The sequence below is a fragment of the Nostoc sp. DedQUE08 genome, from assembly GCF_034530895.1.
GTDB lineage: Bacteria > Cyanobacteriota > Cyanobacteriia > Cyanobacteriales > Nostocaceae > Nostoc.
The window spans coordinates 76,248-128,751 of record NZ_JAVRCD010000020.1; the positions used below are offsets into that span (position 1 = coordinate 76,248).

39 protein-coding genes and 3 pseudogenes are annotated in these 52,504 nt (G+C 42.2%); 21 read left to right on the forward strand and 21 right to left on the reverse strand.

Features of this window, described 5'->3' with window-relative positions; all coding sequences use genetic code 11:
• Positions 1–2,187 (reverse strand): NACHT domain-containing protein (locus RMY64_RS15665; RefSeq protein ID WP_322700549.1); only part of this gene is annotated, 2,187 nt, incomplete at its 3' end.
• Between the two features lie 108 nt (positions 2,188–2,295).
• A pseudogene (locus RMY64_RS36840) lies at positions 2,296–2,729 on the reverse strand (signal transduction protein); the annotation flags it as partial.
• A gap of 382 nt (positions 2,730–3,111) precedes the next feature.
• Here RMY64_RS36840 and RMY64_RS15675 point away from each other — a divergent pair.
• Positions 3,112–3,252 (forward strand): hypothetical protein, encoded by a 141-nt coding sequence (locus tag RMY64_RS15675; protein WP_322700551.1) that lies wholly within the window; start codon positions 3,112–3,114, stop codon positions 3,250–3,252.
• 3 nt (positions 3,253–3,255) lie between these two features.
• Here RMY64_RS15675 and RMY64_RS15680 read toward each other — a convergent pair whose 3' ends face one another.
• Positions 3,256–3,831, reverse strand: coding sequence for a TIGR04376 family protein (locus tag RMY64_RS15680; RefSeq protein ID WP_322689025.1), 576 nt, complete (start codon positions 3,829–3,831; stop codon positions 3,256–3,258).
• A 149-nt stretch (positions 3,832–3,980) separates the two neighbouring features.
• On the opposite strand from RMY64_RS15680, the gene RMY64_RS15685 reads away from it, so the two are divergent.
• On the forward strand, positions 3,981–5,486 hold the full coding sequence (locus RMY64_RS15685) for a DUF3131 domain-containing protein (protein WP_322700552.1): 1,506 nt from the start codon (positions 3,981–3,983) through the stop codon (positions 5,484–5,486).
• Between the two features lie 334 nt (positions 5,487–5,820).
• Here the strand turns inward: RMY64_RS15685 and RMY64_RS15690 are convergent, their stop codons facing one another.
• Complete coding sequence (locus tag RMY64_RS15690) at positions 5,821–8,274, reverse strand: ATP-dependent Clp protease ATP-binding subunit (RefSeq protein WP_322700553.1); 2,454 nt, start codon at positions 8,272–8,274, stop codon at positions 5,821–5,823.
• A 307-nt stretch (positions 8,275–8,581) separates the two neighbouring features.
• Here RMY64_RS15690 and RMY64_RS15695 point away from each other — a divergent pair, with 307 nt between their 5' ends.
• A complete protein-coding gene (locus RMY64_RS15695; RefSeq protein WP_094353136.1) occupies positions 8,582–8,878 on the forward strand; it encodes a DUF3288 family protein in 297 nt (98 codons plus the stop codon).
• On the opposite strand, the gene RMY64_RS15700 is transcribed toward RMY64_RS15695, so the two are convergent.
• Both RMY64_RS15700 and RMY64_RS15705 read right to left on the reverse strand, forming a co-directional pair.
• The gene (locus RMY64_RS15700) at positions 8,879–9,073 is read right to left on the reverse strand and encodes a hypothetical protein (RefSeq protein WP_322700554.1); all 195 of its coding nucleotides are present in this window, start codon (positions 9,071–9,073) and stop codon (positions 8,879–8,881) included.
• 97 nt (positions 9,074–9,170) lie between these two features.
• Positions 9,171–10,025, reverse strand: coding sequence for a neutral zinc metallopeptidase (locus tag RMY64_RS15705; protein WP_322685535.1), 855 nt, complete (start codon positions 10,023–10,025; stop codon positions 9,171–9,173).
• Positions 10,026–10,614: 589 nt separating this feature from the next.
• Between RMY64_RS15705 and RMY64_RS15710 the strand changes: the two genes are divergently transcribed.
• Positions 10,615–11,577, forward strand: a complete 963-nt coding sequence (locus RMY64_RS15710) for a hypothetical protein (RefSeq protein ID WP_322671924.1) — start codon at positions 10,615–10,617, stop codon at positions 11,575–11,577.
• Positions 11,578–11,946: 369 nt separating this feature from the next.
• Here RMY64_RS15710 and RMY64_RS15715 read toward each other — a convergent pair whose 3' ends face one another.
• Positions 11,947–13,461, reverse strand: coding sequence for an MlaD family protein (locus RMY64_RS15715; protein WP_322700555.1), 1,515 nt, complete (start codon positions 13,459–13,461; stop codon positions 11,947–11,949).
• Between the two features lie 94 nt (positions 13,462–13,555).
• Entirely contained in the window at positions 13,556–14,338 is a 783-nt protein-coding gene (locus RMY64_RS15720) for an ABC transporter ATP-binding protein (RefSeq protein WP_322671926.1), read from the reverse strand.
• A 680-nt stretch (positions 14,339–15,018) separates the two neighbouring features.
• Here RMY64_RS15720 and RMY64_RS15725 point away from each other — a divergent pair.
• Positions 15,019–16,062, forward strand: a complete 1,044-nt coding sequence (locus tag RMY64_RS15725) for a low specificity L-threonine aldolase (protein ID WP_322671927.1) — start codon at positions 15,019–15,021, stop codon at positions 16,060–16,062.
• Positions 16,063–16,437: 375 nt separating this feature from the next.
• Here RMY64_RS15725 and RMY64_RS15730 read toward each other — a convergent pair whose 3' ends face one another.
• Positions 16,438–16,878: a thermonuclease family protein gene (locus RMY64_RS15730; RefSeq protein ID WP_322700556.1), complete on the reverse strand. Its 441-nt coding sequence runs from the start codon at positions 16,876–16,878 to the stop codon at positions 16,438–16,440.
• Positions 16,879–17,205: 327 nt separating this feature from the next.
• Between RMY64_RS15730 and RMY64_RS15735 the strand changes: the two genes are divergently transcribed.
• The gene (locus RMY64_RS15735; protein ID WP_322700557.1) at positions 17,206–19,653 is read left to right on the forward strand and encodes a single-stranded-DNA-specific exonuclease RecJ; all 2,448 of its coding nucleotides are present in this window, start codon (positions 17,206–17,208) and stop codon (positions 19,651–19,653) included.
• A gap of 214 nt (positions 19,654–19,867) precedes the next feature.
• Here the strand turns inward: RMY64_RS15735 and RMY64_RS15740 are convergent, their stop codons facing one another.
• The 3 genes and pseudogenes from RMY64_RS15740 to RMY64_RS15750 all read right to left on the reverse strand — a co-directional run.
• On the reverse strand, positions 19,868–21,220 hold the full coding sequence (locus RMY64_RS15740; RefSeq protein WP_322700558.1) for an NAD(P)/FAD-dependent oxidoreductase: 1,353 nt from the start codon (positions 21,218–21,220) through the stop codon (positions 19,868–19,870).
• Between the two features lie 250 nt (positions 21,221–21,470).
• Positions 21,471–22,007 (reverse strand): annotated as a pseudogene (locus tag RMY64_RS15745) (SDR family oxidoreductase).
• Positions 21,959–22,105, reverse strand: a pseudogene (locus tag RMY64_RS15750) (ISAzo13-like element transposase-related protein); the annotation flags it as partial. The pseudogenes RMY64_RS15745 and RMY64_RS15750, both read right to left, overlap by 49 nt.
• 433 nt (positions 22,106–22,538) lie before the next feature.
• Between RMY64_RS15750 and RMY64_RS15755 the strand changes: the two are divergent.
• The 5 genes from RMY64_RS15755 (at position 22,539) to RMY64_RS15775 (ending at position 27,104) form a co-directional block, all read left to right on the forward strand.
• Complete coding sequence (locus RMY64_RS15755; RefSeq protein ID WP_322671932.1) at positions 22,539–23,051, forward strand: SRPBCC family protein; 513 nt, start codon at positions 22,539–22,541, stop codon at positions 23,049–23,051.
• Between the two features lie 93 nt (positions 23,052–23,144).
• A complete protein-coding gene (locus RMY64_RS15760; protein WP_322671933.1) occupies positions 23,145–24,314 on the forward strand; it encodes a zinc-dependent alcohol dehydrogenase in 1,170 nt (389 codons plus the stop codon).
• Between the two features lie 123 nt (positions 24,315–24,437).
• Positions 24,438–25,616, forward strand: coding sequence for a zinc-dependent alcohol dehydrogenase (locus RMY64_RS15765; RefSeq protein WP_322700559.1), 1,179 nt, complete (start codon positions 24,438–24,440; stop codon positions 25,614–25,616).
• 54 nt (positions 25,617–25,670) lie between these two features.
• Positions 25,671–26,234: a type 1 glutamine amidotransferase domain-containing protein gene (locus RMY64_RS15770; RefSeq protein WP_322700560.1), complete on the forward strand. Its 564-nt coding sequence runs from the start codon at positions 25,671–25,673 to the stop codon at positions 26,232–26,234.
• Between the two features lie 30 nt (positions 26,235–26,264).
• The gene (locus RMY64_RS15775) at positions 26,265–27,104 is read left to right on the forward strand and encodes an aldo/keto reductase (protein ID WP_322700561.1); all 840 of its coding nucleotides are present in this window, start codon (positions 26,265–26,267) and stop codon (positions 27,102–27,104) included.
• 416 nt (positions 27,105–27,520) lie between these two features.
• On the opposite strand, the gene RMY64_RS15780 is transcribed toward RMY64_RS15775, so the two are convergent.
• Complete coding sequence (locus RMY64_RS15780) at positions 27,521–27,661, reverse strand: hypothetical protein (protein WP_322671937.1); 141 nt, start codon at positions 27,659–27,661, stop codon at positions 27,521–27,523.
• Positions 27,662–27,712: 51 nt separating this feature from the next.
• Between RMY64_RS15780 and RMY64_RS15785 the strand changes: the two genes are divergently transcribed.
• Together RMY64_RS15785 and RMY64_RS15790 are read left to right on the forward strand one after the other, a co-directional pair.
• Positions 27,713–27,901 (forward strand): hypothetical protein, encoded by a 189-nt coding sequence (locus tag RMY64_RS15785; protein ID WP_322700562.1) that lies wholly within the window; start codon positions 27,713–27,715, stop codon positions 27,899–27,901.
• Between the two features lie 80 nt (positions 27,902–27,981).
• Positions 27,982–29,010, forward strand: a complete 1,029-nt coding sequence (locus tag RMY64_RS15790) for a glycosyltransferase family 4 protein (protein WP_322671939.1) — start codon at positions 27,982–27,984, stop codon at positions 29,008–29,010.
• A 603-nt stretch (positions 29,011–29,613) separates the two neighbouring features.
• Here the strand turns inward: RMY64_RS15790 and RMY64_RS15795 are convergent.
• The 6 genes from RMY64_RS15795 to RMY64_RS15820 form a co-directional block, all read right to left on the reverse strand.
• Entirely contained in the window at positions 29,614–29,892 is a 279-nt protein-coding gene (locus tag RMY64_RS15795) for an SDR family NAD(P)-dependent oxidoreductase (protein WP_322671941.1), read from the reverse strand.
• A gap of 18 nt (positions 29,893–29,910) precedes the next feature.
• A complete protein-coding gene (locus tag RMY64_RS15800; RefSeq protein WP_322700563.1) occupies positions 29,911–30,732 on the reverse strand; it encodes an NADPH-dependent oxidoreductase in 822 nt (273 codons plus the stop codon).
• 101 nt (positions 30,733–30,833) lie between these two features.
• Complete coding sequence (locus tag RMY64_RS15805; protein WP_322700564.1) at positions 30,834–31,952, reverse strand: sulfonate ABC transporter substrate-binding protein; 1,119 nt, start codon at positions 31,950–31,952, stop codon at positions 30,834–30,836.
• 270 nt (positions 31,953–32,222) lie between these two features.
• Positions 32,223–32,984, reverse strand: coding sequence for a class II aldolase/adducin family protein (locus RMY64_RS15810; protein WP_322695135.1), 762 nt, complete (start codon positions 32,982–32,984; stop codon positions 32,223–32,225).
• A gap of 1 nt (position 32,985) precedes the next feature.
• The gene (locus RMY64_RS15815) at positions 32,986–33,642 is read right to left on the reverse strand and encodes a cysteine dioxygenase family protein (RefSeq protein ID WP_322700565.1); all 657 of its coding nucleotides are present in this window, start codon (positions 33,640–33,642) and stop codon (positions 32,986–32,988) included.
• Positions 33,643–33,710: 68 nt separating this feature from the next.
• Positions 33,711–33,917, reverse strand: coding sequence for an RRXRR domain-containing protein (locus RMY64_RS15820; RefSeq protein WP_322666382.1), 207 nt, complete (start codon positions 33,915–33,917; stop codon positions 33,711–33,713).
• Between the two features lie 520 nt (positions 33,918–34,437).
• Here RMY64_RS15820 and RMY64_RS15825 point away from each other — a divergent pair.
• Together RMY64_RS15825 and RMY64_RS15830 are read left to right on the forward strand one after the other, a co-directional pair.
• The gene (locus tag RMY64_RS15825; protein WP_322685553.1) at positions 34,438–35,505 is read left to right on the forward strand and encodes a trypsin-like peptidase domain-containing protein; all 1,068 of its coding nucleotides are present in this window, start codon (positions 34,438–34,440) and stop codon (positions 35,503–35,505) included.
• Positions 35,506–35,539: 34 nt separating this feature from the next.
• Positions 35,540–36,802, forward strand: a complete 1,263-nt coding sequence (locus tag RMY64_RS15830; RefSeq protein ID WP_322700566.1) for a formylglycine-generating enzyme family protein — start codon at positions 35,540–35,542, stop codon at positions 36,800–36,802.
• Between the two features lie 39 nt (positions 36,803–36,841).
• Here the strand turns inward: RMY64_RS15830 and RMY64_RS15835 are convergent, their stop codons facing one another.
• On the reverse strand, positions 36,842–38,176 hold the full coding sequence (locus tag RMY64_RS15835) for a DUF4041 domain-containing protein (RefSeq protein ID WP_322685555.1): 1,335 nt from the start codon (positions 38,174–38,176) through the stop codon (positions 36,842–36,844).
• 98 nt (positions 38,177–38,274) lie between these two features.
• Positions 38,275–40,224: an RluA family pseudouridine synthase gene (locus tag RMY64_RS15840; RefSeq protein WP_322700567.1), complete on the reverse strand. Its 1,950-nt coding sequence runs from the start codon at positions 40,222–40,224 to the stop codon at positions 38,275–38,277.
• Positions 40,225–40,940: 716 nt separating this feature from the next.
• Between RMY64_RS15840 and RMY64_RS15845 the strand changes: the two genes are divergently transcribed.
• The 6 genes from RMY64_RS15845 to RMY64_RS15870 all read left to right on the forward strand — a co-directional run bounded on the left by RMY64_RS15845 (position 40,941) and on the right by RMY64_RS15870 (position 52,263).
• Positions 40,941–42,794, forward strand: a complete 1,854-nt coding sequence (locus tag RMY64_RS15845) for a response regulator (protein ID WP_322700568.1) — start codon at positions 40,941–40,943, stop codon at positions 42,792–42,794.
• Positions 42,791–45,346, forward strand: coding sequence for an ATP-binding protein (locus RMY64_RS15850; RefSeq protein WP_322700569.1), 2,556 nt, complete (start codon positions 42,791–42,793; stop codon positions 45,344–45,346). The genes RMY64_RS15845 and RMY64_RS15850 overlap by 4 nt, the downstream gene beginning before the upstream one ends.
• Positions 45,347–45,428: 82 nt before the next feature.
• Positions 45,429–45,806: a response regulator gene (locus tag RMY64_RS15855; RefSeq protein ID WP_322685559.1), complete on the forward strand. Its 378-nt coding sequence runs from the start codon at positions 45,429–45,431 to the stop codon at positions 45,804–45,806.
• A gap of 204 nt (positions 45,807–46,010) precedes the next feature.
• On the forward strand, positions 46,011–46,418 hold the full coding sequence (locus RMY64_RS15860; protein WP_322671950.1) for a response regulator: 408 nt from the start codon (positions 46,011–46,013) through the stop codon (positions 46,416–46,418).
• 405 nt (positions 46,419–46,823) lie between these two features.
• Positions 46,824–50,540 (forward strand): diguanylate cyclase domain-containing protein, encoded by a 3,717-nt coding sequence (locus tag RMY64_RS15865; protein WP_322700570.1) that lies wholly within the window; start codon positions 46,824–46,826, stop codon positions 50,538–50,540.
• A 1,000-nt stretch (positions 50,541–51,540) separates the two neighbouring features.
• Complete coding sequence (locus tag RMY64_RS15870) at positions 51,541–52,263, forward strand: carbonic anhydrase (protein ID WP_322700571.1); 723 nt, start codon at positions 51,541–51,543, stop codon at positions 52,261–52,263.
• Positions 52,264–52,504: the final 241 nt, after the last annotated feature.

Below are 52,504 nucleotides of genomic sequence, written 5' to 3' on the forward strand. Positions count from 1 at the left end.
TTTGAGTAAACCCAGCAGTGCTTCAACTACCTGTGGCGAGGCGTTGCCCAAGTTGCCCAATGCTTCAGCAGCAGAGTTACGCACTCTCTCACTCTCATCTTTGAGTAAACCCAGCAGTGCTTCAACTACCTGTGACGAGGCGTTGCCCAAGTTGCCCAATGCTAAAGCAGCAAAGTCACGCACATTCTCACTCTCATCTTTGAGTAAACCCAACAGTACTTCAACTAACTGTGGCGAGGCGTTGCCCAACTTGCCCAATGCAAAAGCAGTAGAGTAACGCACACCCTCACTCTCATCTTTGAGTAAATCCAGCAGTGCTTCAACTACCTGTGGCGAGGCGTTGCCCAACTTGCCCAATGCAAAAACAGCAGAGTTACGTACAATCTCACTCTCATCTTTGAGTAAACCCAGCAGTGCTTCAACTACTTGTGGCGAGGCGTTGCCCAACTTGCCCAATGCAAAAGCAGCAGAGTCACGCACATTCTCACTCTCATCTTTGAGTAAACCCAGCAGTTCTGCCAATACTTCCTGTTGTTCACCTAAAGCGGCCCGATATTCTCGCAGTAGCTTTATATCTATCAAATCTGCTGATGCTTTTAACCATTCTAATGCTTGAGCTTGAAACCGGGTTTCGTTTAAATTGCAAAGAATTTGAAAAACCTGTGATTTAACTTTCCTACCTACTCGCTGAGAATTGCTAACTTCAAGCTCAACTAATTCCTCTAAAATATCTGTAATCAATTTACCATCAGATAATTTTAAATCTTCAGCTAAACAAGTACCTGCAAAGAAAAGATTGCGGTGCAGCCATTCTTCATAAGGAGTCTCTTGTTGGAGAATTGCTTCAATAATTTTTTTCGAGTTATTTTGATTTTGTTGAGCTATTAACAGCAACAACACTTCTCGCCAGTGGGAATTGTGTAGATAATCTCCAATGTGATTTAGTACTTCGTTAAAGTCTCCTGATTGGCGATCGCGTATTTCTTCACCTGCCAAATATTCCTGAAATGTCTTATGCACAAAGGCATATCTATCTTGACCTTGTTCGTTTAATAAACCACAGCGTTCTGTAATATGGTCAACTAAGCGTTTTGCTTCCTCTTGAGCTTGATGTTTTTGAACTTGATAATTACATTCACGAATATATTTGCTTAATTGCGTAATTAACTCATCTCTATCAATCAGCGTACCACCTTCTTTATCGCCAGTTTCCCCTTGAGAATGAATCCAGTAAGCAAGACGTTGCATCAATATTTTGATATCGTCCAATTTAATATACTTCAACTTCCAAGACTCAATGCCCTTATTGACATCCCAGTTAATCAATAGCGTATCAACTGCCTGTTCATAGAGTTTATGTCGCTGTCTAGGCAAATGTGCATCATAGCGATGAATCAAGGCAATGATTGTCAGTAGTAAAGGATTGCGTGCTAATAATTTGATGCGTTCTTGTGCTGCTAATGCTTTTTTTAAGCTTTCTTGACGCTCTTGTGCTTTTTCTAGGTTGTTTGGCAGTCTGCTGTTATACCATTGCTGAATAAATAAATCAATTTGACTATCATCAAACTTTTCCAGATGATAATGAGGGAATTCATCTGTACGAAAAAACTCTCGACTATAACCTGCTGGACGCGAAGTTATAATTGCCCGATTTTGAGAATATTGTCCGAGAAAGCTGTGAATTATCTTTACAAATTCATGGCGATCGCTTGGTTTAGCGATTTCATCTAAGCCATCAAGTAAAATTAACGCTCTCCCATCTTCTAACCAATGTTCAAAGAAACCTTTAGGCAATTCTTTAACATGAATACTATTGGCAAAATTGCGTATATATTCTAAAATATTCTTTGTTGAAGCTTTGCCTAAGTCTCTAATTCTAATCAAAATTGGCAGTAACTCTAAGTCTGCTGATAAACCGAATTTTTCAGTCTGCTGTTCAGCCAGCATCACAGCAAAATAACTCATCAAAGTTGTTTTACCAATTCCTGGTTCTCCCAACACAACAAATTTATTGCGCGTACTTTCTTTCAGCAGTTCTTGGGCTGAGAATTTATTGCCACTACTTTGTTTTTCCCAAGGAAATTTTCCTGGCATTGCTAGGCCGGGTGTATCTACAATAACAAAATATAGATTTAATTTTAAAGCTTTGATTTCTCTAACTTCCACCTGCTCAACTACATTAGGCATCACAAAAATTTGTGGTAGTTTAGCAAATTTTTCTTCTTCTTTTGTTTTTACCTTTATGCCAACAAATTCAACTCCCTCAAAATAGCCTAATAGTTGTTTGAAATAATCTGATTTAGCAATTTGAAATTTTAAATATGTATTGGTGTGTTCAAAATAAGCATCTGCAAACTTTTTCAGCCAATGTTCAATACTTTCATCGCGAAACTCTAAGTTTGGCTTTTCTGATTTAATTTTGTGGAATATTTTAATTAAAACTTGTAGATTTGGGGTTGTTTTCTCAGTAAAAGGCTTCTGTAATTCTTCTTGAACTCCCGTATCTTTGAAAAAACCCTCTACAAGTTCTCTCGCATCCTTTGGCGTACAACGAAAAAATAATGTTTATCAGAATCTTGATTATAATCCCACTCTTCGGCGGATTGTACACCTGCTTTCAAAGCTTTTTCTAAGTCTGTAGGATTTAATGCACTATTGATTTTCTTAACAATTTCTGGAAATACTGCTTTTCCTACTGAGCCAGCAATAGTTAATAACTCTGCACTCATATTGCTTGGTATATATAGTTTATATACATACTACACGCTTATTAGCTTTGTCAGTCGCTGCGCGAATTTTACAACCGATTCAAGGACGGGATAATCCTGATTACCTGCAACCGTTGCTTTTTCCCATGAACAACAGCAATGAACTTATCCTACTCTTCTAAAAATCCCTAATTCTTCTTGTAAAATGTGCCTGAAAGCTTTGATTTTTCGTTTTTAGTGTTCACTCAGCTTAAGAGGTTGTTGAAAAAGTAGTTGGCTGTGATTTTAATCACATTATTACCCCCCTTAATCCCCCCTTGTAAAGGGGGGAAATAAGAAATCTTGTTCCCTCCCCTTTCCAAGGGGAGGGTTAGGGTGGGGTAAAACTGACGCGGAAAACCAAGTGAGTAAGCTATTTCTGGCGATGCCTACGGCTGGCTACGCCTACGCATTTGTTACTTTGGTGATCGCATTTGTTGCTTTTGCGAACTCATTTGTTACTTTTGCGATCGCATTTGTTATTTCGGCGTATTTTAGCCAATAGGCGCTACTTCTGCATATTCCGCTTCATTTGTTCTAATTCATCCTGAGTTTCCCAGCTACGGAACTTCTCTTCTAAGTCATCAAACCCACTAGAAAAAGTGCTAGTTTGATTTGACCAGCCAATGCTTTCTGAACGCTGCTGGGTTTGCGCTTTCGCACGGGCTGTTTGTGCTTCGGCAGCTTTAGCTTGCACTTCTTGTCGCCGTTGCTGAATTTTTTTCAGTAATTCTTGAGATTGGTTAATGCGTTCTTTCAACCCTTGCATGTGTCCCCAGCGCTGATTTCCTTCGCGCAACAGGGCTGCTTCTCGCTCACCCGCCGCCGCTGCCAAATCCTCTCTATTAGCGTTTTTGGCTTTTTGAATGCGGATATGCCAACGCTGAATTTCTTGCGCGGTGGAAAGAATTTCTTCTTGCGATCGCTTCTCTTGTAATTTTAAATCTGCGATTAACTTTAATGTGTCTTCTTCTTGCTCACGCAGCTGTTCTAGCAGCGCCTCTAACTCCAAATGTGGATTGTTACGCAAGAATTCTTCTAAACGGTTTTCTAGAAACCGACTCAAATCATCAAATAATCCCACTGCTAGAACTCCAGAGATCGGGTGCGTGACTATTTTATTGTAGTAGTCAGGTGCACTTCTGGGTGTTAGTTAGATTTCAAAGTTGGGAAGAATGTATTTGGTGAAACTACGCAAATAACCCTGACTTACAAAATAAGGCTTTAATCAGTATGAGTTCTGATTTTCAACCACCACCTAAGAGCTTGTCCATACTAGCTACTGTAGGAGGAGTCGTTACCGCTGCGATCGCGATCGCACTTTTAAATGGTTGGTCTAAGCAACTTTCCAATACTTCTATAAAAAAACCTGAAATATCAACATCCCCAACTGCTTTACAACCAGAGAAACCCCAACCCTCTGTCTTTGGTGTCAAAGATGCTGAAATAGTTGCCAGCCTTGATGCTAAATCCGTAGTTTTGCCAGGTCAACCGATTCCTAAGAATCAATTAACAGTAGCCATAATTCCCTACGTTGCTCCTGGAGTTGGAAAATTAACCCCAGAAGAAATGACAACGGCGCGTCAAGCTTGGTCATACTTCCAGCGCAACTGGAACGATGAAACCGGCTTGATCAATTCCGTTGATGGCTTTGCCTCGATAAGTATGTGGGATCAAACAGCAGCGATCGCCGCTTTAGTCAGTGCTAAAGAACTCAATATCGTGCCTGCGGCTGAATTTGAAGCCAAAATGAGCAAAATGTTGAATACACTGGCCTCAATGCCTTTGTATAAAGGAGAATTACCCAACAAAGTTTACAATGCGAAAACTCTCGTCCCTGTTAATTATGGTCAACTAGATAAACGGGAAGAAATTGGCTGGTCAGCCATCGATTTAGGAAGAATGGCAATCTGGCTGAAGATTGTCGAGGCAAAGTATCCAGAAATGCGATCGCAAACAGCAGCAGTTTGGCAACACTGGCAAGTCAAGCGTCTGACCACAAACGGTCAAATGTATGGTACTGCTGTCATCAAAGGCAAAGAACAATACAATCAAGAAGGTCGCTTGGGCTATGAGAATTATGCTGCTTATGGTTTGAAGCTTTGGGGTTTGAATGTTAATAAAGCTTTAGATTATCAGTCCCATACTGCCTTTGTCGATCTTTACGGACAAGGAATTCCTTATGACAAACGAGACTATAAAAACTCTGGAGCCAATAACTACGTTCTTAGCGAACCCTATATCTTGGATGGCATCGAAACTGGGTTTCAAGCTTTGCCTAAAGCTTATGCCGATCGGATTTTAGCTGCCCAAGCCGCGCGTTATGAAGCGACAAAACAATTAACCGCCGTCACCGAAGATAACTTAGATCGCGCGCCATACTTTGTTTACAGCAGCCTATTTGTCAACGGAGAACCTTGGGCAACCATCGCGGATACTAGAGAACAGCACAACAATTTGCGATTCCTCAGTGCCAAAGCTGCGATCGGCTGGCATGTGCTTTATAACACTGCTTATACCCGTCAGTTATTTGATTTCGTTCAAGGCAATCTTAAGTCTCAAGAAGGCTGGTACAACGGCTTTTATGAGTCTCTGCGTCAGCCGAATAAAACTCTCACCGCTAACAATAATGGTGTAATTATGGAAAGCTTACTGTATAAGCAAGTTGGGCAGCCACTTACTGTTTGGGCAGGAGTCAGGAGTTATAAGTCAACCGAGAAGACTATAAAAAGACCGTAATATCAATTCAAAATTCACGCATTCAAAATTAGGAAAGGTAGACAGAACAAAGGTTTGGGAAAATGTATCTGTCGCATTCTTTTTTTAAATTGGTATAACTTATTTCATGTCCGCGAGCATACTCCTCCTCAATCCTCTATTTGCTACAGTGGGAGACGGGTATTGCCCACTCAAAATAAATCGCAGAAAAAAACCCCTAGCATTTCTACTAGGGGTGAGAAATAATACCATTTCACTTGATGTTTGTCTGAGATGACCCTGTTTGTGCCTCTGCTCTACGCAAGAGGCTGGAGTGTTTCTCAAATATTACAGTAAAAAGCGATCGGGTATAAAATTAGCCAACATTTGCCAAGAGCAATTCTCGTTTTTCTGATTTTTGTACTCTCACTTGAGAGTCATCATCAACATCAATCAGGGCTGTGTCTCCATCTGTAATTTCACCAGATAGCATTGCTTCGGCGAGAGAATCTTCTAAGAGGCGCATAATTGCCCGACGTAATGGCCTAGCGCCGTAGCTGGGGTTATAACCTTCTTGTACCACAAGCTCTTTGAAGCGATCGCTAACTTCTAAGATAATTCCCTTTTCTGTCAAGCGACTAGCAACATCGCGAAGCATAATTTCGGCGATTTGCTTAACTTCATCCTTGGAAAGCTGTGTGAAGACGATAATCTCATCAAGACGGTTAAGAAACTCAGGACGGAAGTAAGCTTTCAATTCCTCATTTACCAAGGTGCGAATACGGTTATAACTAGCATCGGCTTGAGTGTCGAAGTCAAAGCCTAAACCACTACCGCCTTTTTCAATCACCTTAGAACCGATGTTAGAAGTCAAAATGATCAGCGTGTTCTTGAAGTCCACTTTCCGACCTTTGGCATCGGTAAGATGACCGTCATCCAAGAGTTGCAGCAGCATATTGAATACATCGGGGTGTGCTTTTTCGATTTCGTCGAATAGCAGCACTGTGTAAGGTTTCCGCCGCACAGCTTCTGTAAGCTGTCCGCCTTCGTCATATCCTACATAACCAGGAGGCGAACCAATTAGCTTGGCGACGGTGTGACTTTCCATGTATTCGGACATATCTAGCCGAATCATCGAGTCTTCCGCACCGAAGAAGTAGGAAGCTAGTGCTTTCGCCAATTCTGTTTTACCAACGCCAGTTGGGCCAGAGAAGATAAAGCTAGCAATGGGACGATTGGGATTTTTCAAACCGACGCGGGCGCGACGGATACCGCGAGATACAGCCGTGACTGCTTGCTCTTGGCCGATGAGGCGCTGATGCAGAGTGTCTTCTAAATGCAAGAGCAACTCTGACTCAGATTCTGTGAGCTTATTAACTGGTACGCCAGTCCAAGAGGCAACGATTTGAGCAATGTCTTCTTCGTCAACTACAGTCGAGTTGACAGGTTGCTCGTTTGATGTAAACGTTGCTTGCAGTTGTTCTGCGAGTTTTAACTCTTGGTCGCGCAGTTGTGTAGCTTTGTCAAAATCTTGGACTCTGACTGCTGCTTCTTTCTCTTTGGTAACGCCAGCGAGTTCGCGCTTAAGTTCTTTATTGGGAGAACTTTGGGAGTTCCGCAAACGAACGCGAGAACCAGCTTCATCAATCAAGTCTATTGCCTTATCTGGCAAGAAGCGATCGCTAATATAGCGGTCTGATAATTCTGCGGCGGCCACAAGTGCTGAATCCAAAATTGTGACTTTGTGGTGTTGTTCATAAGCACCGCGCAAGCCGTAGAGAATTTGTACGGTTTCCTCTACCGATGGTTCCCCGACCTGAATCGGTTGGAAACGACGCTCTAGGGCGGCATCGCGCTCAATATGCTTCCGATACTCATCGAGGGTAGTTGCGCCGATGCACTGGAGTTCTCCTCGTGCTAAGGCAGGTTTAAGGATGTTGGCTGCATCCAAGCCACCTTCTGTACCACCAGCGCCAACCAAGGTGTGAATTTCGTCAATCACCAGGATGATATTGCCCACAGTGCGGACTTCTTCCACAACTTTTTTGATGCGTTCTTCAAAATCGCCACGGAAGCGAGTTCCAGCTACCAATGACCCCATATCGAGGCTGATAACTTGCTTGTCTTGTAAGCTTTCAGGAACATCCTGATTGATAATACGTTGAGCTAGACCTTCTGCGATCGCAGTTTTACCAACTCCTGGTTCCCCAATCAACACTGGGTTATTCTTGGTGCGGCGACCGAGAATTTGGATCGCCCGCTCAATTTCTTTCTGGCGACCAACTACGGGGTCAAGTCTGCCTTCTTGGGCTAATTTGGTCAAATTTCTGCCAAACTCTTCCATTGTTAGCGGTTGGGTGCGCTTCTGATTACCACTACCAGCAAAAGCTGGTGCATTTTCACCCAAACGGCGAACTATGGCAGTGCGGACACTCTTGAAGTCAACCCCTAGATTTTGTAATACTTTGGCGGCGACACCTTCACCAGCCTCGGTTAATCCTAAGAGTAAGTGTTCAGTATTGATGTAATTCTGTCCCAAACTATGAGCTTCTTTAAACGATTGCTCGAAGAGGCTTTTTACTTTAGGAGTAAAAGGAATTTCTGGTGGTACAAAGCCAGAACCCCTACCAATAATTTTTTCTACCTCGCGACGTGCATCTTTGAGGGTAACGCCTAATTCAGCTAGCACTTTAGCAGCAACCCCAGTTCCTTCTCCCATCAAACCCAGGAGAATTTGTTCTGTTCCTACAAAGTTGTGTCCCAGGCGACGGGCTTCCTCCTGAGCTAACATAATTACTCTAATGGCTTCGGAAGTGAAGTGTTCAAACATAATGGGTTCTTGCTCCCTCGCTGCTTGGACTTTGGGTGAGATAAAATTCACCCTCATCTAAAGTTTTTTGTATTTTCTTAAGAACAATGTAACTTTATTTAAAGTTAAGTGGCAGTGGTGAGAGCCGTAAGACATCAGGTGTACTTGCCGTCTAGTAGGAGTGCTGAGTGTAGTACGGGGAAAGTCAGAAGTTGCAAAGTTGACAGTTAAACTTTCGGTATTTGACAATTTTCTTTTGTCTGTTCTGTTTTCCACTGTCAGCTAAACTTAAAATTCAGGACTTAGCACTCTAAACTCAGGACTGACAATGACTGAAGCAACGGCTGGGAAAGACCAACAACATCCACTTTATAACCGCGATCGCCCCCTTATTGATATTTTACTCGCTCAAGAGGCAACAGACTATAACTTAGCAGAATTGGCTAGGCTGCGAATGCGTTATCAAGGGTTTCCAGGGGCGAGAGACATTCAAAAAGACCTAGATAAAGTCTTGCAGCAGTGGGGTTTAACCGAAGCCGAGCTTTTTGAGAAAACTCGTCAAATTCACGATTTGGGGGGAATTTACAAAAGCCGTGGCAAGAAAGACGAACAGGATTGGAATTAGTTATGGGGAATTGGGCATTGGGAATTGGGCATTGGGAATTTTGCGATCGCTATCTCGTTTCCAGAACCAGATGAGTTTAGGCAAAATCGATTCTGGCGATCGCTTCCTCAATATCTGCTCCCCGACCGGGAAAGTTTTGCCAATAAAGCTCGATATGCCAGAGAATCGTAAAACTTGAAATACAGCAGATTTCAAGTTTGTTTACCCAAATATAAAGCGTATTTTACTCCTGAATTCTGTTAGCGGTAGCGGGGCGTTTAGCCCATTCTGAATTCTGCTCTATGTTAAGAATTTAATTTGTCCTGGCAAAAGTATTACATTTCTGAGGATCGCCCGTTTGGATACCTTGTTTAAACCAACGAACCCTTTGGGCGGAACTACCATGTGTAAAAGATTCTGGCACAGCATAACCTTTAGCTTGTTTTTGCAAGCGGTCATCTCCAATACTGCTAGCTGCGTTCAATGCTTCTTCAATATCACCTGTTTCCAGAATTTGCCGTGAGCGTTGAGCATGATTTGCCCAAACGCCTGCAAAACAGTCTGCTTGTAATTCTAATCGCACAGAAAGCTGATTTGCTTGTGTCTGACTCGCTTGGTTCTGCAAACCTCTAACTTGCTGCGAAATCCCCAGTAAATTTTGGACATGATGCCCAATTTCATGAGCAATCACGTATGCTTGAGCAAAATCTCCAGGTGCCTGATATTGAGTCTTCAAATCGCGGTAAAAACTCAAGTCAATATACACTTTTTGATCGCGCGGACAATAAAACGGCCCAACTGCTGAACGTGCAAATCCACAAGCAGATTCTACCGCTCCTGAGTAAAGAACTAACTTTGGTTCTACATAACTTTTTCCATCTTGCCGAAACAACTCACTCCATGTATCTTCTGTATCAGCCAGTACAACAGATACAAAATCCGCCATTTGATCTTGAGTTTGAGATCCTGTTGTTTGAGGTGACTCAGCTACCGGGCTATCATTTGGTGGGGAATCTTCTTGCCAAAGGGCACTAGGATCGCCACCCAATAGTAAAACCAGTAGCGATATGAGTGCTGCTCCTACGCCCCCACCGACGACAGGAGCGGAAATCTTCATCCCACGCCGATCTTCAACATTTGTACTCCGACGACCTATTTGCCAACGCATAATTACTGCTTACCAAATTCATAAAAAAATACTGCTTGAACTAGGTAGGATGAAATCTACACAAGCCTTTTAGCTATACATAATGAATATTACTTATTCTATGTATCGATCTCTTCTGCCTACGGACAAACTATAAATAAAGGACACTCAGCCTTTAGGAAGGTTTTGTTAAATAGGTTGCCCATCAAATCACACAGAATTCCTGGACTCCTTATAGGGAACACCACAGTCAGGACGAAAGCGAAAGAAATTTCAAAGACGTAATTTGCATTCCACGACCAAGCTGTGAGAATTTAAAATATCAACACAGGGGAATCTAGTTATGTCTGCGTTGGACATACATATGTAGTTGAGGCTGTCCTGTGTCAATCACTAATAATAATTCCGCATCAGTTAAGGGTCTTTCCATCTTGGTGTATTCATTTTTTGACTTGCACCGTTGAGGGTGTTATTGCCTACCTCATAAGCAAGGAATGTATTTTATTACTAAGGATAGTTTTGAGTTGAACCAACTCGTATTTAATATAACAAGTACTGAAGAATCAACTTTGTCAGCGATTAATCTTTCCCCTGCGACCAAGGAGTAATTATGGTTTTAAGTCAATATCAACGTGCTGTAGGCGTATTTACTCATCGGATAGATGCAGAACAGGCAATACATGAGTTGAGAGCTTCTGGCTTGGCAATGGAGAAAGTATCTATACTTGTACAAAATTCAGATCGCAATCATGAGATTGCCGATAATAAAGTTAAAGAGGACACTGGTGATAAAGCTGACGAAGGTGCAACAGTAGGAGGGCTTTCAGGAGGCGCTGTTGGTGGGTTAACTGGTTTATTAGTGGGTCTTGGGACTTTAGCAATCCCTGGAATTGGCCCAATAATGCTGGCTGGGGCGGCAGCAACTGCTTTGGTTACAACCCTTGTTGGCGCAAGTATTGGTGCTGCCACTGGGACTTTTGCTGGTGCATTAGTTGGTTGGGGAATGTCGTCAGAGCAAGCTAGAGCATATAACGAGCGAGTAGAGGAGGGACACTATTTAATAATCGTGGATTGTACATCTTTTGAAATTGCTAAAGTACAAGAAATACTACAGCGTTGGGGTATTGAAGAGTTTGGCATTTACGAGCATCTCAACAGTGAATATGAAACTACAAATTCTCTGACCACAACGACTTCTGCTACTGCCATTCCTAGTAAAATTGGGATGATGTCTAAGTATAGTGTTAGTTGCTTTAATAGCATAGATAATGCTGAAGCGGCAATTAAGGATATGTGTATCGCAGGTTTTTCAGTAAACCAGATTTCCTTAATTTGTAAAGACTTTTCTCAATTGGTTGTGCCAATAGGCATTAATTTAAGTGAACGCTTTGACGCTATGAGGTTAGGAATAGCAGATGAGTGGGCACGCTTTTATAATGAGCAAATAGAGCAAGGCAATTACATACTTATCGTTAGTGGCACAGAGCGCGAGCAAGATATAGCTAGGTCTATTCTGTGCAATTATGGGGTTCAAGAGTCTCAAATTTATGACCCAATGTTAATTCGCTCTTAAAAGCGGCGGCTGTCATGAAAGGGAGCAAACTTATTTAAGTTTTGGAAGATACAGCAGAATTCAGAATGGGCTAAACGCCCCGCTACTGCTAACAGAATTCAGGAGTAAAACACAATACAGTCCAGAATTCTACACCAATAACCCTTAACCCAAGCGTATTGGAGTAAAACACGCTTTATATCTGGGTAACAGACTTAGCTTGTGTAGGTCACCAACTTGAAATCTGCTGTATCAATAAGCAATGGGTTTTGCAGCCTGAAAACTCTACTGTGCAAAGAATCGACACCAGTCAACAAAATTATACGGTTTTCAAGGTTATGGCGAGTGGTGTCGATGAGCTTCAATACATTCACCTGACAGTAAAATATCTTACTTAAAATTTTCAACAGTTTGGCTTTGCTCAGGGTCAGCAGTGAGCGAAGCCGAAGGGTCAACCTGTATTGCCTCTTTCCCCGTCTCCAGTTGCTCTCGTTGCTTGCCGTACTCCCGTAGCTGCTTCAAAAGGTTTTCTTGGGATGAGTTTGGGATAGACGGACTAGGAGTTGATTGAAGGTCGGTGTCGGTACTTGCAAAATTAGCCGCTGAAGGATTATTTTCGTAGACTGGTAGCGACTTGTCATTAAACATAGCCTCTTGGGTTGGTGCTGGGGTAGGAATTAGATTCTTTGGTTTGCTCACAGCAGCTTTTACCGAATCTAGAGTAGTAGCAACCTGCACTTGTTGCTGCATCTGTTGTGTAGAAGATACTAAACCACTTAAACCATTCACCAATTGCCGCAGATTTTTACGGAAATTAGGATCGCCTGTCAATTCATCTAAATCAGATGTAATTTTTTGGGTATTTTCAAAGGTTACTCGTGCTGAATCTAAAGTTTGTTGCAGCAACACCGCATTCTTTGGATCGTTTAAGCCTTTAGAAGCATCACGTAAATTAGCTGAGGCTTGGGCTGCATTTGCTGAAAGCGTTTCTAAATTGTTGAGTAATTGTCCTTGAGTCAATCGATTGACAGCTGGTGATAAGCTACTGACTGTAACACGCAATTGGTTGCTGGTTTCGGTGATATTGTTCAACGCACCAACCAGTGTTGACCGATTTGTTGTCACCAAATTATCCAGGTTGTTCAGCAATCGATTTGCTTGAGTTGCAGTTGCACCGAATTTATTTACTGTTTGATTTGCGGATGCATTAAGTTGGTTTGTCGCCCGTTGCACTGAATTAGCCGTAGCAGAAAAGGTATTAAGTTGTAGTTGTAAGCTTTTGGTCAAACCTTGTAAATCCTGACTTAGCTCAGTAAAACTGGATGCTGCGCCTGTGGTAGTTTCTAGAACCCTATTGACATTTCTATAAAATTTTGGATCGTTGTATGCACCAGCTAGCTCAGTTGAACTGCGAATTAGTGCATCAACACTAATGCCAACCTGACCTTTTAACCGAGAGCCATTACAGACTATGAGACTGGTATCACAACTTTTATCTAGGGGTTTAGCAAGTACAGCCCCAGGAGGTAAGGTTGTTCTTGGTGTAATGTCAATAATACTTTCGCTAATTAATCCGCTTTGATTAGCTTCCACCACTACATTACGGGGGATAATTAAGTCAGTTTGGGCAATTTCAATCACTACATCAATAGCATTTGCCCCTGGTCGAACCTGAGAAATAGTTCCTACCTTAACGCCACGATAGCGAACTGCTGCTCCCTTTTGCATTCCGCCAGCGTTGGCAAATTCTACAATAATTTTGTATGAACGGCCAGCAGCAGTGAATCTATTTAACCACAGAAAGAGTAATCCAAATACCCCTAGTCCTAGCAGGAGTAATAATCCCACAGAACCTTCTCTAAATGTTCGCCCAGACGCGAAGCGACTTGTCATAAGACCTCGCATTTTTTTGCCTCCACCAACAACCAATAACCAATTAGGAGTTAAAAGTTAGGAGTTAGTAGTTAAATTTAACTTTTTACTCCTGGCTTTTAAGTTTCTAGCCGGCGACTTTAATCGGGCCTTGAACACTTCCACTGATAAATTGTCTGATCAAGGGATCTTCTGTGTTGTATATTTCACTAACTGTACCTTGCCACTGCACTTTACCTTCATAGAGAAATATAAGTCTATCAGATGTACGGCGGATAGTGCTGTCTTGGTGGGTAACAACAGCATAAGTACTACAAACTCCATGTAAACATTGCAAGTAACGGATTAAATCTTCGATGACTGTCGAGGCAATGGGATCGAGTCCAGCTGTTGGTTCGTCGTATAGTAGAACTTCTGGCCCTTCATTGGGATTATCAGGGTTAGACATAATCGCACGGGCAAAACTTACCCGTTTGCGCATTCCCCCGGAAAGTTCGGCTGGGTAGAGGTCGCCTATTTCTGGCAAACCTACCATCTCCAATTTTTCGTTTACCAAATCTCGGATGCGCGATCGCCGCAGCTTTGAATTTTGATAAAGTAAAAATCCCACATTTTCCTCCACTGTCAGCGAATCAAATAGGGCCGCCTGCTGAAACACCATACCAATGCCAATTTGCTGGCCGCCATCCTCAATCAAACCCTCTCGCCGCACTCCTTGCACATAAATTTCTCCTTCATCAGGACTAAGTAACCCCGCTATTACTCGTAAGATAGTTGATTTCCCAGTCCCTGATGGCCCAATAATACCCAGTGCTTCTCCCCGGTAAATGGTCAAGTCTACATTATCTAGAACTTTATGGCTACCAAAGGACTTAGAAACACCTTTTAGTTCAATCAATGGTTCAGTCATTAGTTATTTAGTCACTTGTACTGAGCGACTCGTGCCGAGCGGAGCCGAGGTAAGCCGAAGTATTGGTCATCGATCGTTGGTCATTAGTCAGTAGAAAATAAACAAATGACTACTGAGAACTTACAAAGGACAAATATGCCCAATAGTAATTTGATGGTGATTGGTAGGACATTGTATAGTGTATTATAAGTACATAATTAGCATTCTGATTAGAGTCAACTTTATTTTTTTAGCATAATATTTAGTTACTGACGATGTTTATCGTCTCAAAATACCCTCAATGCAAGGCTGAGGAAGACACCGTAGTAATTAAACATCTCAGTGATGTGAAAAGAAGATTTCAGTTTTCTGTAGACATCAGCAAAGTCATTTATATATTATTAATATCCTGCTTAACTTTATAACGATTCAGGTTGATACAAAATATAAAAATCAAATTTAAGTTGTGAAAATCAAAAGGTTCAGACTTGCTATTTTTTATATAAGTTACAAACCTTGTTTTTCATTACTTATGAACTATGGTTATCAAAAAATTAGCTTCCTGCTATCCAAAGTTATTGTACTTAGCAGAATTATTAAATAATTAGAAAGATTAATAGCATTATTCACCAATGGATTTGGCAAAGTCAAAAATTATTTACTAAAATTGTAACAATTAGTTAAAAATCAAAATAAAAATTATGAGTAGCCAATTAGAACAGTTTGCAAGTGATAATTCCTCTGGTATTTGTCCTGAAGCACTGGAATATATGATTAGGGCAAATCAAGGTAGTGTTCCAGCTTATGGAAATGATGAATGGACTCAAAAAGCAACAGATTATTTTCGGGATCTCTTTGAAATTGATTGTGAAGTATTTTTTACCTTTAACGGTACAGCCGCAAATTCTTTATCTTTAGCTGCTCTTTGTCAGTCATATCATAGCGTCATTTGCCATGAGACATCTCACATAGAAACAGATGAATGTGGCGCACCGGAATTTGCATCTAATGGCTCTAAATTGTTACTTGCTCACGGTAAGAATGGCAAATTAACATCAGAGTCTATAGAGTCAATTGTCACCAAACGTACTGACATTCATTATCCCAAACCTAAAGTTATTAGCATTACGCAATCAACTGAATTAGGGACTTTATATTCTATTGAAGAACTTTTAAGTATTAAAGAAGTTGCAAACAAATATAACTTAAAACTTCACATGGATGGCGCTCGTTTTGCCAATGCAGTTGCCGCTATGAATAAAAGTCCTGCTGAAATTACTTGGAAAACTGGAGTGGATGTGTTGTGTTTTTGTGGTACCAAGAATGGAATGGCATTAGGTGAAGCTATTCTTTTCTTCAATAAAGCGCTAGCAGAAGATTTTGATTATCGATGCAAGCAAGCAGGCCAGCTAGCTTCAAAAATGCGGTTTATTTCGGCTCCTTGGTTGGGTTTATTGGAAACTGGTGCTTGGCTAAAAAATGCTAGACATGCCAATCAATGTGCTGAATACTTAGAAAATCAACTATTAAACATAGAAGGTGTTGACTTGATGTTTCCTAGACAAGCCAACGCTGTATTTGTAAAATTACCTGAAGAAGTCATTCACAGTTTAAAAGCCAAAAACTGGCAGTTTTATACATTTATTGGTGTGGGAGGAGTACGTTTTATGTGTTCTTGGAACACTACTCAATCAAGGATTGATGAGTTGATTGGTGATATTAAAAACGCAACAAGAAATGGGTAAAAGGGGAAGGTGGGGCCCCCTCTGGGGATAAGGGGCGGGGGTAAAGGGGAAAGGGATAGAATTAATTTTCCCCTTACCCTTTAACGTTTCCCCAAAATATTGCAAAATTTACTTTTGCAATATGTCTTATAAGTAATCAAACGGACATAATATTACTTATTGACAAAAATTAAATATGGTAAATCTCAAACAATGAAATAAGTACAGTAATCCTAAAATATAATACGATTCAGTTAAGGGTCATTGGTGTAAATAATTGGTCTTTCAAGACGCGATAAATCGCGTCTTTACATGAGGGTTTTATTGCTCATTTTCAACTGTATTATCCTAAAATTGCAAATTGTTTCAGTTGATTATAACTGATAGTGTTAGCGCTTACTTGGTATATAACTTCAACTGCAATTTTGATTGTTGCCACAAGCCTAAATGCTTATTCTTAGCATTAGCTTCTGCAATTAAAAATTGGGTTTTGCTCTCATAGCAATTTTGTAATGATTCTTGATCAACGACGGCATTACCTGACTCTACGAGAAGAAGATTTACTGACCGATTATCTACAAACACTTCACCTGCTGGACGACCACTTTTAAGTTGTTCTGTGGTTCTAATCACAACAGGAGTTTGAAGTGGTAATAGCTGTTTTAGCCTTTGTGTTGCTGCTAAACCATAGCGCTTGTCAGTTGCCTCTGGTGCATTAATACACGCTAACTTGACTATAGTTGTTTGTCCTGCATTATCTTTAACCAAAATAGTGTTTCCGTCTGTAACACCAACTACTGTACCTAGCACCAACATTAGTTGCAGTAATTCCATCATTTTATATATAATATTTTATGCACAAATAGAATTTTATTTCGGTGCCTAGGTTACTAGTGTGATTTAGCTCACAAGTTGCAAATAAAAATAAAATTAAAAGCAAAGTTAATAAATATTATAATTGCTAAAACCTGACGTTTATATCAATCAAAACTTCATTTAATGACCACAGTTAATTGAACACTCACAGTAGTTTCGGTCAAGAGGTTAGAAGAGATTAACAGTTCCGCATTATGAGCATTGACTCTTTTAAAAGTCAACTTTACAGATTTACAAATTATCATTGTATTTGAAGAGTTTTAACTTCTAAATCATAATTTTGTTTGTATGCCAGAACAACAGCAGTGGACTATAACAGCAACTGAACAACCACCAGAGTGGTTTATCCAAGCAGTGAAACAGTATACACCTGCCTCAAGTGGACTGTATGCAGCGCAGTTGTTGTGGCAACGGGGTATTAAAGATCGTCAACAATTAACAGCTTTTATCAACCATAAAGCTTATCAACCAGCAAGTCCCTTTGAATTTGGGCAAGAAATGCATCTGGCGATCGCACGGTTGCGACAAGCATATAATACTAAAGAAAAAATTGCCATTTGGGGAGATTTCGATGCTGATGGCATTACCTCTACATCGGTACTTTGGGATGGATTGGGGCAGTTTTTTGCTCAAAATACTCAGTTAGTTTACTACATTCCCAATCGTCTGAAAGAATCCCACGGACTTAATAATCAAGGGATTGATAACTTAGCAAAAGAAGGTTGCAAATTAATAGTTACTTGCGATACAGGTAGCACAAACATTGAAGAAATTATCTATGCCAAACAGCTAGGTATAGATGTAATAGTTACAGACCATCACACTTTACCAGCCGAACGCCCACCTGTTGCAGCGATTATCAATCCCCGTTATTTTCCAAAGGAACATCAGTTATTTAATCTTTCTGGGGTGGCGGTAGCTTATAAGTTGGTGGAAGCGCTATATCAAAGTCTGCCCAATGTTGCTAAATATCCGTTAGAGGATTTATTAGATTTAGTTGCAGTTGGATTAATTGCTGACTTAGTGCAATTAAGTGGAGATTGCCGCTACTTGGCACAGATGGGAATTCAACGACTGCAAGAAGATTTTAAACAGCCAGCAGCAGCACGGCGGCGACCAGGGGTAGGGCGATTATTAGAATTGTGCCAGAAAAGTGGCGATCGCCCCACAGATATTTCTTTTGGTTTGGGGCCGAGAATTAACGCCGTTAGTCGCATCCAAGGTGATGCCAGTTTTTGCGTGGAATTATTAACTAGTCGGGATGTCAAACGTTGTAACGAACTCGCCGAAGTTACAGAACTCGCCAACGCCCGCCGCAAATCTTTACAAAAAGATGTGCAGGCACAAGTAGCGCAAAAACTTACTCAATTAGACTTATCAACCACCAGCGTCATTGTCTTAGAAGATGCCCAATGGCCTGCGGGTGTATTGGGCTTAGTTGCTGGACAGGTAGCACAAGAAACTGGACGCCCGACGATTTTGTTGAGTACGGAAGGGGCAGGGGAAGCAGGGGAAGCAGGAGAGCAGGGGAGCAGGGGAGCAGGGGGAGCAGGGGGAGAAATTACTTCTTTATCTTCTAACTCAGAACTCAGAACTCAGAACTCAGAACTCATCTTAGCTCGTGGTTCTGCTCGTTCGGTGAATTCTGTCGATTTATACCAGTTGGTTAAAGAGCAAGCACATTTGTTACATCGCTTTGGGGGACATCCCTTTGCAGCTGGTTTGAGTTTGTTGGTGGAGAATATTCCTTTATTTACAGCAGCGATTAATCAGCAGTTGCGGCAATCTTTGGGTAGTACAACTCTAACGCCAACCGTGCAAGCAGACTTGACGGTAACAGTAGCCGACTTGGGGAAAGAGTTATTTTTGGAACTGAAACTGTTAGAACCTTGTGGAATGGGTAATCCTGTTCCGAAATTGCTAATTCAAAACTGCTGGTTTGAAAATTCTTGGCATCGCAATCAGCAGGATTGGCAGGGGAAAAAGGTACAGTACATTAAAGCTGAGTTTGATATTCGGGATGACTCTACCAGAAATGCTTTTCCTGGTTTATGGTGGGGACACTACAAAGATGAATTGCCTATAGGAAGATGTGATTGCATAGCAGAACTAGACTACAACACCTTCAAAAAACGTTATGAAATCAGATTGATTGCCGTGCGTTCTTCTGCTAACTCAGCACTCAACACTCAGCTATCGCTAACACCCTTCATCCTAGACTTACGGAATCAGGAACACTCAGCAACTCAACATTCAGGACTAATTATTGAAGATTGTCCCACGAATTGGGATGATTTACGTATGTGGTTGCGGCGATGTTTGGCAATCAGCCGCTCTACGTCTGGGCTTGAGAATCAGCAACAATTAGCGATCGCTTGGTCTAAACCTAAGCATCAACCACCCAATCAAATTTGGCTGACTCTTGTCGGAATTGCCAAATATCTCAGTCGCACAAATCAACTAGTTACCCGCGGACAACTTTTAGAAAAAATCGGCATCAGCGACCAAACCTTACTTGTTGGCATTAAAGCCTTAAAATACTTAGGGTTCACAGTTCAACGACAAGACCGTTCTTTACAAATTACCTGGAATCCAAACGATAGTGTAGAAAACCTGGCTGACGAAGCAGTTGCACGATTTTTAGCTGCTGTTCGAGAAGAACAATTTCAGCAACAGTATTTTGCGGAAGTTCCTTTATCTACGATTGTGGCGATCGCCAGCTACGACAGTAAATAATTTAAAGGGTTCACAGCGTTTGCTACACAGCCTCTTTCCCTCTGCTCCTCGGTCACTGAGCGTAGCCGTTGGCGAAGCCTCTCGTAGAGAAGTGCTGCTCCCCTGCCCCGGTTACTGAGCGGAGTCAAAGTATGCCTCCCTGCTCCCCTGCGGTCTAAATAGATAAGTCATCAGCAAGACACGATATGAGTCCTATCGGGTGTCATCCCTGAAGTTACAGAGGTGTACCAGAAGGCTGTTGCAACCTATTGTTACTGTTAACAGTTTTTGTTTCTACAAAACTTTCTCGACCTGTAATCAATCTAGAGCGGCGATTACGAGTAATATAATTCCATCCCCACTGAATTGCTACTACTACTTTAGTGTCAAACTCGATTAAGAAGTAGATGTGAATTACTAGCCAAAAGAGCCAAGCAATGAAACCTTTGAGTTTGACTAAGCCTAAATCTACAACAGCTAAATTTTGCCCAATCATTGCCAAAGTACCCACGTCATTGTAACGAAATTGTGGCAAAGTCTCACCTTGCAACCTGCGTTTAATGAGTTTAGCTACATACTCTCCTTGTTGTTTGGCTACAGGTGCAACACCAGGTAAGGGTTTACCATTTTGATGGGAAAAGTTACCTAAATCTCCCACTACAAAAATGTTGTTATAACCCTTGATAGACAAGTCCGGTTCTACAATCACACGTCCGTCGCGATCGCACTCTACACCTGTACTTTTTGCTAGGGCTTTCCCCATAGGCGAACCTTGAACACCTGCTGCCCACAAGATAGTTTTTGAGGTAATTTCTGTCAATTCATCGCCTCGCTTGAAAGTAACGATGTTACCTTCAATATTTGTCACTCTGGTGTTGGTGTAGACAGCCACACCCAACTTTTGCAAAGATTCTGCTGCTACTTTCGATAACTCTGGTGCAATGTGTGGCAGGATGCGATCGCCACCTTGCAATAGTAAAATTCTCGCTTCTGAAGTGTTGATGCTACGGAAATCTTCTGTGAGAGTTTGGTATGCTAATTCTGCGATCGCGCCGGATAATTCTACACCAGTGGGCCCGCCCCCCACAATCACAAAAGTCAACAAAGCACGGCGTTTTTCTGGATCGGTTTCTTTTTCTGCCGCTTCAAATGCCGAAAATATCTGGCGACGCATTTCTATAGCATCTTCAACAGTTTTCAAGCCAGGAGCAAATTCTTTCCAGTTATCTTTACCAAAATAGGAATGGTTAACACCTGTGGCGACAATCAATGTGTCATAAGGTACTACTTCATCACCCAAAATAACTTGTTGTGCTTTTGGATCGATATCATTTACCTTTCCCAACAACACTTTTGTATTCTTGCTTTTGCTGAATACAGATCGCAATGGTGCAGAAATATCAGCAGGTGATAGCGTACCTGTGGCAACTTGATATAAAAGCGGCTGAAATAGGTGAAAGTTACGTTTATCAATGAGAGTAACATTTACATTTGCTTTCTTCAAAGCTTTTGCTGTATACAGTCCACCAAAGCCGCCACCAACAATAACAACCCGATGTGGTGCATTCTTTTCAAGTGAGACTTCCATGAGAAATATTTCCTTGTGTTAAGAAGTTGTAACTATTCTTAACAAAGATGTAACAGCATTATGATAGTGGTTGCTGTCTATTTAGAACAATTGAAAAAATGATGAAAGTAGTCAAAGTTAGTTTTTATATCAAGTCCGGCTAATTTAGTTATGATTCCCACAGTCATCGCACCCCACCCCCAACCCCTCCCCGCTCTTCGGGAGGGGAGACAAAGCATAGCTTTGGCGGGGGTGGGGTTGATCGAGCCGCTCAAAATGTGCTTTGAATAATTCCGCCATCTACTTGTAGCATGACTCCGTTCACAAATGAGGCTGCTGGTGAACTCAGAAATACCGCAACATTGGCAAACTCTTCTGGTGTCCCGATACGACTCAAAGGGACTGTTCCATTAATTCTAGCAATTTCTGCTTCTTTCGTTTCACCACTTTTAGCAATGCGAGCATTGATTAATTCTTCTACCCGTTCTGTATATGTTCAGCCTGGAAGAATACTGTTAACGCGAATTTTATCGCTACCCAGTTCTTGGCTGAGAGTTTTCGTTAAACCAATCACTGCTAATCGAATGGAATTAGATAAAACCAGATTTTGGACTGGTTGTTTAGTTGAGGTTGAGGTGATGGTCAGAATTGCTGGTGCGGTAGATTGGCGTAAGTGAGGTAAAGCGTATTTTACCAGACGTACCGCACTCAACAAAGTCAAGTCGATCGAAGTTTCCCAAGTTGCCAAATCAATATCATCAAAACTAAAGTTTTTATTTCCGAAAATCGCCAGCTTTCTGATTTCCAAAAATCCACTAAAATGTCAACGATAAAATCGCTAGTTACTTTGGATTCTGTGAAATACAAAAATAGCTCGTCAAGCTCTGGAAGAAAGATACCATAAGGCGCGTTTCCTTCAATAACTTTTTCAATGAATCTGTTTATTGTATTGACACCTCAAACATCCCAAAATCGAATCATCATTCAATTTACTACAACTTGGGGTGGGAGAGGCTGCCGTTGGCAGCCTCTCCCACCCCCCTAACAATGATTATCATTTTTATTATCTGTATATTTTATTTTCTGGAAGTCCCTAACACCATTTCTGCTTCTGAAAACGCAACTGTTTTGTAAATTAACTAAGTGTTTTTGTATACAAATATTGTAACTGCCAATTACTACTTTTGAAGTATTAATTTATTGAAAAACTAAGACTATTGGAAGAGTAAAAGTAATTTTTTTTTAACTAAAACTCTAAGCAATAGAAGAGTTAAGACAAATCAATTTGTCCCAAGTTTGATAATTAAAACACATATACCAACCACAAGAGGTAATGGTCATGAGTACAGTCATGAACCAACGGATCAACGTTGAAAAGACTTTAACCATTAACAAACCAGTAGAGGAACTTTATCGCTTTTGGCGTAACTTTGATAACTTGCCACGCTTTATCAAGCATCTCAAAGAGGTGAGGCTATACGACGAGAAGCGATCGCACTGGATTAGCAAAGGATTCTTAAATGAAAGCGTTGAGTGGGATGTAGTCATTACCGAAGACCGAGAAAACGAATTGATTGCCTGGACTTCGGTTGAAGGCGCAGCAATTGAAACCTCTGGTCGCGTCCACTTCAAGCCAGCACCTGGGAATCGTGGCACTGAGGTAAAAACAGTCCGAGAATTTACCCCGCCTGGGGGTGCGATTGGGGCTGCGTTGGCGAAGCCCGTCGCAGACATCGCTAAATTATTTGGCGAAGACCCAGAACAGCAAATCGGAGATGATTTACGCCGCTTAAAAATGATGATGGAAGCAGGCGAGATTGCCACCACAGAGGGACAACCAAGAGGGAAATAGTTACTTGTCCTTTGTTTATTAGCTAACGACAAATGACTAAGGACTAATGAGAAGACTAACGACTAATAACCAATGATCTAAGGACTAATGACTATGAAAGCAGCTTGCTGGCATGGTGCTAATGATGTGCGGGTCGAAACAGTTCCCGATCCAAAAATTCTCAACCCGCGCGATGCCATCCTTAAAGTGACATCAACAACCATTTGTGGTTCTGACTTGCACCTCTACGATGGCTATATTCCGACGATGCAACCGGGTGACATTCTTGGTCACGAGTTTATGGGGGAAGTTGTTGAAATTGGTAGCGAAGTCAAGAAATTGCAAAAGGGCGATCGCGTGGCTGTCTCTTCTATGGTCGGTTGCGGCTCGTGTTTCTTCTGCCAACGAGATTTATGGTCACTATGCGATAACTCCAACCCCAACGCTTGGATGCAGGAGAAGGTGTTTGGCTTTGGTACGTCGGGAATTTATGGCTATTCCCATTTATTCGGTGGCTATGCCGGTGGCGATGCAGAATATGTTCGCGTGCCGTTCGCTGATTTCGGCGCGCTTAAACTTCCCCAAGACATTCCCGATGAAAAACTGCTGCCGATCACTGATGCCTTTCCCACCGGCTACATGGGAGCAGATTTATGTAATATTCAGCCTGGAGACACCGTAGCAGTCTGGGGTTGTGGCCCAGTTGGACAGTTCGCTATGGTCAGTGCCTATCTACTCGGTGCCGAGCGCGTGATTGGCATCGATCGCTTTCCCTACCGCTTGCAACTGGCTAAGGACTTCGCGAAAGCGGAAACGATCAATTATGAGGAAGTCGATGCGGGCGAAGCCCTGAAAGAAATGACAGGCGGGCGCGGTCCCGATGCTTGCATTGATGCCTGTGGCATGGAAGCTCATGGGATCGGGCTGGAAGGATTCTACGATGAAGCGAAGCAGGCAGTACGGCTGGAAACCGATCGCCCTCATGTGTTACGGCAAATGATTCTGGCTTGTCGCAAGGGTGGCACTCTGTCGGTCATGGGCGTTTATGCTGGCTTCGTGGACAAGATGCCGATGGGCGCTTTCATGAACAAAGCCTTGACGCTCAAAACGGGACAAATGCACGGTCAAAAGTATATGCCTCGGTTGCTGGGTCACGTCATCGAAGGCGAAGTCGATCCATCTGCTGTATTCTCACATCGCCTCAGTTTAGAAGACGCACCACGCGGCTTTGAGCTTTTCAAACACAAACAAGACAACTGCGTCAAAGTCTTACTCAAACCCTGATTTCAAGCAAATTTTGGGGTGCGGCAAGGTGCAAAGACGCTAAAGAAGCTTGTCATCTCTTACCCTTTGCGTCTAACGCTTCGCCTCTGGCTAATGTGCGAAATAAAAAAGGAGAACAACTCAATGAAAGCAGTTTGCTGGCACGGCGCTAACGATGTACAAGTTGATACAGTACCCGATCCAAAAATCATTAACCCGCGTGATGCGATTGTTAAAATCACGTCAACGGCGATTTGCGGTTCTGATTTACATCTTTATGATGGTTACATCCCCACGATGGAAAAGGGCGACATCCTGGGTCATGAATTCATGGGGGAGGTCGTCGAGCTAGGTAGTGCCGTCAAGAATGTGAAGATAGGCGATCGCGTTGTCGTCCCCTTTACCATTTCCTGCGGCTCCTGTTTCTTTTGTCAAAAAGATTTATGGTCGTTGTGCGATAACTCCAACCCTAACGCTTGGATCGCAGAAAAACTGATGGGTCATTCCCCATCTGGTCTTTTCGGCTACTCCCATATGATGGGTGGCTATGCTGGAGGTCAAGCTGAATATGCCCGCGTTCCCTTTGCCGATGTCGGTTTATTCAAGATTCCTGATGGACTAACAGACGAACAAGTCCTGTTTCTGACGGATATCTTCCCCACTGGCTACATGGCAGCGGAAAACTGCGATATCCAGCCAGGAGATACTGTAGCGATCTGGGGCTGCGGTCCAGTCGGACAGTTTGCCATTAGAAGTGCATATATGCTAGGTGCCGAGCGCGTCATTGCGATCGATCGAGTTCCCGAACGCCTACAGATGGCGAAAGACGGCAAGGCAGAAGTCCTTAACTATGAGGAAGTTGATGTTGGTGAAGCCCTCAAAGATATGACCGGTGGGCGCGGTCCCGATGCTTGCATGGATGCTGTGGGAATGGAAGCCCACGGTACGGGCCCTGATGCGTTTTACGACCAGGTAAAGCAAGCCGTGCGTATGGAAACCGACCGACCCACTGCCCTAAGGCAAGTGATTGTTGCCTGTCGCAAAGGTGGCACTGTTTCAATTCCTGGTGTTTACGGCGGCTTTGTAGACAAGATACCGATGGGTGCTGCCATGAACAAAGCCTTAACATTTAAAACGGGACAAACGCACGTTCATAGGTACTTGCGCCCGTTACTCGATCGTGTCCAAAATGGCGATATCGACCCATCTTTTGTAATCACCCATCGTCTGCCGCTAGAACAAGCACCGCACGGCTACGAAATTTTCAAGCACAAGAAGGACAACTGTATCAAGATCGTGCTCAAGCCAGGTCAGGCTGCCTAAAACCCCACAAGAACACGAAAAAACCAAGTCTAGCCAATACTTTAGGAGGTAGAGATGACAGAAGAACTCACAAATAAGAAAGTTGCCATTCTGGTTACAGATGGCTTTGAGCAAGTTGAAATGGCTCAACCAAAGCTTGCCCTTGAGTCAGCAGGTGCTCAAACCCACATCATTTCACCTAAGAGCGATCGCGTTCAGGGCTGGAACCATTATGACAAAGGGGATTTTTTCCCGGTAGATGTCCCCCTCGATCGAGTAAATCCAGCCGACTATGATGCCCTCCTGCTTCCCGGTGGTGTTGCCAATCCAGATCAACTTCGGACTAAAGCCTCTGCGATCGAGTTTATAAAGTCCTTCTTCGATACTGACAAGCCGGTAGCGGTGATCTGCCACGGACCTTGGACTCTGATCGAGGCAGATGTGGTGCGCGGACGGCAGATCACCTCGTGGCCGTCGCTCAAGACCGATCTCCAGAACGCAGGTGCCCAGTGGCTAGATCGGGAAGTTGTAGTTGATAGCAACCTCGTGTCGAGCCGCAAGCCAGACGACATCCCAGCCTTCAACCGGGAAATGATCGAGCTGTTCAGCCATGCAGGGCAGGTACGTCAGACAGTGTGAGGACTCGGAGCGTTAATCAGGAGAACAGCTATGGAACAGCATCGATTTGGTTCCACGCAGCGCGAGGTGGCAGCGATCGGTCAAGGAACCTGGTACATCGACAACGGTGACCGCGCCTCTGCGATCGCCGCTTTGCGCCAAGGACTCGATCTCGGCATGACCCACATCGATACGGCAGAGATGTACGGCAGCGCCGAGGAGGTGGTCGCCGAGGCGATCGCTGGACGACGCGATCGGGTTTTCCTGGTTTCCAAGGTTATTCCTGGAAATGCTTCTCGGAGAGGGACGATCATAGCCTGTGAGAAATCCCTCGCTCGACTTCATACCGATCGGCTGGACTCTTATCTGTTGCACTGGCGCGGTCCACACCCACTGGAGGAGACGATCGCTGCCTTCGAGCAGCTTCAGCACGAGGGGAAGATTCTCTGCTGGGGCGTGAGCAACTTCGATGTGCCTGACCTTGAAGCAGTCCAGAAGATCGCTGGCGAGGGTTCTCTCGTCTGCAATCAAGTCCTTTACCATTTGAGAGAGAGAGCGATCGAACACGCTGTGATCCCCTGGTGTGAGAAGCATGGGGTCGCCGTAGTCGCATACAGCCCGTTCGGTCATGGGGATTTTCCCAGCTCGCGCACAACCGCAGGTCGCGTACTACAGGAAATCGCCGTCGCCCATAACGCCACTCCTCGCCAAGTCGCGCTCCGATTTCTGGTGCGGCATTCCTCGCTCTTCGCAATCCCCAAAGCATCCAACCCCGAACACGCCGCTGAAAACGCGGGAGCCGGGGAACTCAATCTGACCCAAACCGAACTCGATCGAATCGACGCAGCCTTCCCGACCGGATCTCGTCCCCGCGTGCTTCCCATGCTGTAAGCCTGATTGGCTCGCCTGCGGGCTGCCTGCCGATGAATTGAAGGCACCGCGCTGATGGAGAAGACTTCCGAGCTTTTTGCCTAGCCGCCCACCATTGAGGAGGTTGACATCGTTAGCTAGTCAAGCTTCCTTGATGGGGGAGTTTACCTATTTCTCCCTTGCCTATCTCTTGTAAAGCTGCATCTAATCTATCAACTGCGTTCGCGTAGCGTGCCGGAGGCATTCGCTTTTCCTACCCAAGTAGGAATTGACTGTTGCCAGCCGTTCTGCTGAGTGACAATTGGCCCAGCGATGTATTGAACAATTTCACGACTTGCTCCTGCTAGATCGAGTAGGCTGGCTGTTACAGCTTTGTTAATCCCTTGGCTGGTTGGTAACTGAAATATCTAAAAGTCATTCACCACAGTACTTTCAGGCTATCTTGCCTCTGGTGACAGCTTTGCTATATCTATGCCATCAAAGTTGTACTCAAACCATAAGGCAGGAGAAAAGACACGGAGAGTATTAATCATCACTAACTTTGCTTCTGTTAAAAATGTTGTAATTCTCTTAACCAAATAAATCAGCCCATCACATAACATCTTGAAAGAGATAGATTAAATACCATTGTGTCTATCATCAAAATTTACTCTGTGGTTAGCATTCAAAGCTTTACTTTAGTTGTGTTTAACACACAGAGATATTTCTGGGAGTTTCGGTTAGTTAGTGCTGATGGCGCAGTATTTGGTGAACAAAGACTGTACTATACCCCCCAAGCAGCAGCAGAAGCCGGCCGGAAGTGTATTCAACTTGACTAGTAATGGACTGAGTTACTTTAAAACCCTTTTTAAAAGAAAGACCTTCTTGAAATTCTAGTCTTAAGTTTTTAGGAGTTTCTATGCGGATTGCTCAAATTGCTCCTCTTTGGGAGAGAGTTCCACCTCTTGGTTATGGTGGAACAGAATTAGTTGTAGGCTTATTGACCGATGAATTAGTTAGGCGAGGGCATGAAGTAACGCTATTTGCATCGGGAGATTCAATAACTTTGGCAAAGCTGCAATCAGTTCATCCTTATGCTTTGAGACTAGATTCAAGCATCAAAGAGTGTAACATCTATGAAATGTTGGAACTGGCTTTGGTATATGAGCAAGCAGAAACCTTTGACATAATTCATTCACATATAGGCTGTAGTGCGTTGCCCTATGCGAATTTAGTAAAGACACCGACAGTTACCACATTACATGGTATCTTTACCCCTGATAACGAAAAGATGTTTCAATATGCCAAAAACCAGCCCTATGTAAGTATTTCCAATTCCCAACGTGAATCTAGGTTAGGGTTGAATTATGTAGCAACTGTCTACAATGGTATTGATATCAGTAGTCATAAGTTTCATCCTCAGCCGGACGAACCACCTTATCTGGCTTTTTTGGGAAGAATTGCAGCAGAAAAGGGAACGCACTTAGCAATACAGATTGCAAAAGAGGCTGGTTGGCGTTTAAAGATGGCAGGTAAGGTGGATGTCGTTGATGTGGAGTATTTTGAGCGAGAAATTCAACCCTTAATTGATGGTCAGCAAATTCAGTATTTGGGTGAAGCTAACCATGTTCAAAAGAATGCTTTGATGGGGGGTGCAGTAGCAACTTTATTTACGATTACTTGGCGAGAACCATTTGGTTTGGTAATGACAGAATCAATGGCAGCAGGAACACCAGTCATCGCCATGAATTTGGGTTCAGTTCCCGAAGTAATTGTCCACGGAAAAACTGGCTTCATATGTAACAGCATTTCTGAATGTGTTAATGCCGTTAACAAAGTGGCAGAACTAGATCGTTATGCTTGTCGTAAGCATGTCGAGAATTGTTTTAGTGTGCCAAAAATGGTAGATGGCTATGAAGCAGTTTATCAACCTGGCTTTTCCCGTTAAGTCTTGAAAAGCTTACTAGCAAAGGATTTAAGTAACAGCACACCTATACGGTACAGTAAGAGAAATCGGGTGCTAAAGGTGACAAGCAATGCTGGACTGGTGGGAGAAAAATTTTGCAACCTGTGAGTTGAGCAATTACCTACAATTACAGCAAACAACCCTAACAACGTTTTTGCTTTTGGTACTTCCTTGTGCGATTACATCATCATTGGTAATTCCCCACGTTAACTTACGTCTAGTTTTTAAATAAACTCATCTTTTAACATTTATTATTCAATCAGAGGAGCAATACTATTAATCATCACTAACTTTGCTTCTGTTAAAAATGTTGTAATTCTCTTAACCAAATAAATCAGCCCATCACATAACATCTTGAAAGAGATAGATTAAATACCATTGTGTCTATCATCAAAATTTACTCTGTGGTTAGCATTCAAAGCTTTACTTTAGTTGTGTTTAACACACAGAGATATTTCTGGGAGTTTCGGTTAGTTAGTGCTGATGGCGCAGTATTTGGTGAACAAAGACTGTACTATACCCCCAAGCAGCAGCAGAAGCCGGCCGGAAGTGTATTCAACTTGACTAGTAATGAACCCAGGCTCTTCAAGATATACAGGATGCATATTTATGATTTGTATATTTTATTTTCTGGAATTCCCTTACGCGTTCAATATCTTTTTGACTAGTAACGTCCGCACGCAGAGATAGCACTTCTGTACCTGTTTCGCTTTCAATCTCCGCAGCAGTTTTGTGAATTAACTCACTGCGGGCGCAGATGGCAACTTTTGCACCCTCACGGGCAAATTGCCTCGCTGTAGCTTTGCCCAAACCTTTACTAGCAGCTGTTACTAAGGCGACTTTGCCACGGAGTTGCAAATCCATAATCTTGATTCTTCTTGTTTACAACAATTTAAAGCCAAGGTTATTGAGAGCTTCACGCAAGCGATCGCGTCCTCTCAATGATTCTACAGTGGCGATGCGCTGGGCTGAGTGTTCTGACCAATCGCCAGGAACATTCATCTTTTGTTCAGTATAGAATTCTTTGATGATGTCGTTGTAATGAGCGATCGCTTCTTCTTGCTCTGCCAATTTATAGGTTTCACGATGCAGCACAGCTGACTGGGGCAACCTTGGCTTAATCGCCGCTTCAACTTCCGGATTCGGATAGCCCACACACAGCCCAAAGACAGCATACACAGAGGAAGGCAAATTCAATATCTCTGCTACCTCTTGCGGGTGGTTCCTGATTCCACCGATATAGACTGTTCCTAAACCAAGTGACTCAGCTGCAACTGCGGCATTTTGCGCCGCCAACGTTGCATCGATTGTTGCCATCACAAACATTTCCAAATATTCCAGCGCATCATGAGATATGCCGCGACTGTCAGCAACGTGACTTAGACGCGCCAAATCTGCTAACCAAACCAAGAATAAAGGAACCTGCTTAATATGTGCTTGGTTTCCCGCTAGCTTGGATAACTCCTCTTTGCGTAGTCGATCTTCGACTGCTACCACACTCCAGGTTTGCAAATTCGAGGAAGTAGATGCAGACTGGGCGGCTGCAATTAGTAATTCCAGAGTTCCCGGTGGTAAAGGATCGGCTAGATAAGACCGAATTGAACGGTGAGATAATAGTGCTGTTAGCGAATCATTCCATGCAATTTCGGGGTTGAAGGGAATTTCACCGTAGCGCGATCGCAGTAATTCTGTAGGATTAGTCATAATCAATTCCAAGATTTACATTTTCAAATTTGCTACTAATACCAATTTCATCTGTAGGTGCATACATCTGTATACCCCTACAGCCGATTCATTGTACTAGTTTATGTTTTTGGTGAGAAAGCAGCATATTCTTCTTTTGTCAACATTGCATCCTTCACATTTATTTCTTTGGGAATTAACTTCAATTTGTAATATGTATCTGCAACACCTTGTTGTAGATTTATCAAATTGTCGTCAATTGGTACAATCCCAAAAGTCCGCCTATTAGTTGCTTTTTTCATCGTTTCTAAATCAATTCCTAACACAGGTGCGAGAGTTTTTGCTACTTCTTCTCGATTCTGTTTAGACCATTCTTCGAGATTTTTAATTTCCTCTACTATTGCCTTGACAGTTTGGGTATTTTCAGTGACAAATTTGCGACTCATCAAATAATATCCTCCCTGTTTATTAATTCCTGTGCCATCAATCAGGACTCTAGCTTTAGTTGCCTCTTCAGCGGCTGCATAAAATGGGTCCCAAATTACCCAAGCATCTACACTCCCTTTCACAAATGCAGCACGAGCATCAGCCGGAGCCAAATATTTAGGTTCAATATCTGTATATTTTAATCCGGCTTTTTCTAAAGCTAGGACTAACAATAAATGGGCACTAGAACCTTTTTGAAAGGCAACTCTTTTGCCCTTCAAGTCAGTAACTTTTTGAATTTGCGAATTTTGAGGAACAAGAATTGCTGAACCAGCCGGACTAGCAGCAGTACCAACAACATAAGTTAGTGATGCTCCCGCAGCTTGGGCAAATATTGGCGGTGATTCTCCCACAGGCCCAATGTCAATACTACCTACATTCATCGCTTCTAGTAATTGTGGCCCCGCTTGAAATTCAGTCCACTTTACAGTTATTCCTTCTGGCGCTAAACGCTTTTCTAAAACACCCTTAGTTCTCAGCAAAATGGTCGATTTTTGATAACCAAATCTGACTACTGTTGCTTTACTGGAAGTAGAATTACCCTGAGATGTGGCACTGGCATTAGGGACATTAACAGTCGGTGTCGATGAACAAGCAGCAAATAGCAAGCTCAGACAAAGACCTGTAACAAAAGCCCCTACTGTTGGCAAAGGAGAAGAAAAGAATAATTTATGCTGGTTGTTAAAGGGGATATTCCTGAATTTTATCAACGATATCCACTTGGCAATAAAACGGCGAAAGATTTGGTTAATCATCAAAATGATTTCTCTGAGCTATATGAATACTATAAACTTATAGGTTTACCGGGGTATATAAATAAATTTAGCTTCAATTGACAATAAATAACTGGGAGGCGGAGTCGGAACTACTCCGCTCAGTTCAGTTACCCTGCTCTTAAGTAAGCTACAGTCGGGGTTTAAATCTCCTTATGTAACTCTCTTCTCTACGAGATGCGGCGCGAATAATTTTGAATTTGGAATTTGGAATTTTGAATTGTTAATATCCCAATGCCGAAAAACACAGCACTAATTTAGTAAATCGGGTTCTTCGCGCACAATCCGATCGTAAAGCGGCTGGAAACTGAACCACCCACTTACATGTGACCCTACTTGAGTTTGTGTTAAACGGGCTGTTTCGTGTTTGATAGTAGTGGGTCTACCCGCAGCCTCTGCCAGCAGTTGGCCTTGGCACGATCGCTCTAAGCTAATGTACCAAAAGGCAGCTTCATCGACTGTATGTCCCACAGTTAAAATGCTATGGTTACGTAGGATTATGGCTTTCTTTGGCCCCAAGGCTTGCGCCAATCGCTGACCTTCAGAAGTTTCTAAAACAACACCTGTAAAATCGTCAAACAATGCATGGTCTTCGTAAAAAGCACAAGAATCTTGAGTCAAGGGGTCAAGAAGACGCCCCAAACTAGACCAGGCTTTACCATAAAGTGAATGGGCGTGAGCCGCGGCGATGACATCAGGTCGAGCTTCATGAATCTGAGAATGGATGGCGAAAGCAGCTTGGTTTACCTCAGCATCGCCTTTAACCACTTCACCTTCTTTGTTAACTAGAATCAGGTCAGAAACTCGGATATGACCAAAGTATGCCCCGAATGGATTGACCCAGAAATGGTCTGTAAACTCAGGATCGCGAGCCGTAATATGGCCTGCGATTCCCTCACTGAAGCCAAACTTACCAAACAGGCGAAAGGCGGCGGCGAGACGTTGCTTGCGGTGGAGGCGTTCGTCTTCAACTCGCTCGAAAACTGGGGGTTTTGGTCTAATATAATTGGCCATGTTATTTTTCCTCCTCTTCTTTACAGGGAGCGTTGGAATATCCAGAGCGAAAGGATTTGACGCTGTGAGATTCTGGGATGAACTGGTGACGCAAAATACAACCAGTATCATTACCTAAAATATGGATGGATACAGATGCGCTCTGGGATGTGGTTTTGACGGCGTGGATATCACCATCTGGTGGTAAGAGGCGGTAGATATCCCCTGGTTGAAGGCTACGCACTTCAGTTACTTGTAATTGTGCGTGCCCTTCTACATCACTGTTATCTACACGGCGATAGACTGTTTCTTCTTGATTACCCTTGTATAAACCAATCAATCCCCAGGCTAAATGATCGTGGACGGGAGTTGTTGAACCTGGGGGAATTACCAAACTGAATACCGACAGCGAACGATCTTTAGCGCGATAAAGCAGCCATTGACCAATACCGCCACCCATCAGGCTTTCGGGATTGACTTGAACAAACTTTTGGGGTAGCCATTGCTGTTGGGCAAGGAGTTCTTGAAAATAGGGTTCTAATCTAGCGAGAGTTTGTGTGCGATCGTCAACAGTGCTAGCGCTAATCTCTTGCACTGTTGCGACAAAGGATCGTAGTTCCTGGCTCTCAATAAACCATTGGTCTTCTGGTAACGGTTCTAAAATAGTCTGGTTCGTCATCTATATTCCTCTGTTGAGGAGGCGACTAAGATTAACTAATTCGTAATTCGTAATTCGTAATTGGTAATTTAATTACGATTTATTTTAATACCAGGATGAATCTTGAAGCCAAGTTGCTCAAGTTTTAGATGAGAAAGGGACTCCTTCAGAATGATAGTAAAAGGATATCGCTGAAATACAGTAGCTTTACCTTGTGACAATAGCAGCCTAGCATGGCTGATGCGTACTGGATATAACGGTTGTTTGTTGGCATCAAGAATGAATACTTTAGTCATACAATTTTAAATTTTAGATTTGCGATCGCCAGCTATGACAGTAAATAATTTAAAGGGTTTATAGCATTTGCTACACAGCCTCTTTCCCCCTGCTCCTCTGCTCCCCGGTAACAGAGCGACTTGCCTTGAGCGAAGTCGAAAGGAGCCGAAGTGCTGCTCCCCTGCTCCTTTTCTAAAAGGAGAAGATAAGAATGAGAGTCTAGAAGTCAACTCCAGCACTCTCGTCTTTACCTCTCATTTAGGGATTGCCAAGAAATAAATCATCCAATTTCGTGGGGTGTCCCACAATCATTTGTAGTTGGATATTTTTATTAGGAAGCCCCTTAGCAGCTATATTAATTTCTGTAAGTACTATAAGTCGGTCGGATAACCGTTGAATTAACTACAAGCAGAAATTATCACATACAAATTTAAAAAGCAAGTCGATTGATCATAGTTCTGGATGGGAGCAACGCCGAAAGGCGGAATTGTCCATATCATCTAGATATGTATCGTTCGTCCACAATGCCAAAAAGGAAATATGGTCAATCTCGAAGCTGAAGACCGCAAACAATTAATAACTCTCCTAAAAGATTTACCAGAACTGGCTACAGAGCGATCGCGTCAGCAAATTTTGGAGCTAGCAGGTCTGAAACAGTTAATACCCATGATCAATCTTTCGGGTGCTTCATTTGTGGCGGTTAGTGAGATCGTTAGCTATCTATCTAATTACGGGCGTTTAACCTATGACGATGAGGCGCTGGGGCAGTTATTGAATACTTTGAAAAGCCTTATGGGAGTCCAGCAGCAAGAGTTTTTGGATATGCTGCTGACTAAGTATGACATGATGACCCCGATCGCAAGATTACCTGCTATCAATGAGTGGCGAGGAGGGAAAACGACTTCAGATGTATTAGAGAAAATAATTGGTGAGAATACTCTACGCCCAATCTCATTTTTACAGCAGGGACTTCAGGTAGCGCGATCAGTTGCCTATATTGGGGTAATAACTAGCCAAGAACGCTGGTCAGGAACCGGATTTCTTGTGGCTCAAGATTTATTGTTGACTAACAATCATGTTCTGCCTAGCTCAAATCTACTGGCAGATACAATTTTTCGTTTTAATTACGAAGAGAATTTTCAGGGAGAAGCTCAACAAACTGATGAGTATCGCCCTAAACCCAATGGAGCTTTTCATACCAACCAAGCTCTTGATTACACTTTAGTTCAACTTGGAGGAGAACCTGGAAAAAAATGGGGTTGGTTGCCACTTACATCTAAAGCTATTAGTATTGGTAGCCGAGTTAATATAATTCAGCACCCATCAGGACAACCTAAGCAGATTTCGCTTCAGAATAATTTTGTTCAATACGTGGGTGGTAATGTGGTGCAGTATATAACCTCTACTTTACAAGGCTCCTCTGGTTCTCCAGTTTTTAATGATGGTTGGCAGATTGTTGCTCTACACCATGCTGGGGGTAATATCCCTGAACCAACAACTCAGCAGCGTTACTTTAGAAACGAGGGGATACAGATAGAGAGCATCTTAGCCGATTTACCCTTAGAGCTTGTAAACTTGCTTAAGGCAGCAAGGAATACCTCGCTTTAGAGAAATCCTACAAGTATCTAAGGTTCTATGATGTATGAGTATCAAATCCCAATTGTTACAGTTGCTAGTCAAGATGCCAGCTACTCTACAGATTGGAGAGCGTAAGGCTCTCTTGATGGTTACGGGATTTGATCATTTGAATACTAGAATCAACTCTTTCGAGAAAAGTAATATAGTCTTTTTTACAGAATTGATTGAACTCGTATTCTCTGAAGGACAAGACCAATTATTGGTATTTATTAGGATGCTTGCAGATAGCGAATTTAGTGGTTTGGAGACTAGGCAAAAACTAAATGCTATTATTGCAGAGATTTCCACTTTAGAATTTCAACAACGGAATAGCGATTTTATTGAACGTAAGAGTACTCAAGCAATTAGTATTATTTCTACTCCTAACCAAAGTGGGGAAATCTTGGAGGAAGAACAAGATACAAAGTTGCTTGTTCCACCAATTCTGGGAACTCAGCCTTTTGAATTTACAGTTGTAATGGTAGATGCCCAAGGCAAAGAGATTAAACGTAGTCAAAGACAAAACTACTACTTAACTGAAGACCTTGGTAACGGGGTAAATTTAGAAATGGTTTATATACCAGGCGGAGAATTTTGGATGGGTTCGCCAGAATCTGAAGGAAAGCGATACTCCAATGAAAGACCTCAACATAAAGTAACAATTAAACCATTTTTGATAAGCAAGTACGCGATTACACAAGTACAGTGGAGAGAAGTTGCTTCTTTGCAAGAAGTTCGTCAAACCCTTAAACTTCGTCCGTCGCGCAACGGAGGCAAAAGTCATCCTATTACCCAAGTTTCTTGGTTTGATGCTGTTGAATTTTGCGATCGCTTATCTGAAAAAACAGGCAAACAGTATCGTCTTCCTAGCGAAGCAGAGTGGGAATATGCCTGTCGTTCTGGAACCACTACTCCTTTTCATTTTAGGGAAACTATTACTTCCGCTCTAGCTAATTATGATGGTCGTTACTCTTATCGGTCAGAAAGAAAAGGAATTTATCGTGAAATAACTATTCCTGTGGGTAGTTTGCAGATTGCTAATTTTTTTGGACTATTTGATATGCATGGTAATGTTTGGGAGTGGTGCTTAGACCATTGGCATGAGAATTATAATAATGCACCAAATAATGGAGATACTTGGTGGGATAGCAGTGATAATCAAACTCGTGTAATGCGCGGTGGATCATGGCGCAACGACCCGCACCTGTGCCGATCAAGTTCCCGCTTACAAAAAAATGCGAGTGAGATGTCTAACCATATTGGTTTTAGAATTGTTTGTTCTCTCTAGACTGATACATTGTAAATTTTTGTCTAATTTATTCATCACTTATGCTATTTCATCTTCCTCTAAAGATGAATTGTCGATGGTGAGGTGTTGATGCTTTTTGCGTGCTGCAAGAGTTTGGCGATATTCGTATGCTTGAGGCGCTGGTTCAAATACATCAATCCTCAAAACGCCAGTTGCTTTCTGAATTTCTTTGACAGCTTGCTCAATCTCATTCATTGAAACTTTGAAAAAATCTCTCTTTGGGTTCACTGTATTCACTTTTTTATCATCAAAACGTTGGTGCAAGCGCTGCAATGTATCAAAAGAATCTTCAGAGAATATTTTGAAGTGAACATCAAATTGAAATGGAACTGCGGGGTTCATGTCCCTAATATATTCATCTTCTCTATTACGAACGGTTCTACATATTCGATATACATCCCGTTCAAGAGAGCCTATATTAGAAATTATATAGATGTATCCCGATTTGAGTCTTCTAGATTCAGAAAGAGCATTTTCTTTATCACTGCGATCTTCAGCAACTTGCCGTTCTAGTTCCTGAATTTTCAAATATAGTTGTTGTCGCTTTTCGCCTTCAGTCAGTTCTATTTCTTGTCTAACTTTATCAAGCTCTTGTTGGTGAAGTATTTCTCTTTCTTCAGCTTCTTCAGCTTTCTGTCTTGCCTTGTCAATTGATTCACGTTCTTTGTTTTGCTTTTTATCTTCTAGCTCTCTCTCGCGCTCTTGCTGTTTTTTATCTTCTAGCTCGTACTGTAAATCTAACTCAACTAATTTCAATTGCAAATATTTTTCTGATATGTTAAAATTTAAAGTTTTTAAACACTTATTGTATTTATTAAATGTATTATTTATTCTCTTTTTTAAAGAGTCAACATTGTTATATCTAACTTCTTTTACCGCATACTTACATCGTTCTTCAAACGCAAGCTCAACCAATTTGAGAATGTCGTTTATCATTTTATCACCTTTTCTTTTACTATCACCAACTGTCCATTGAGTATCACAAATATAGGCTTGGTTATTTTTTACCATATTTTCCTGTTGTAACTTGATATTCTTTAGCCTAATAATGTAATCTTCAGAACTGATAAACTCATACTTTGGCTCATAATAATCTATAGATTGAAGATAGACTTTTGCATCAAGTTCAGAAAATTGCTGCTGAAGATTTATGATTTTGGTATTAAGAGATACCTGTTTATTTTCTAGTAAATCAATATTTGATTCCAACTGCCGTTGATACCCTTCTTTGTCAGCTAATGTATCATACCTACGTAACTTCTCCCTCACCTGAGACTCTGCAATTAATGCTTGTACTAATGCAGCAATAAGTCCGGCTACTAATACCAATAATCCTAGAACTGTTAAGGACATGAAACCTAGTATTTACACTTGTGTACCCTTTAATTTAGCTTAGAATATTTTTTTAGACGTGTGGCCAAATAATTAGTCATCGCCGATGAGATATTCTATCAAAATGGCGTAATTGCTTGTAAATGCAGGGTTTTTCCTAACTGCGGATGCTTGAACCGAAGCTCTCTGGCGTGCAGATGTAAACGACTGGTAGCTGCACGGCATCCATAAAGGCGATCGCCTAAAATAGTTATCCCAAGTCCTCGCGCATCAGCCGCATGAACCCTTAACTGATGAGTGCGTCCTGTTAGTGGCGTAAATTCTACGCGGGTGTAGTCTCCTTCTCTCGCCATTATTTGGAAGTGTGTCAAGCTGGGTTTACCGTGCTGCCAATCAACTTTTTGATAGGGGCGATTTTCAGGATCTCCCCATAATGGCAGTTCAATTTTACCTTGCTCAATTGTCAAAACACCGGAAAGTATGGCTTCATAAACCTTGTGAACCTGGCGTAGCTGAAACTGCTGGCTGAGTTGCCGATGGGTTTGGCGATCGCGTGCCAACAACAAAATCCCGGAAGTTTCCTGATCTAGGCGATGCACAGATATAAGCGCCATACCATCAGGTAACAAATGACGTAAGCGACTCAAAACACTATCTTGGCGATCGCGATAACGACCGGGTACCGAAAGTAATCCAGCAGGTTTGTTGACAGCAATCAGCCATTCATCTTCATAAATAATCGGTAAAGTTACCTCTGTGTACACACATCTTGGTAATGAAGCGCAAACCTCGGATTTACCCCCCTTAATCCCCCCTTGCAAAGGGGGGAGATTAAAGATCCGGTTCCCTCCCCTTTGCAAGGGGAGGGTTAGGGTGGGGTAAAAGTGACGCAAAAACCCAGATGAATAAGCTATTTCAGACTTGTGTGTAGACTGTAGCCCTTGCAAAGGGGGGAAATATCCGGTTTCCAGTTCTCCCCCAAGGCATCGGGGAGTTAGAGGGGGTGAGAAAGACTTGTGTATACACCGTAGCCTATCAGGAGAGAGGCTTCTTTTTTCCCTAGCAGGGAGGGAAGGTTTCAAGCCTGAGAGCAAAAACCCCATCAATGGCTGACATCGCTCGGCACAGGCTCTATAAAACTCTCCTGGAATTTTATCTTGATTTGCGGAAGACGCACCCCACCAAAATTCTGCCATTGCTAGGGGTTTGAGATTATGTGTTGCCGCATAATGAAGCAGCTTTGGGGCACAACAGTCTCCTGTGCCAGTGGGAGAACCTCCTGGCATCAATTCTTGCAATGATTGCGATCGCCCGGAAAAATTAGTCAGGCTGTAGCTAGCGTGCATTTGAGCTTGCAATTGACAAGAAAGTGCTTTCCGCCGTTGTTTCAGTTCGCTAATTCGCGCATCCGCCGCTGCAATTAATTGCTGGAGAGGCTGTAATACAGCATTTTGCTGGCGTTTAAGTTGTCGTCGCTCAATTCCCTGTTGACGGCTCTCTTCATCGAGTTGTTCAAGGGCAATGGTAAGTGCTTCGGCAGTGAGTGTATTGCAGATTTGCTGACGTTTTTCCTGTCGTTGATGTTTGCAATAGCGATGGCGATCGCTCATTGCTTGTAACTGCTGCTCAAAGTCATTAAACAAGATTTCATACTGCTGGCGTTCGGTTAGTTGCTTCAAGGTAATAATTTCTTGCTTAATCGCTTCCAACTCAGCCAAAGTACGGCTTTCCTCGAAAGCAACTTCATCTCGTCCCGGAATTGGCGGCACCCAGCCCTCAATCATACTGCAACCATTTAAAAGACCAGAAAAGGCTTTTAGTACCCGTTGTTCGCCATTAGGCAGTTCAACCAATAGGATTCCATACATCTTCCCTTCACGAGAATAACAGTCATTGTTGGTAAGATGTTGCATTAGTCCGTGGGCGATCGCTTCGGACATTGAAGTGCGGGGTAATTTTAGGCAATCGCCACTTTGCGGACAACGCCCTTCGTACCAATAGCTACAAGATGAGTCAGCGATCGCAAAATCGCAGTCGATGAAATCTGAAAGTGGGTGCAGAACTACCATACAAAGTATGATTGCAAATCTAGCCGATCCTCCTAATATATATAGCGTTTATGGCATCGTGGGGAAAAGGGTAAGGGGTAAAGGGTAAAGGTATGGAATTTTCCCTTCCCTTTTAACCTTTCCCCAACCGGAAAGCAAAAATTACAAATGCCAAGAATCTATTGTGTTGAGTGCTTTTGGCAATTTGGCATCCAAAGTTTTTCTGTTGCAGTTTTAATTTATATATCAACAGGGTTACAGGGATCTTGAGAAAATTCTACAAGGGATTAATTCCCATCTCAAAATCCCACCCAATGGCCAGTTGTTGACGTTTACGCTCTCCGAACCACCTTAAAGTGGATGCAGCACAAACGTCACCGCTTCACCACAACTGGCTAGAAATCAAACAGAAAATATATAGTACTAATGCACTGACACAGATATAAGTCGAAATATGTCAGACTGCAAAATCTATCTAAATTAACGTGAGTTCGACAGACCTCTCCCGGACAGCCTCCCTCTCCTTTAAGGATAACGAGTAAGGAGGGTTTTTGCTCCCTTCTCCTACCAGGAGAGGGGCGGGGGGAGAGGTCAAAATAGCACCCGTCGAACTCACATTAAATTAACTTGTTGTATTGTTTGTAACAATATATTAAAATTACACAAAAGTTTGACCGCGCAGAGGGTGTGCCCTGCGATCGCGAAGGTGTCATCAGCATCTTCTTTTGATACAATTTATGAAAATTTTGTTGGTAGAGGATGACGTATTACTGAGTACAGCACTCTTCGAGTTGTTGAGTGCAAATCATTATACTATCGACATTGCAAGCAATGGACAAGCTGGATTAGAACTAGCATTATCGACTGAATATGAGTTGATTTTACTGGACTGGCTAATTCCAAAACTGGATGGGATTACCTTGTGTCGGCAATTGCGAAAGCAAGGCTACCGTAAATCTATTCTGTTATTAACAGGGAAAAATTCTAATGCAGATATTGTGGCGGGGTTAGATGCCGGAGCAGATGATTACGTCATCAAACCCTTCGACCCAGAAGCATTACTAGCCAGAATTCGCTCTTTATTACGACGCAATGGGGCGATCTCATCATCTATTTTAACCTGGGGAAATCTCTGTTTAGATCCAAGTGCCGGCAGAGTAACTTGTAATCAGCAGGAAATTCTCCTCACAGCCACAGAATACAAACTGCTGGAGTTGTTTTTGCAAAACCCAGACCGGATCTTTAGTCGTGCAGTGATTCTAGATCGGCTTTGGGGATTTGGGGATGCACCGACTGAAAATGCAGTTACGACTCATATTAAAGACTTGCGCAAGAAACTGAAAACAGCAGGTATAGCAGAAGAACTTCTAGAAACGGTATATGGCATGGGCTATCGGATCAAGCCTGTACCTAATCGCCCCATGTCTGTTGGGGAAAATAATCAACATGGAAAGAAGAAACCCAGCCCCAAAGATATGACTTCTGTAAATCGTGTGTTGGAGCGATTTCGTAATTCCTTTGTTGGACAAGTTGCAGTGCTAGAGCAAGCAAAAACTGCACTCTTGGCAGGAAATTTAAATGAAGATTTACAGCAGAATGCATTGCGTGAAGCTCATAAGCTAGCAGGTTCAATGGGGTCGTTCGGTTATCCAGAGGGTTCTCGGCTCGGACGGAAAATAGAACATTTGCTGCTTGAAGATTCCTTGCTATCTCCAGAGCAAATCTCTAATTTCTCGCAACTGGTAACAGCATTACAGCAAGAGTTAACTAAGCCTGCTGTCACTTCCACTGCTCCAAGCGTTTTGATGAAGCAAACTCATCGGCTGTTAGTAATCGATAATGATCCTATGCTGACAAAGCAGTTGCAAGCAGAAGCCGATTCATGGAGAATCAGGATGAAGGTTGCACCAAACTTAGCAACCGCCCGATCGCTTTTTTCCTTAAAAACTCCTGACGCAGTTTTACTGGATTTGAGTTTTACAACAGTAGAGGAAGACGGATTAATATTATTGAGCGAGATAGTAGAGCGATCGCCAAATATCCCAGTAATTGTTTTTACAGGACGAGATACCCTAGCAGAGCGACTGAAAGTATCGCGTTTAGGAGCTAGACAATTTTTGCATAAACCGGCGACAACCGAGGAGATTTTTCAGGCGATCGCTCGTGTCTTACCTCAACCTCAAACTTCCGAAGCCAAAGTTTTAATCGTAGACGATGACCCTGTAATGCTAGCTGGATTATCGGCGTTGTTAACTCCTTGGGGACTGGAAGTAATCACCCTCTCCCAATCACAACAATTTTGGAAAGTGCTGATTGCAACATCTCCTGATTTGGTGGTGCTAGATTTAGAAATGCCGATAGTGAACGGATTAGAGTTGTGCAAAGTCGTGCGCCAAGATACCCAGTGGGGAGATTTACCGATTTTAGTAGTTACAGCCCATACCGAAGCAGAATTTCTTCAGCAAGCTTTTGCTGCCGGAGCCGATGATTTTATCAGCAAGCCAGTACTAGGGCCAGAACTTGTGACACGGGTACTGAGCCGCATTCAAAGAACTCGTTGGCGCTCTCAGGCGGGGAGAAGTAAAGCATGATCGGAAATTATCAGCGATTATTGAACTACGGTGTGGCTATTGGTTCAACTGCGATCGCCCTGCTGCTGTCACTCTGGTTAGAACCGCTTATTTCCCGAACCATTGGTGCTTTTTTCTATATAGCTATTATTGTCAGTACTTGGTATGGTGGCTTTCGGCCAGGGATCGTTACACTTGTCCTTTCGACAGTAGCAATTAATTATTTATTGATGCATCCGCGATCCCAAATCTGGCTCGGTCAACCAGAAAAATTATTGCGGCTAAGTATCTTTTTACTGGTTGCCTTGGTGATTAACCTAATCACTAGCAATCTTCAGTACAGCAGACGGAAGATTCAACAACTCAATCAACAATTGTCTCAAGAAAACGCCGAGCAACTACGGATAGCTCTTGACGAGCGCAAACAAGCACAAGAAACGCTGCAACAGCAATTTGAGCAACAGCGCCTAGTGATGGAGATGACCCAGCGTATCCGGCGATCGCTGAATTTACAAGATATCTTGCAAACTACTGTCGATGAAGTGCGGCAATTTCTGGAGTGCGATCGCGTCACTATCTTCCAATTTTATCCAGGTTGGGGAGGAACGATTGTGATTGAGTCTGTTGCACCGGACTGCATGGCTCTTTTACCACTCCAGATTTATGACGCTTGCATTGGTGAAGAGAACGTCGAACCCTTTAAACAAGGCTTAGTCACTGCCAAAACTGATATTTATACTGCTGGAATTAGTCCCTGTCATGTTGAATTTTTGGAACGTCTCCAAGTGAGGGCAAATCTGGTCGTTCCTGTTTCCGTAGGAGATGAATTGTGGGGATTATTAGCAGCTCATCAATGTAAGGCTCCTCGTGAGTGGCAATCAAGAGAAATTTCTCTGTTGCGGCAGTTGGGAGCGCAGGTAAGCATTGCTATCCAGCAAGCAGCTTTGGTCAAACAGTTACAAACAGAACTAACAGAGCGCAAACAGGCAGAAATTGACCTACAACAACTGAATACCGAACTTGAGCAACGGGTGCAAGAACGCACTGCCCAACTGACAGAGACGAACGATCGCCTGCGAAAAACAGTTATAGAGCAGCAACAAACGCAACTCACACTTTTAGAACAGACGCAAATGCTGGAGCTTCAGGCTGTAATCACCCGAAATATGGGGGAAGGCATTTGCTTAGTAAGAATTGATAATGCAATCATTGTCTATGCCAATCCGAAATTTGAGCAGATGTTTGGCTATGACTCTGGCGAACTCAACGGTCAACACGTTTTGATTGCGAACTGTGTCACCAAATCAGTAACTACTAAAAATGTAAATCAAGCCACTTTGTCTGCCGTTTTACAAAATACTGAAGCCACCTACGAAGTCCAGAATCTTAAAAAAGATGGTACACCATTTTGGTGTAGTGTGACGGCTTCGGTATTCAGACATCCCGACTACGGCGACGTTCTGGTTGCGGTTCACCAAGATATCACCGAACGCAAACGCATCGAAGATGCTTTACGCCACAGCGAAGAAAAATTTCGTCAGCTGGCAGAAAACATCCAAGCAGTATTTTGGATGACCGATATTCAAAATCAGCAAGTTCTATATGTGAGCAATGCATACCAAACCATCTGGCAAAAAAATTGTGAGGACTTGTATCACAACTATTCAAATTGGTTAGATGCAATTCACCCAGAAGATCGCCAGGGCGTCGAAATTGAACTCATTGAACAGATGAAAGCAGGGCAATACGATAAAAAATATCGCATTATCCGCCCTGATGGTTCAATCCGTTGGATTCGCGATCGCGCATTTCCGATCAAAAATGAACTCGGCGAGGTAGTTCGGATTGCTGGGATTGCCGAAGATATCACTGAACTAGAGCAGATTAATTCGATCAAAAGTGAGTTTATTGGCATCGTTAGTCACGAACTCCGCACTCCCTTAACTGCAATTCGCGCAGCATTGGGTTTACTACAAACTGGTATCTACGACAAAAAACCAGATAAATTTAAGCGGATGATTGAAATTGCAGCCATCGACAGCGATCGCTTAGTGCGTCTTGTCAACGATATTCTCGATTTGGAACGCTTAGAATCGGATCGAGCTGTCTTAGAAAAAACCATCTGCAATGCAGCTGATTTAATTCAACAAGCAGTAGCAGGACTGCAAGCGATCGCCAATCAGCAAAATATTACCTTTAAGATTCACCCTACCAATGCTCAAGTTTGGGCGGCGGCTGATGCTATTGTGCAAACACTCACCAATTTGTTAGGTAATGCGATTAAATTCTCGCCTGCCGATTCTACTATTACTCTCAGTGTCCAACAGCAAACAGACCGCGTACTATTCCAAATAACGGATCGAGGCCGAGGTATTCCAGCAGATAAGTTAGAAGCAATCTTTGGAAGATTTCAGCAAGTAGATGCCTCTGATTCTCGCACCAAAGGCGGCACAGGCTTGGGATTGGCAATCTGTCGTAGTATTATCGATCGGCACGGTGGGCAAATCTGGGCTGAAAGCACTCTTGGTGTTGGCAGCACGTTTTTCTTCACTCTGCCATTGCCGATAAATTAGGCAGGGGAGAAATCAATTCAAAATTCAAAATTCAAAATTCAAAATTGAAGATTCAATCCCCATACTCAATGACAAATGACAAATGACAAAAAAATTGTTAATTGTAGATGATGAAGAACGAATCCGCGAATTAGTGCAAGCTTGTTTAGAAGACTTAGGAGGATGGGACACCCTGACAGCTGCATCAGGGTCAGAAGGATTAAAAATCGCCCAGACAGAACCTATTGATGCCATTCTACTTGATGTTTCTATGCCTGACATGGACGGCTTTGCAGTCTACGAAAAACTTCAGGCAAATTCAGAAACCGAAGCTATACCAGTGATTTTGTTAACAGCGAAAGTCCAAGGGAGCGATCGCGCCCGTTTCGCCCAGATGGGAATTGCTGGGATTATCACCAAACCTTTTGAACCCACCTCTATTTGCAACGAAGTTAGTGAGATTCTGGGGTGGGACGATTAATAATTAAGTTTGGTAACGAAATCTATATCTTTATTAGTTTTTTATTTTTGTAATGTATTTTTTTGGTTACAGATAAAAACCTTTTATAGCACAAGTCTTGGTGGTTAGGACATCAACAGACGATAAAACTTAGACACAAAAGGCTTTTCACCCAGTCCCCAGTCCCTTGCTATATCTGTAACCAAAAAAGGTATATGAAATCAAATGAATATGCTAAAGGAGGTAAATATAATCGGCAAAACGATATTGCTCATTGATGATGAACTGCATGTCCGTGAGATAGTAAAATTTTGCCTCCAAGATTTAGCTGGTTGGAATGTGGTGACAGCAGATTCTCCATTAGAAGGATTGCAGAATGCAGTACACTATACTCCTGATGCGATTGTATTAGATATCTCAATCCGCGATTTGGCTAGTTTTGAATTTATGAATAAACTAAGAAATCATCCAGAAACTCAAGCTATTCCTGTAGTGTTGCTCAGTGCGAAAGCGCGATGGTTGGATTCGCAAATTTTGCGACAGTATCAAGTTGCAGGTGTAATTCTCAAACCCTTTAATCCAGTTACCCTCCCGTCTCAAGTTGCTCAATTGCTGGGTTGGGATTTTACTTGACTAAAAGATTAAACAAGAATGGGAAAAACATCCGTAAGAAGTCAGAATTAAGAAGACTTTGATACCTCAACTTAATAAGTTTAATAAAATCAAGAAGTTATTACCAATAATAGCAATCTTAAATTATTAGTAAAAAATAAAATCGCTGAAACACTTATAGATACTTTTTTTCTGCCTATATATTTTCTCACGTTTCAATTTGGATTGCTACAGCGGATTTTAAAGAAAGTAAAGTACGCAACGATTCGTCTCAAAGCCAGGTATAAAGCCTGTTTTACTTCTGAATTCTGCTGTATATCAAGTTTAAGCTTAAATTTAACTTAACGTTTTAGGTAATTTGGAATAAAATTAAATACCAGAGAAAAATCTTACATCTACCTAAGTGCATATACATAGATTATGACTATGCTGTTCAATCGTCTATCGGGTTCTGAAATTGATTTAAAGCAAATCCTCGATCGAATTAGGATGCTGGCCAATCAAATTCATCAGTCACTTAAAATGAGTGAAATTCTCAAGATTATTGTCAGCGAAGTTAGAACAACATTAGAAAGCGATCGCGCCATTATCTATCGTTTTTTGCCGGATGGAGATGGAGTCATCGTAGAAGAGTCTGTAAGTAATGGATGGAAACCGATTCTAGGGCAATTAATTTACGATCGTTGCTTCAATGCGATATGGGTAGAGCGATATCGAGATGGAAGCGTTAGTGTCATTGAAGACATTCATACTACAAACCTTGACCCTTGTTACAAAAAACTATTAACAGACTTGCAGATTCGAGCTAATTTAGTAGTACCAATTTTAGTCAATAATCAAGAACTTGATGGAGTTTCTAGTACATATCCTTATTTATGGGGCTTAGTAATTGCTCACCAGTGCAGTGGTTCGCGTCAATGGAGTTCTTTAGAAATTGAGTATTTCCAACTGATAGCCGCAGAACTAGGAATCGCTCTTGGGGAAGCAGAACGCCATCGGCAAAAGGCTACATCCTGCCAAAAACTAACGCTGCAACTGAATCAAAACCTGAAAAATTTGACAGTTCAGCCAAAGTTAAAATCAATCAAAAGAACTCTGTATCAGAATTTTAGAGGTTCCATTATCACAAGAACAGCATTGCCAAAGAATATATCAGTTGCAGACTTGATTGCATTTGACCGATTACAAACTCCAGTTTGGATTTATGATATTCAAAACTTGCAGATGTGGTGGGCGAATCAATCCGCTGTGCATATTTGGAATGCTCAAAGTCGAGAAGAATTGCTCAGTCGCAACTTCAGTGATGTTTCCCAGTCTACTCACACTCGAATGCAAAGCTATTTGCAAGAATTTCAGCAAGGGAAAACCATTACTGAAAACTGGACATTTTACCCAGAAGGAAAACCTGTTTCTCTGCGCTGTATCTTTTCTGGGATTCAAATTGAAGAAGGGCGAATGGCGATGCTGGTTGAAGGATCGACAGAAATTATCAATCAGATCGATCGAGAAACACTCAGATCGATTGAAGCCCTACGTCACACCAGAGTAATGATCTCGCTTTACACGATCGATGGTGTACCTTTGATGCAAAATCCGGCAGCCCTTCGCTGTTATCGGGATACCCTGTACCCTAACTCGTCAGCTGAGAATATTTTCCTGAGTCACTTTGTTGACAAGAGTGTTGGACAACAAGCTATGAAAGCGATTAATTGCGGTGAGGCGTTCAGCATAGAGGCTCAGGTGTTTACTACTGAGGGAATTCAATGGCATGGGATCGATATACGATGCACCCGCGATCCAGTAACAGGTAACTCCATCATCCTTGTCAACGAAAACAATATTACCAAGCAACAAGCTGCACTACAAGAACACCAGCGTACAGAATCAGAATTGCGCTGGCGGGAAGCTTTGCTGCGTTCTATGACTGAAACTTCTTTGCTGGGATTTTTTGTTGTTGACAATCGTACCGATGAAATCCTCTATTTCAATCACCACTTCTGTAAAATTTGGGGCATCGAACATCTAGAAGACCAAATGCGTTTGGGTGCTTTAAAAAATAATGACATCATTCCTGATTGTATATCTTCAATTGTCGATGCATCGGCATTTGTCGAATCCTATAAACCGTTGCAGTCTGAAGAAAATCGTTGCACGATTGAGGATGAAATTTTATTTGTCGATGGGCGAACGATTCGCCGCTTTTCCAGTCAAATTCGGGATACTCAGGATCGATACTTTGGGCGGTTATACATTTTTGAAGACATCACCCCTCGTAAACAAATCGAAGCCGCACTCAAAACCAGTGAAGAAAGATGGCAGTATGCTTTGGAAGGAAATGGCGATGCAGTTTGGGATTTGAATGCTGAAACTAACGAAGTCTTTTTTTCCCGGCGATGGAAAGAAATGTTAGGGTTTGCAGAGCATGAAGTTGGAAATACCCTCAGTGAATGGGAACAGCGGGTTCACTCCGATGATAAAGCGAGGGTTTACGAGGAGGTTAGCAAGCATTTGTCCGGTGAAACCCAACAATATGTCAGTGAATATCGGATTAAGTGCAAGGATGGAACCTACAAGTGGATTTTAGATCGGGGTCAAGTTTCGAGTCGCGCCAAGAATGGTTTTCCCCTACGGATGCTAGGAACTCATACTGATATTACTGAACGCAAGCGTATGGAAGAAGCGCTGCGAGAAAGCGAACAACGCTATCGTTCCGTAATTACAGCGATGGCAGAAGGTATTGTCCTACAGCAATCCGATGGACGCATTACCACCTGTAATGACAGTGCCGAAAGAATTTTAGGGTTAACAGCCGATCAAATGATGGGGCGAACTTCCATCGCTTTGCTATGGCGAGCGATTCATGAAGATGGTACTTCTTTTCCAGGTGAAACTCACCCTGCTGTTGTCACCTTACGCACCGGACAACCCCAATTTAACGTGATTATGGGAGTTCATAAACCTGATGGCAGTTTGACTTGGATTTCAATCAATTCTCAACCACTGTTTGAATCGGATGAATCAAAACCATCTGCGGTGGTGACATCATTTACAGATATCACAGACCGCAAACAGGCACAAATTGCCCTGCAACAGCAAACAGAACGGGAACGTATGGTTTATGCGATCGCTCAACATATCCGTAGGTCTTTAGACTTGGATGAAATCTTAAACACAACTGTTGCTGAAGTTCGACATTTTCTGCAAACCGATCGCGTCATCATCTATCGCTTTAACCGTGATTGGAGTGGTGTGATTGTCACGGAGTCTATAACAGCAGGTTGGCAATCGATTTTGAATATGGAAATTACAGACAGCTATTTTGTCAATATACAGGGACAGTCTTATCCAGAAAGTACGCTCAGAGTTACTCCAGACATCTACACCGCCGGATTTGCCCCTTGTCATGTAGAGTTATTGGAAAAGTTGCAAGTCAGAGCCAAGCTGGTTGTACCAATTTTACAGGGCGATCGCCTTTGGGGTCTTTTGGTTGCTCATCATTGCAGCGCCCCGCGTCAGTGGCAATCTTGGGCAAGCGAACTGCTTCAGCAATTGGCAACACAGGTAGCGATCGCTATTCAGCAATCAGAACTTTATCAACAATTGCAGCGTGCCAACCAGCAGCTTGAAAATATGGTAATGGTGGATGAATTAACTCAAATCGCCAATCGCCGATGTTTTGATATTAAACTTAATTCTACCTGGCAATATCTTTTACGAGAACAAGGTTTTCTCTCACTACTTTTATGCGACATTGATTATTTTAAACAATATAACGATACTTATGGTCATACGACCGGAGATGATTGTTTGCGCTTTATTGCCCAAGCTTTCAAACAAAATGTCAAACGTTCTAGAGATTTAGCTGCTCGTTATGGTGGAGAAGAGTTTGTTGTCATCTTGCCTAACACTGCTAGTGATGGGGCTTTTCACGTTGCCCAAGAAATTCATAAAGCTATCCAACAGCTAAATATTCCCCACGCGGCATCGCCTGTGATGCACCACGTCACTTTGAGTATCGGAATTGCTACAGTGATTCCGACACCCAGTATGGTTCCTTTAGATTTGATTGAGGCAGCAGATCAAGCCCTTTATCAAGCCAAAGCAAACGGGCGTAATCGTTCTTGTATAAATAGACTGTCTTAGCTCGACTTTATCCAAAATTAAGAACTTGCTTATCTTGATACGGCAAAAACCCTAGCTTTTTGGCAAAAACTTTTTCCATGTCACTGATTATCGGTTAAATCTAAAAAGTAAAACTACCGTCCCACAAAGGTTTCAGTGTCAGGTTTTGGGTTTCGTAAAAATGGATAAAGTCGAGCTTAGAGAGTGAGTGATGCCTGCGGTTCTTGCGATCCTACGCTAATCAAGTAATTGTTAATATTTTCTAAAGTTTTTTAACTACTATCATTTCTTTATTAGTTCTTTATTTTCTGTTTATAAATTAAAGCTGTTGGTAGTTAAGCCAAGAGCAAACTACTTATTTGTGTTTAATTTTTTTAATAAAACAACAATTTTATGACAAACTGCCCTTGCTGTTCCAACCAAATGCTTCGTCACATTCGTTTACAAGAAACCTACTGGTTCTGCCGCCACTGCTGGCAAGAGATGCCTAACCTGAGTTTAGATAAAAGTACTTTAAATTTGACTAGAAAAAACACACTATTAACCAAAGAACCAATTTCAGTCAACCACAAATTTTTGAAAATGAACGTCAGAACAGAGCTTTGTGTTTGAATGAATCAAGAAGCAAATACCAAACGAGCTACACTATCGCTTTTAGAGGATGTTTGAAAAGTTTAATTTCCAATACTTTTCAAACATCCTCTAAAATAGTTTGACTAATAGGTTGAAAGATAATATCCCTATATTTACAGAATATTTTAAGTAATGTCTCTCCAAAAACCTTTTAAAAAACTTATATTTTTATTAATTGTTAGAATTTAGAAAAGAAGCGATAAAGCCGCTATAATGACTCTCTTTTATCGCTTGTTCATCTGCTTTCATCGCTCAACCAGATGGGATTCTAACCACTCGAAATCACGCGAATATTAAATGACTCTTAAACCGTGTAATCAAGTACTCTTGCATCTTAATTAAGTCTGATATCTTCTTGGGAACAGCTTTATTGTTGTCAGGTAGATTGATGAGTCGAATTAATGGATTTGTCGGGCGACGTAATTTCTTGAAATTCGCCAGTGTTGTAGGTATTGCAGCTACTACTTTTGGTGATAGCTTTTGGAATACAGAGCAAACTGCTGTTGCTGATATTCACCCAGTTAACCCTAATTCAATCAGTCCAAATGAAGCCATCAAACGCTTGCTTGATGGTAATCAAAGATTTATCCATCAAAAACGTCAATATCCCGATCAATCACTAGAACACCTGCGATTAGTTGCGAAAGCTCAGTATCCCTTTGCCGCCATATTGGGCTGTGCAGATTCTAGAGTACCCGCAGAAATTGTCTTCGATCGAGGACTTGGAGATTTATTTGTCGTGCGAGTTGCTGGTAATGTTGTCAGTGACACGGTTATAGGTAGTCTGGAATATTCTACAGCAGTATTGGGTTCGCAGTTGATTATGGTTTTGGGTCATAGAAGATGTGGTGCAGTAGCAGAAGCAATCAAAAACGAACCACTTCCGGGCAGAATTGGTTTGATTATTGAAGGTATCAAACCATCTGTAGAAAGGGTAAAGCTCAGAACTGGCGATAATATGCAAGATGCAGTTATAGCCAACATTCAATATCAAACTGAAAAATTGCAAGAAAGCTCAACTATTTTAGCTAAATTGCTTCGTGAAGGTAAACTAAAAATTGTTGGTGCTTGTTACGATATTGATACTGGTAAAGTCAACATTCTTAGTTGAATATCTTCCACATTTCCAGTGTAGGATTCTTACACTATATTAGTGTATTATAATTCATTAAAATCCCTATTAGAAATTGAAATAAATCTACTTGATTTTGAGAAATTGCCATTTCCTATTGCAATTCATCAAAATTCTTATATATAAAGATTGTTTTGCTCCTACCTCTTACATATTTCTCAGTAGATATAGCAATCTGATTTGATTTCTGAATTAATCGTAGGGACTAGGGACTGGGGAC

Bases quoted from the DNA above. Each gene is read 5' to 3' on its own strand.
- RMY64_RS15830 (WP_322700566.1), top strand. From the start codon at position 35,540: ATGAGTATCAAATCCCAATTGTTACAGTTGCTAGTCAAGATGCCAGCT.
- RMY64_RS15795 (WP_322671941.1), bottom strand. From the start codon at position 29,892: ATGGATTTGCAACTCCGTGGCAAAGTCGCCTTAGTAACAGCTGCTAGT.
- RMY64_RS15685 (WP_322700552.1), top strand. From the start codon at position 3,981: ATGAGTTCTGATTTTCAACCACCACCTAAGAGCTTGTCCATACTAGCT.
- RMY64_RS15835 (WP_322685555.1), bottom strand. From the start codon at position 38,176: ATGTCCTTAACAGTTCTAGGATTATTGGTATTAGTAGCCGGACTTATT.
- RMY64_RS15715 (WP_322700555.1), bottom strand. From the start codon at position 13,461: ATGCGAGGTCTTATGACAAGTCGCTTCGCGTCTGGGCGAACATTTAGA.
- RMY64_RS15840 (WP_322700567.1), bottom strand. From the start codon at position 40,224: ATGGTAGTTCTGCACCCACTTTCAGATTTCATCGACTGCGATTTTGCG.
- RMY64_RS15695 (WP_094353136.1), top strand. From the start codon at position 8,582: ATGACTGAAGCAACGGCTGGGAAAGACCAACAACATCCACTTTATAAC.
- RMY64_RS15865 (WP_322700570.1), top strand. From the start codon at position 46,824: ATGCTGTTCAATCGTCTATCGGGTTCTGAAATTGATTTAAAGCAAATC.
- RMY64_RS15845 (WP_322700568.1), top strand. From the start codon at position 40,941: ATGAAAATTTTGTTGGTAGAGGATGACGTATTACTGAGTACAGCACTC.
- RMY64_RS15705 (WP_322685535.1), bottom strand. From the start codon at position 10,025: ATGCGTTGGCAAATAGGTCGTCGGAGTACAAATGTTGAAGATCGGCGT.
- RMY64_RS15860 (WP_322671950.1), top strand. From the start codon at position 46,011: ATGAATATGCTAAAGGAGGTAAATATAATCGGCAAAACGATATTGCTC.
- RMY64_RS15800 (WP_322700563.1), bottom strand. From the start codon at position 30,732: ATGACTAATCCTACAGAATTACTGCGATCGCGCTACGGTGAAATTCCC.
- RMY64_RS15810 (WP_322695135.1), bottom strand. From the start codon at position 32,984: ATGGCCAATTATATTAGACCAAAACCCCCAGTTTTCGAGCGAGTTGAA.
- RMY64_RS15805 (WP_322700564.1), bottom strand. From the start codon at position 31,952: ATGATTAACCAAATCTTTCGCCGTTTTATTGCCAAGTGGATATCGTTG.
- RMY64_RS15855 (WP_322685559.1), top strand. From the start codon at position 45,429: ATGACAAAAAAATTGTTAATTGTAGATGATGAAGAACGAATCCGCGAA.
- RMY64_RS15770 (WP_322700560.1), top strand. From the start codon at position 25,671: ATGACAGAAGAACTCACAAATAAGAAAGTTGCCATTCTGGTTACAGAT.
- RMY64_RS15760 (WP_322671933.1), top strand. From the start codon at position 23,145: ATGAAAGCAGCTTGCTGGCATGGTGCTAATGATGTGCGGGTCGAAACA.
- RMY64_RS15730 (WP_322700556.1), bottom strand. From the start codon at position 16,878: ATGATGGAATTACTGCAACTAATGTTGGTGCTAGGTACAGTAGTTGGT.
- RMY64_RS15820 (WP_322666382.1), bottom strand. From the start codon at position 33,917: ATGACTAAAGTATTCATTCTTGATGCCAACAAACAACCGTTATATCCA.
- RMY64_RS15755 (WP_322671932.1), top strand. From the start codon at position 22,539: ATGAGTACAGTCATGAACCAACGGATCAACGTTGAAAAGACTTTAACC.
- RMY64_RS15720 (WP_322671926.1), bottom strand. From the start codon at position 14,338: ATGACTGAACCATTGATTGAACTAAAAGGTGTTTCTAAGTCCTTTGGT.
- RMY64_RS15815 (WP_322700565.1), bottom strand. From the start codon at position 33,642: ATGACGAACCAGACTATTTTAGAACCGTTACCAGAAGACCAATGGTTT.
- RMY64_RS15735 (WP_322700557.1), top strand. From the start codon at position 17,206: ATGCCAGAACAACAGCAGTGGACTATAACAGCAACTGAACAACCACCA.
- RMY64_RS15710 (WP_322671924.1), top strand. From the start codon at position 10,615: ATGGTTTTAAGTCAATATCAACGTGCTGTAGGCGTATTTACTCATCGG.
- RMY64_RS15725 (WP_322671927.1), top strand. From the start codon at position 15,019: ATGAGTAGCCAATTAGAACAGTTTGCAAGTGATAATTCCTCTGGTATT.
- RMY64_RS15850 (WP_322700569.1), top strand. From the start codon at position 42,791: ATGATCGGAAATTATCAGCGATTATTGAACTACGGTGTGGCTATTGGT.
- RMY64_RS15790 (WP_322671939.1), top strand. From the start codon at position 27,982: ATGCGGATTGCTCAAATTGCTCCTCTTTGGGAGAGAGTTCCACCTCTT.
- RMY64_RS15870 (WP_322700571.1), top strand. From the start codon at position 51,541: ATGAGTCGAATTAATGGATTTGTCGGGCGACGTAATTTCTTGAAATTC.
- RMY64_RS15765 (WP_322700559.1), top strand. From the start codon at position 24,438: ATGAAAGCAGTTTGCTGGCACGGCGCTAACGATGTACAAGTTGATACA.
- RMY64_RS15740 (WP_322700558.1), bottom strand. From the start codon at position 21,220: ATGGAAGTCTCACTTGAAAAGAATGCACCACATCGGGTTGTTATTGTT.
- RMY64_RS15825 (WP_322685553.1), top strand. From the start codon at position 34,438: ATGGTCAATCTCGAAGCTGAAGACCGCAAACAATTAATAACTCTCCTA.
- RMY64_RS15775 (WP_322700561.1), top strand. From the start codon at position 26,265: ATGGAACAGCATCGATTTGGTTCCACGCAGCGCGAGGTGGCAGCGATC.
- RMY64_RS15690 (WP_322700553.1), bottom strand. From the start codon at position 8,274: ATGTTTGAACACTTCACTTCCGAAGCCATTAGAGTAATTATGTTAGCT.